The organism is Haliea salexigens DSM 19537, from assembly GCF_000423125.1.
In the GTDB taxonomy this organism is placed as follows: Bacteria; Pseudomonadota; Gammaproteobacteria; order Pseudomonadales; family Halieaceae; genus Haliea; species Haliea salexigens.
In genome coordinates, this window is the sequence record NZ_AUHJ01000011.1 from 1 (window position 1) to 57,671 (window position 57,671).

The following is a 57,671-nucleotide window of genomic DNA, read 5'->3' on the forward strand; positions in this document are numbered from 1 at the left end:
TCGGCGTCAACATCCCCCGCGCCACGCTGGCGAACTGGATGATCCGGGCGGGTCAGTTGGTACAGCCCCTGATCAACCTGTTGCGGGACCAGCTTCTGGCCCATGATCTGATCCAGATGGACGAGACCACGGTGCAGGTACTCAAGGAATCGGGCAAGGCTGCCCAGTCCAAATCGTATCTGTGGTTGCAGCGCGGCGGGCCACCGGGTCAGCCGGTGGTGTTGTACGGCTACGATCCGGGCCGCGGCCAGGCCGTGCCACTGCGCCTGCTGGCGGGCTTCAAGGGTTATCTGCAGACGGACGGCTACAATGGGTATAACGCCGTGGTGGCCGCGCAGCAGCTCACCCACGTTGGCTGCATGGCTCACGCTCGGCGCCGGTTCAGTGAGGCAGTGAAAGCCCAGGGCAAGCGCGGGAAAACCGGCAAGGCCCACCAGGGCCTGGCCTATATCCAGAAGCTGTACCGGGTGGAAACGGAGGCTCGGCAGCTGCCGCCGGAACAGCGTCGTGAGCTGCGGCAGGAGAGGGCTGCGCCTGTACTGCAACAGCTGCGGCAATGGCTGGACCAGAGCCTGCCACAGGTCCCGCCAGGGAGTGCCACGGGAAAGGCCTTGCAGTATCTGCACAACGAGTGGGACAAGCTGGTAGTCTACCTGGAAGACGGTCGGCTGGAGATCGACAACAACCTGGCCGAGAACGCGATCCGGCCGTTCGTTACAGGTCGCAAAAACTGGATGTTCAGTGACTCGGTGGCGGGCGTGAACGCCAGCGCCAACCTGTATTCACTGATCGAGACGGCGAAAGCCAATGGCCTCGAGCCTTACGCCTACCTGCGCCAGGTCTACGAACAACTGCCCCGGGCCGACACCGTGGAGGCCATTGAGGCGCTGCTACCGTGGCATCGGAGAACAGCATGAGCATCGAGATTGATCACTTGAGTGCCGATGAGTTGGTGGCACTCAACCACCGAATTGTTGAACGCTTGAAGATGCTGGAATCACTGCAGGCACACCAGTCCATGATGCAGTTCCACCCCGGCGCCCGGGTCAGCTTCGAGTCCCCACAAGGTGGCCGCCTGACCGGCACCCTCATGAAGTTCAACCGCAAGACGGTGACCGTGGTGACGGATAACGGACAACGCTGGAACATCTCCCCGCACTTGCTCTCGCCGATCAAAGACGTAGCGAGAGGCAACGTGGTGGAAATCTCGCCACACAAAATAAGGTAGAACTGCGCGAGCTACCCCTGCCACAAGTCCTGGCCACTGCATATCCTGTGGTTCAATTGGCGCTTACGTAGATTCTGCAGTACCTGTGGATTTTCAAAGACTGATATCGTCAGACCCGTAGACGAAGAAATGCATGAGCAAATTGGCAGGTGCAGCAACCAGCAGGCGTGATTTATCCGTCTGATTTGAAAAAGCGCCGTTCAAAGTCAGCGATCGACTCCGGCCGGTGAAGGTGAAAGCCTTGCAGTCGGTCACAGCCGAGCGACACCAGCAAATCCTGCTGCGTCTGACTCTCGACGCCCTCGGCGATAGTTTGCAAGTTCAGGCTTTGTGCCAAAGCGATAATCGCACTACACAGGGCCTGTTGATCACGCTTTGTCTCGATATCCCGTATGAATGCCTGGTCGATTTTAAGTTTGTCGATGGGAAAGCGCTGCAAATACGTCAATGACGAGTAACCGGTGCCGAAGTCATCGAGGGATAGCATGTGGCCCAAATCCTTGATGCGCCGCAGTGCCAGGGTCACTTTCTCCAGATCGCTGGCTAGAACCGATTCGGTGATTTCAATTTCCAGCAGCGAAGGTTCGAGGGGATAGCGGTCCCTGAGTCTTTCCAGAACGGCGAAAATGCGGCCCGTTACGAAGGTATCCGCCGACACGTTGACGGCGATGCTGAACACATTTGTGTACTTCGCCTGCCAGTGATGCAAGCGACGCCAGACCTGCTCAATCACCCATTCATCCAGCTCCAGGATGAGGTCGGACTCTTCCGCAAGGGGCACAAAAATGCCGGGTGAAATGGCGCCACGCTCAGGGTGCATCCATCGACAGAGTGCCTCCGTGCCAACGAGCACCCCGCCGCAATCAAATTTGCCCTGCAAATACACTTCCAGCGAGTTCTCGCGAATGGCCTGGCGCAGGTCGCTCTCCAAACTGAGTAGATCGATAGCACGCCTGGTCATGCTGCGATCGTAAAATGCAAAGTTCTCCGCTTGCCCGACATCGTTATCCTGAGCAGCCGTACTGGCGGACTCTATCAGTTTGATGGCAGTGTTCCCGTCCTGTGGAAAGGTGGCGATACCTGCAAACACCGAAACGTGCAGTTGGCGACCATCATGATAAACAGGGGTGGAGATCGCTTTGCATAACCTGTTTGCCCAGATCGCGGCTTCGCTTTTCGGGTCGTCCAACAGAACATAAGCTGCTAGCTCGGTCTCGCTTATACGCGCCAGATCACAGGTTGTGGTCGCTTGCCCGGCGCCAAACATTTGCTGTGTCAGACGTGGCACTACAGTGCTCAACAGTTCATCCACCGAACCCAGGCCGAGGATATTTCGTAACCTGGCGAAGGTCTTGAGTCGGAGTGTAATGACAACCAGTGAACGTTGATCGTCGCTGGCTTCGCTCAAGGCTGCTGCGGTTCGCTGTGTAAACAGGTCCAGATTGGGCAAGCCGGTGCGGCGATCATAAAATGCCAGCTGTCGGATGCGGGCCTCGCGTTCGATAACCCGCAAACGCCAGCGGAAAAAGCCGTATAACACCGCACCGATGAGTATGCAGTAGGCGAAATAGGCCTGCGGCGTTGCCCAGGGTGCTGCGTTAATCGTTACGCCAATCTCAAGTGGACTGTTGCTCCACGCGCCGTAACCGTTGGCGGCACGTATCTGGAATACGTAACGGCCTGCGTCAAGATTGGTATAGGTACTGCGCGTGCGCTTGCTGGGCTGTGTCCAATCTTGATCGAATCCCTGGAGCTTTACCGAATATAGATTGTTTTCCGGCGCCAGAAAGTCGAGCGCCGCATACTCGAACGTGATTGCATTCTCGTTGTAATCAAGCGCGAGTCCCCCGGCGTCCGCCAGCATCGCGACCGCGTGAAGCGGTTTATTGGCCACCCCAATTTCCGTGAGCGCAATCCTTGGCCCCTGATCGAGATCACCGAACTCCATAGGGTCAAACGCGTTGTAGCCGCCCGTTCCGCCAAACAGGAACTGCCCGTCACGACTTTCGTGGAAAGCGCCGAAATTGAACTCTTCGTTTTGCAGGCCAAGGGCGCGAGGGAAATAGCGAATGCTGTCCGATTGCGGGTTGAAGCGCATCAGTCCCCGATTGGAACTCAGCCAGAGTTGTCTCGCCGAGTCCTCCAAAATGCCGTAGATCACATTATTGGTTAAACCGTCTGCTGTGCCCAGGTGATCAAAGGACGGGTCCTGATTCCATTCTTCTGTATCGCGTAGCCGAGCCAGCCCCGCGCCGGAGGTGCCTATCCACAGCGACCTGTCCTGCGAAATATGAAGAGAAAAGATCAGGTCAGAACCAAGGCTTCCCGCGGTCTCCAGCGAATGCCGAAAACTGTGCACGGAACCCGATCCGGGTTCCAGGCGGATCAGGCCTTCACCATCCGTCCCCAACCACAGAGCACCGGCGGTATCTTCACGGATTGCGCTAATCCGCGTGCCCGGAACATAGCGTGTCGCGGTTAATGTCCCGGGGTCGATCAAAGACAGGCCGCCGCCAAACGTGCCGGCCCAAATGCGATGCTGGCTATCCTCGTACAAACTCATAATGCCGTCTGCACTCAGGCTCTCGTCATTTGTGGGGTCATGGCGCATTACGTGCAACTGGTTCTGGCCCGGCAGATACATCTGCAGGCCCTCTCCCATTGTGCCAATCCATAAGCGATTTTCACTGTCCCTCAAAAGTGCCGATACCGGTGCGTCACCCCGGTCGACGTAACCACTTTCGCGATCAAATTCTGCAACGACGTTGCCACGGGTATCCAGTTGCAGCAGCGCCGTTGTAAAAGCACCAACCCAGATTCTGCCTTCTCCGGCATCCTCGAATGACAGTACCGCTGTGTTTTCCAGTATGGGGGGAGTGATAGCGCCCAGGGTCCAGCTATCGGGATTCCACCGATTTACACCGCCCAGACGGGTGCCTACCCACAACACCCCGTCCTCGCTTTGGTGCAAAGACATGACATGGTCGTCGGACAGGCTGAATCGATCCCGGTCATTGTGGCGATAGATTCGGAAGCCCTGATCCTCTCCCAGGAACAGGTGCAATCCGTCGTGTGTCGCAACCCAGATTCTGCCCTCGGTATCTTCCAGCACATCGCGGATTTCATTGTTGCCCAGCCCGGCGGGCCCCACTGAGTTCGCGTTGAAAGCGAGGGCTTCTCCGGTCTCGAGGTTGTGCCGTACCAGGCCCTGTTCCAGCGTGCCAATCCAGAGAATGCCCGTTCGATCGAGATACAGGGTGGATACGTCGCTGTAGCTCCACGGGAATCTTTCAAACGTTCCGGTTTCGACCTTAAACGTGTAAAGGCCGCTAGTGGCCCCCACCAGAAGTGTACCCGCCGATACCTCCAGCAGTGCGTAAATGACGTCGTCTTCTGCGGGTGATTGCTGCTCATTGCCCAAGGGGTAGCGATGTGTGAATTGTCCCTGCTCATCGAACCGAAGCAGCCCGGCTCCGCGCGTGCCAACCCACAGCGAGCCAATGTGGTCGATCATCACCTGGCGAGCGAATCGTTTCCTCGGGTCCAGATCCTCTCCAGGCACCACAATGTTCTTGAAGGTTTCCGTAGCGCGTTGCCACTGAACCAACCCGCCTCCTTCTGTTGCCATCCACAGATCGCCGTGACCATCTTCGGCGATTGACCAGACGAAATCATGGGCGATTGTGCTTTGATCCGCGGGGTCGGCGTGGAACTGCAGCAGGGTGCGACCGTCATAGCGATTGAGGCCATTTTCGGTGGCAAACCAGACAAATCCCCGGGAGTCCTGAAAAATGTCATTTACGGTGACTTGAGACAGCCCCTCGTCGCGACTGAGAACGTTGAAAACCATCTTCTCAGAGGGTGAAGCAGCACCTGCTATTGAGCACCATAGAGCGAGAACAACAGCGAGCCTGGGCAACCTGCTTGAGGTAAAGGTGCTCACGTCCAGGAAATCCTCACTTATAAAGGGCATTCAACTAGTTTACACCACAGATGGCGTGTCACTTCGGTGAGTGACGCGTGGAAGGGTGCATCGCTGCGGCTTCTCAGTCCTGCCTGATCTGCATCAATGGAAAGGACTTACCTGTTTGCTGCTTTGGTGTGTGCTTGCTAGCTTGAATGTACTGGCAATCGGGAGTAGGCAGCGATGGCAAAGATGAAAGCGGCAGTGTTCGTGGAGCCGGGCAGGATCGAGATTCAGGACAAGCCCATACCGGATATCGGTGACAACGATGCCCTGATGCGGGTTACGACGACCACCATTTGTGGCACTGACGTGCACATCCTCAAAGGGGAGTACCCGGTAGAGAGCGGGCTGACGGTCGGGCACGAACCGGTGGGCGTTATCGAGAAGCTCGGGAAGAATGTGCAGGGCTACCGCGAAGGCCAGCGGGTCATCGCCGGTGCAATTTGCCCGAGTTACACCTCCTACGCCTGCCAGGATGGTTGCCCATCGCAGGATGGCGGCCACCACGCCCACGGTTACAAATCCATGGGTGGTTGGCGCTTCGGCAATACCATCGACGGTGCCCAGGCGGAGTATATTCTGGTGCCCGATGCCCAGGCCAATCTGGCGCCGGTACCGGACGGACTCAGCGACGAAGAAGTGCTGATGTGCCCGGACATCATGTCCACCGGCTTTGCCGGCGCCGAGTCTGCCGGTATCAACATCGGCGACATCGTGGTGGTGTTTGCGCAGGGCCCCATCGGCCTGTGTGCGACCGCCGGCGCCCGGCTGAAGGGTGCCGGGCTGATTATCGCGGTTGATGGCATTGACGAGCGCCTGGCGATGTCCCGGCAGATGGGCGCTGATATCACGCTGGATTTCCGCAAGGTGGACGTGATTGATGAGATCTTCAAGATTACCGGGGGGCGCGGTGTCGATGCCGCCATTGAAGCACTGGGCACACAGCAGACTTTCGAGTCAGCGCTTCGGGTGCTGAAACCTGGCGGGACCTTGTCCAGCCTCGGCGTGTATTCATCCGACCTCAGCATCCCGCTGGGAGCTTTCGCAGCGGGCCTGGGCGATCACCGGATCGTGACCAGCCTGTGCCCTGGCGGCAAGGAGAGAATGCGGCGCCTGATGAGTGTCATTCAGTCCAGCAGGCTGGACCTGAAGCCCATGGTGACCCATCGCTACGCGCTTGACGATATCGTGGCGGCTTACGACCTGTTTTCCCATCAGCGCGATGGTGTGCTGAAGATCGCGCTCAGTACCGGCTCGTAAAAGATGGGTGACACGCAATTGTCGATAGCCATTACCGGCGCGGGCGGTGCCGGGGTCATTTCCTGTGGCGAGTTGTTGCTCAAGGCCTGGGCGCACTGTGGTGGCCGGGGACTTTTGCGCAAGGCTTTCGGCCCCCAGATTCGCGGTGGGGAGGCTGCTGCGCTACTCAAGTTTACCCGTCATGAGGTGTACACCGCGGCGGCTCATTACGACATCATCGTGGCCCTGGACTGGGCGAACTTCGAGCGTTTTCAGGATGAGATCGTTGCGGGTCCGAACACGGTGGTGGTCTGTGAGGACAGTGAACGTATTCCTGCCTCCCTGAGAGGCTTGCCTGTGATTCAGCTCGCATTCGCGCAGCTCGCCAGCCGCAGTCACCCCGAAGGCCGCGTGAATATGGTGGCTGCTGGCTTGTTGGGACGTGCGTTGCAGCTGCCCCAGAGCGCTCTGCTGGAGCAGGCGCTCACCAGGCTGGCAAAAAAGCCCGAAGCGTATCGTGAGGGCGCCAGGGCCTGCATTGAGGCGGGTTATGCCGAGCCCGCGAACATTGATTTGCCCTTGCCTTCCCGCGACGCCAGTGGCGCCTGGTGCATTACGGGCAACCAGGCGGCGGGTTTCGGCGCGCTGTCAGCCGGGGTCCGTTTTGCCGCCGCCTACCCGATTACGCCGGCTTCCGACGCTCTGGAGTGGTTGGCCGGTGGCCTGGAGGCTGTGGGCGGTCATTTGGTGCAGGCGGAGGATGAGCTGGCAGCGATCAATATGACCATTGGAGCGGCGTTTGGCGGTGTGCCGGCGTTTACCGCCACCTCTGGCCCCGGCCTGGCCCTTATGAGTGAAAGCATTGGCCTGGCAGTCGCCAGTGAAACACCGTTAACGCTTCTCAACGTCATGCGGGGCGGCCCGTCTACGGGTATTCCCACCAAGTCGGAGCAGTCTGATCTCGATATCGCATTGTACGGCCTGCACGGCGATGCCCCCCATCTGGTATTGGCCGCGCTCGACATACCTGACTGTGCATTCGCCACCGGCTGGGCGGTGCAGCTCGCGCAGGCCCTGCAGGTTCCCGCCATCGTCCTGTCGGACCAGTTTCTCGGCCAGTCCACAGCCGTGGTTGCGCCGCCGAGGCTGCCGTTAGCATTCTCGCCTGGCGAGACAACAGCACCTCCGAGCAACGAATACCTGAGGTACCGGCTTACAGCAAGCGGTGTTTCCACGCTTGCCCACCCGGGGGATGCTGATGCCCGCTACACCGCAGATGGCCTGGAGCACAACGAACGTGGCACGCCGTCGGCACGCGCATCGGACCATCACGAGCAGCTCGACAAACGCCGCCGCAAGCTGGAAACATTCGATTTCGGCGAGGATTGGGGCCGCTGCGGTGGCACGGGCGATACGGCCCTGGTGAGCTTCGGCTCCGCCAGCGCCGCCGCAGACGAAGCCGCCGCGCGGCTTGCAGAGCGGGGTACGTCGGTGCGTACTGTCGCTTTGCGACTGCTTGCACCGCTGCCCTTGGCGGGGCTCGAGCGCGCTCTTGCGGGTTGTTCACGCGTGGTGGTGGTGGAACAGAATCACGGTGCGCAGCTCTATCATTACCTGAAAGGTCGCCTGAATCTGCCGCTGGAAAGCCTGGCGATTCCAGGCCCTGTGCCACTCAACCCCGAAACGATCGCCGAAGTGGTCGGTGCAAGGCAGGTCACATGAATGAGCCTATCGCGGTAACCCCGAAGAGTTTCAAATCGGCGGTGAAGCCGATCTGGTGCCCCGGTTGCGGCCATTTTTCTGTACTTAACGCCATCACCAAGGCCATGGCAGCCCTCGCTATCGACAAGGACAACAGTGTCCTGGTTTCGGGAATCGGCTGCTCCTCGCGCCTGCCGGCCTATGTGGATACCTATGGCTTCCACGGGGTGCACGGGCGCGGTCTTGCGGTTGCACAGGGCTTGAAGGTGGCGAGGCCGGAACTCACCGTTATCGCCCTGGGCGGTGATGGGGATGGCTTTTCAATCGGTGGCAATCACTTCCTGCACGCCTGCCGGCGCAACGTCAACCTGGTGTACATAGCCATGGATAATGAGGTCTATGGCATGACCAAGGGGCAGGCTTCGCCGACCACCCCTTGCGACTGGAGTCACAGCAAGCTCACCCCCCATGGGCCGGGTGTGCGGCCCTTCAAGCCGGCGGCAATTGCCCTGGCGGCGGGGGCGCCGTGGATCGCCCGCGGCTATTCCGGCAACCCCAACCAGATGGCGAAGCTGATCGCAGAGGCGATTGCGTTCGAAGGCTTCAGTTTTATTCATGTGCTTTCGCAGTGCATCACTTTCTGTCCGGAGCAGACCGACTGGAAGGCCATCGTGCACGAGCGCAGCGAACCTCCGGTGGATAGCGCGGAGCAGGCGGCGCGTTTGTTTCTGGCGGACGATGGGTTTGCGACTGGCGTGCTCTACCGCGAAGCGCGTGCGACCTGGCCACCCCTGTCGCACCTTTCGAAAGATGAGAGCGAGGCGCTGACGGACCTGGCTGCGGCCTTTGGAGCGTAATGATGTTGCATAACGAGCTGGCATTGTTTCTCGCGCACTCGCTGGCCCTTGAGAGCGAGGCCCGGGAGCGCTACCTGGAATTGTCGGAATCGCTGGCCGCACACCACAATGGCGATGCCGCCGCGTTCTTCCAGCGTATGGCGCGCGAAGCCGAGCAACATCTGGAAGAGGTGGCAGAACTCGCTGCCGACCAGGCACTGCCGCAGCTGCAGCCCTGGGACTACACCTGGCCCGGTCCTGAGGCACCCGAGAGCGCCAGCTATGAAGCGCTGCACTATCGCATGAGCCTCGGCGAGGCCATGCACCTTGCTCTCGGCAAAGAGCGCGATGCAGCGGCCTATTACCGGGAGGCAGCAAACGCCAGTCTGGACGCGGAAACCCGGCGCGTGGCGGCGGGCTTCGCCGCTGAGGAAGAGCGGCACGCCGCGGCGCTGGAGGCGATGATCGCCGAGCTGGACGAGCCGGGAGAGTATCACCGGCTGGATGAGGACGACCCACACCTGCCTGCCTGACGTGGCTCATTCGCCAGCGCGCTGCGGGCCCTCGTGTGCCCGCGTTTACCACCCTACGGGCAAACGAGCCGGCCCACGCAGAATCGCCCCGCGCGGGCTGGCGGCCTCCCGCTCCCGTAACTGCAAGCCGGGCAAGCGCTCCAGTATCACATCCAGGGCGACGGCGAGCTGGCGTCGCGCCAGGTGCATGCCCGGACAAAGTCTCGGCCCGGGGCCAAAGCTGAGCAGCTTCTTGCTGCTGTCGCGGTGCAGGTCGAACACCTCTGGTTGCTCGAATACGCTGGGGTCGCGGTTGGCTGCGGCAATGGCAAAAAGACAAAAGGTGGCGGGGGGGATTTCTGTCCCGTGGAACTCAATGGCATGCGGCGCTGACAGCCGCGGCAATACGGCTACCGGTGTCTCCCAGCGCAGCAGTTCCTCAATGGCGCCGGCGCGAAGCGCGGGCTCTGCCAACAATGCCTGCCAGCGTTCGGGTTCTGCCAGCAGCGTGTATATCAGGTTGCCCAACGCGTCTGTGGTAGTGGAGGCGCCGGCGCTGAACAGCAGGCGGATGTGCGCGAGAACTTCCTCGTCGGTGAGCCTGCGCTCATCCACTTCAGCCGCCACGAGCCCGGAAAGAATGTCGTCGCGGGGTTCCTGCCGCCGTTCTGCCAGAATGGGCAGCAGGTATTGCGTGATCTCATCTGCGCATTGCCGCGAGTGCGCGGGGTCGCGCGGAAACTCGAGGAAACCCACGGCCCAGTCGCGAAAAACATCTTCTCGATTGGTGGGAATGCCAAGCATACGGCTGATCACGGCAAACGCCACGCGGTGTGTGAATTCGTGGGCGAAGTCGGCGCTGCGCCGCGCGCCCAACCGGTCAATCAGCTCGTGGGCTATGCGGGCCAGTCCTTCCTGTTCCATCGCTTCCACCACGCGCGACTGGAATGCGGGTGTGGCGAGACGCCGGTAGAGTCGGTGCTGGTCGCCTTCCATGGTCTGGAAGGTGACCCCTTGTACGGGCTCTATCGTGATGCGGTAGGCATCCGCGGGCGGAAAGCGGGCGTTGTCGCGGAAGGCTTCCGCCAGTGACTGGTGGCTGCAGATGAGAAAGGCGGGCTGCCCGCCGAACAGCGCGGGTTGCACCGGGCCGCGCTCGCGAGCGTCACGCAATGCATTGTGCAGCGCATTGCCGGTCAGGTCTTCATGCGCAAAATCGTGCAGTTCTGCGGCGGGCATCTTTAGGGGTCTCCAGCGTGGGTTTTTATCTCACTTCAAACTAGCAGCGTTTTCGGCTGCTGGCCACGCGGCGGTGTAGTATGTCTCACCAGCTACTCACACGGCGTTGCAGGCGCACCGCATGTTCATCGCAGAGTACATTGCCGATTTTGCCTCGCGGGCCCCCGGGTCTCTGGCCGTCATTCACAACGGGCGCGCGATCTCCTACCGTGCGTTTGCTGGCGCTATCGCCCATGCATCGCGGGAGCTTGTACCGCATCTTCCCCCTCGACCCGCCACGGTGGGAATCACAATAGATGATCTTGCGGACTGTTGGGTGGCAACCCTTGCCTTGCAGGCGCTTGGTTACACGACGATCTGCGCTGCATCACGTGAGGGGCTCGCCTCACTCGAGGTTGAAAACCTCTGTGCCATCGTGGTCAGTGCGGTAGAGGGACGTGTGCCGGAAGTGCAGGATGCAGCCCGGGTTTATGCCATGGACAAGCCCGTATACGAGGAAGTGCAACGGCTCGACGTGCCTGCGCTCGCAGAAACGACGGATGACTGCGGGCATATCCTCTATACATCGGGCACAACGGGTAAGTATAAAAAAGTATTCAAACCCGCCGCCACGCAGTGTGAGTCTGACCGGGAGCGTAGTCACCATCAGGCATTCGACAGCTCGACGAAATACCATATGCTCGGCTTCGGCTTGTGGACCGCCATTGGTTTCAAGATGCCGCCTGCTGTGTGGTCTGTCGGCGGCACGGTGATTTTTGAACAGCGCACTGGCTGGCCGGAAAAATTTATCGCCAGCCGCTTCACTCATGCGACCCTGCTCCCGGATCAGGCCACGATCCTCAGCCAGAGTGAAGCCTTGCAAGACGCGGTTGGGCAGTGCGCCCCCCGGCCCACGGTCTCAGTGGGCGGGGGGTTCACGTCGGCCAGGGTGACGGCAAAGCTCGCCCGGGTTTTTCGTCTGCGGAGTATTTATGGCTGCACCGAGGTGAATGTGGGAGTTCTGTTTGAAGAGCTGGACGCGCCCCCTCCTGGAGGCTGGTTCACATTGCAGGGAGCGCGAGAGGTGGAAGTGGTGAATGAGTTACATGAGCCCTGTGCGGCCAATGAGGTGGGCAGCTTGCGTATCAAGTTGACGGAGCTGGATGCCGCAGGGTATCTGGGCGATTCAGACACCACCCATGCCGTGTTTCGCGCTGGCTATTTTTACCCCGGTGACACGGCGATACAGCGTGATGATGGCAGGATTCGAATCCTTGGCCGCGTTGCTGATGTCCTCAACCTCGGCGGACAAAAAATCGCTGTTGCGCCAATCGAGGCAAACCTGCAAAACCTGCTTCAGGTCGATTATGTTTGCTTGTTTGCGGGCGTCAATGCGGCCGGTGAGCCCGAGGCGGTGATAGCGATGGAGACCGCTGAGCAGCCCGACCAGGAGCGGCTCGACCATGTGGGACGGGAATTCTCGCAGTGGGGTGAGGTGCGCTTTGCCCTGGTCGACAGATTTCCACGCACGCAATCCGGTACCAGCAAGATTGACCGCAAACGGCTGAGAGGTTTGCTTTTCCCCGATTGATGTCAGTTGCCGGTGCGGTTTGCGTTCATCGGTACGTGCCTGACAGAGATCAATGACACGTTGGTCAGGCTTCAAACCCTGCGCGTTCGCGCCTGCAGGGTGTGGTAACGTCATGATTATGCACGTTTGTTGTTGCCAGAGAACACGCATGATTATCGCCCAATACATCTTCAGCTTCGCCGCACGGACACCGGCGGCACCTGCCATGGTGCACAACGACCGCACGATATCCTATCGTGCGTTTGCCGGTGCGATTGCCCGGGCCTCCGCGGAGCTGCCACTACACCTATCACCGCCCTCGGGCACCGTGGCAATCAAGATACACAACCTCGCACACTGCTGGGTGGCGACGCTAGCGCTCCAGGCGCGGGGGTATACCACTATCTGCGTTGGATCGCTGGATGTGCTGGTTGCTCTCGAGGTCAGGAACTTGCGGGCCATTGTTGTCAGTGCCGCGGAGGAAAATCTGCAGGCAGCGGAGGATCTCCCCCCCGTTTACGCCATGGGCCGGCCTGTGTTCGACGATATACAGGACTTCGAGGTGCCTGCGTTGGCGGAAGATGTGCATGCATGCGGGCATATTCTTTACACCTCGGGGACGACAGGGAAGTACAAAAAGGTGCTGGTGCCAGCCCGTACGCAACGGGAGGCCGACCGTGAGCGATGTGATTTCCAGGCGTATGACAGCTCAACCCGATATCACGCGCTGGGCTTTGGCTTGTGGACAGGCAATGGCTACAAGGCACCCTCTTCCGTGTGGTCAGTCGGAGGTACCGCAATTCTTGATCAGCGCAGCGACTGGGCAGAGTCCTTTGTCTCCAGTGGCGTGACACGGGCAACGCTACTACCGGACCTGGCCCTGAAGCTGAGTGAATGCGCGAGCTTGCGCAGCCTGCCGCCCCGCAGGGGTGCTCGCCCCGTTTTCTCGATGAGTGGCGGCTTTGTCTCAGCGAAGGCCACCGCCGTGCTGAGCCAGTATTTCGATCTGGTCAATTCTTATGGATGCACCGAGGTCGGTCTGGGCGTGTTGTTCCATGATTACTCGCTGCCGGCGCACCTCAGCTGGATGAAGTCCACGGGTGCTCGCGTGGTTGAGGTGGAGAACGAGCAGGGTCAGGTGAGCGCGCTCAACGAGGAGGGGCGATTGCGTATCAAGCTTACCGAGCTGGATGCCGATGGCTACCTGGACGACGCAGACGCGAGCAGATTGGCATTCAGCAAGGGTTACTTTTATCCCGGTGACCTCGCCCTGCAACGCGAGGACGGCGCTTTTCGTATCCTGGGCCGCGCGGCGGACGTGGTGAATCTCGGCGGACAAAAATTGGCTGTCGCACCCATTGAGGCCAACCTTCAGGACGTCCTGCAGGTTGACTACGTGTGCCTGTTCGCCGGGATGACGGCCACCGGCGAGCCCGAGGCGGTGATTGCGATGGAGGCTCCCGAACTGCCCGGCGAGGATCGTCTCGAACACGTAGGGCAGGAATTCTCGCAATGGGGTGAGGTGCGCTTTGCCCTGGTCGACAGGTTTCCACGCACACAATCCGGAACCAGCAAGATTGACCGCAAGCGCTTGCGGAGTCTCGTTTTTCCCGATTAGCCGCCGGGCCCCGTCAGCGCTCGTCGCGAGCCTCTCGCCATCAATTCGGCTCGCACCCTACACTTCCGGCGCGTGCCGCACTAGACTGGTCGCATAACCCGACTCAAGGAGAAGCACTCGCGTGGCCTATGACCTCACCGGCAAGATCAAACTCATCCAGGAACCCCAAACCTTCAACAGCGGCTTTACCAAGCGTGAAATGGTGGTGACGGTTGAGGACGGGAAATATCCCCAGGACATCAGCCTGGAATTCGTGCAGGACAAGATCGGCCTGCTTGAGGGGTTGCAGCCCGGCCAGGAAGTGACGGTCACCTTTGATATCCGCGGGCGTGAGTACAACGGCCGCTACTTCAATAACCTGCAGGGCTGGAAGATCAGCGCCGCCGGCGCGCCCGCACAGGCTCAGGACGACTATGCGGGCATGCCCTATCAGGCCGGTGACCCTGGCCCGACGGATGACGACATTCCGTTCTAGGCGGTGCATGATAGGCCCTGATGAGGCCAGAAGAGCATAAGAACATGAGCACCGCCACCCGCACATCCGCCAGTGATTGGTTCTTCCCGGAAATCGACTTTGCGATTGATCCGCTGCCCGATTTTCACTCGCGCATGGCCGAGCTGCGCGATTCCGGCCAGCGCGTGGTGCCGGTCAAATACCTGGGTGAAACCGCCTGGATTATTCTGCGTCACGATGACGTGTCCGCGCTTTATCGCAACGAGGCGGGCGTGCCCGCCGGCCCAGCTTACCGCAGGCATTCCGAACCCGCCCAGGGCAAGACGCTGCTCTGTATGGAGGGTGACGAACACCGCGTTAACCGCCTGCTGGTATCCGGCGCGTTTCACCCGGGCGCCATACGGCGCAGCATCAGTACGCTGCTGCGGCCACTGGCGGATGAGCTGATCGATGGTCTGACAGGCCAGACCGGTGTGGACCTGGTGGCGGCCTATACCCACCGCTACCCCTTCAAGGTAATTACCGGCCTGCTGGGCATTCCGGTGGCAGATGAGCCCGAGCTTCACCAGTGGTTGCAGGGTCTGTTCCAGTTCCCCTGGAACCCCGAGCTGGCGCTGGAGGCACGCGCTGCTATCACCGCGTACCTCGCTCCCATCGTACGGCAACGTCGTGCCGATCCCCGCGAGGATCTTCTGTCGCTGTTGGCGACAGCCGTGGTGGAGGGCAAACAGCTCTCGGACGAAGAGATTTTTTCTTTCGTGCGGCTCATTTTCCCGGCCGGCGCAGACACCACGTACTTGTCGCTGGGCAGCCTGCTGTGGGCGGTTTTGCGGGACGACACCCTGCGTCAGCAGTTGCGGGCCGAGCCGGCGCTGCACGCGGCGGCGGTGGACGAGGGTTTGCGGCTGTATGGGGCGGTCTGCCTGCAGCCGCGCTACACCGAGCGGGAGGTTGTAGTGGCGGGTGTCACCATCCCCGCCAACTCACCCCTGTTGTACGGCAATGCCACGGCCAATCGCGACCCGGCGGTGTTTGCAGATGCCGACACGTTCCAGCTCGACCGAGGTGCGCACCACAAATCGGTCACCTTTGGTGGCGGGCCCCATTTCTGCCTCGGCTCGCACCTGGCGCGCGCGGAAATCGAGGTGTCGTTGGGAGCCCTGTTGGCCCGTTTGCCGGGGCTGAGGCTGGCGGATCCTGCGCAGCCTGGGCCGCAGGGGGCGGTACTGCGTGGGGTGCGGGAGCTGCCTGTGCTGTTCGACACCGTGTTGCCAGCGGAGTAGCTCGCTCAGGATGGCTGCGGCGGCATATGGTTGCCTGCCCAGACAACCGTGTCATTTCCGCTGGAGTAGTCAGTGATGAAGGCCGAGCACACGTTGAAGGTACTGGCGCTGATCAGCCAATCGCCATCAATGCGACGGTACTCGTCTTCGTAAAAGCCGCTGAGTTGCACGGTGGTCTTGTCCTGTGTGTTGATGCTGTGGAAGCGCAGCCCCACGCGGCCTCGTGCGCTGTCAGGCCCTGTTATCTCCACCAGCGGGTTCTGTGCGTGGTGCATGTCGACAATGTGTTCATGGCAGCCGAGTTCAACAAAGACGGCGACAAAATCCTCGCGGTTGGCAAATTGGCCTATGTGCCCGAAGTTGATCTCCACCGGTCCTGGGGCAAAACAGGCGGTTACGCGCTCCGGGGCCTTGTCGTCACAGGCATTCAGATAGCGGTATTTGAGTTCGCAAATGGCCTGCTTGTCGAGCAGAGCCTGCAAAGAGTCCTGCTGGTCGGTGCTGTGGTTGGACATGGTGATCTCCTCGGCGTGAAAGCGCTTTCGCGAAGAGCTTACCGGAGACGTCCCCGGCTGTAATTGTCCGGCCAGGGAAACGCTCTACCCCGGCAATTTCTTGAACCACGGGGCAGAGGTTGGCGCAGACCGCCATATCCAGTTCGGCAGGCCTGCGTGGTGGCTGGTGTTACCCGCGTTGCCCTCAGCGCATTGCGCGCAGCATCCAGGCGGTTTTCTCGTGGATGCGCATGCGGTCGGAGATCAGCGCCGCGGACGATTCATCATCCGCCTCCTGTGCCGGTCCCAGCGCGTCGCGGCAGGTTTTAACCACCTGCTCGTGTCCACGATTGAGGATCTCGACCATATCAGTGGCTGCAGGCACACCGTCCACTTCCTGGATGGAGCTGAGCGCCGCGAAGGCCTTGTAGGTGCCGGGGGCGACCTCCCCGAGCGTGCGAATACGCTCGGCGATGTCATCGACCGCGGTAGCCAGTTCGGTGTAGTGCTCCTCGAACATCAGGTGCAACTGGCGGAACTGCGGTCCGGTCACGTTCCAGTGGAAGTTATGGGTTTGCAGGTAGAGCGTGTAGGAATCCGCCAGCAAGCGCTTAAGACCTTCTGCCACACGGGCGCGGTCGGAACTGGAGATGCCGATATCAATGTCTGTCATGTGTGTCACTCCTCTAATCAGTTTTTCAGATCGAAACGATCTGCATTCATGACTTTGGTCCAGGCGCTGACGAAGTCGTGGACGAACTTTTCCCGGCTGTCATCCTGTGCGTACACCTCTGCGTACGCCCGCAGAATGGAGTTGGAACCGAACACCAGATCCACGCGCGTGGCGCTCCAGCGGGTTTCCCCCGTCTGCCGATCGCAGATTGTGTAATCACCGTTTTCGGTGGGCTTCCACGCATACCGCATGTCGGTGAGATTGACGAAGAAGTCGTTGCTCAGCACGCCGACGCGGTCGGTCAGCACGCCGTGGGCACGCCCACCATGATTGGTGCCCAGAACACGCATGCCGCCTATCAGCACCGTCATTTCCGGTGCTGTCAGCCCCATCAGCTGGGCCCTGTCCAGCAGCAGGCGCTCGGCAGAGACGTTGTAGTCGCGCTGTAGCCAGTTGCGGAAGCCATCGTGAATCGGCTCCAGCACGGCGAAGGCATCCTCATCGGTCATCTCTGCGCTGGCATCGCCGCGGCCGGGCGCAAACGGCACGCTCACCTTCACCCCTGCCGCGTGTGCGGCCTGCTCTACCGCGGCGCTGCCGGCAAGCACAATCAGGTCAGCCATGCTTACCGGTTTGGCCAGGCCCGCCTGCACGTGCTCAAGCGCGCGCAGTACTTTCTGCAGGCGTTCGGGCTCATTGCCTTCCCAGTCCTTTTGCGGTGCCAAACGGATACGGCTGCCGTTGGCGCCGCCGCGGAAGTCCGAGCCGCGAAAGGTGCGTGCGCTGTCCCAGGCGGTGGCGATCAACTCTGCCGCGCTGGGCCCACTGTTCAGCAACTGCTGCTTCAAATCGGCAATTTCTGCGGCATCCAATGCATAGTCCACCGAGGGTATCGGGTCCTGCCAGATCAGGTCTTCCTGCGGCACATCCGGGCCCAGGTAGCGGCTGCGCGGCCCCAGGTCGCGGTGTGTGAGCTTGTACCAGGCCCGTGCGAACACGTCGGAGAAGTAAGCCGGGTCGTTGTAGAAACGCTCGGAAATCTTGCGGTAGGCCGGGTCGACAATCATGGCCATGTCGGCATCGGTCATGATGGGGTTCAATCTGATGGAGGGGTCCTCAACATCGACCGGTTTGTCCTCTTCCTTGATATCGATGGGCTCCCACTGCCAGGCACCGGCGGGGCTCTTTTTCAGTTCCCATTCATAGGTGAACAGCAGGTAAAAGTAGCCGTTGTCCCAGCGTGTGGGGTGCGTGGTCCATGCGCCTTCAATGCCGCTGGTGACGGTGTCGCGACCGTAGCCGGTGCGGGTTGGGTTGTGCCAGCCCAGGCCCTGTGTGTCGAAGTCGGTGCCTTCCGGGTCGGGGCCCAGAACCGAGGCATCGCCGTTGCCGTGGCATTTACCCACGGTATGGCCGCCGGCGGTCAGTGCCACCGTCTCCTCGTCGTCCATGGCCATGCGGGCAAAGGTGAGGCGCACGTCATGGGCGGTTTTTTGGGGGTCGGGCTGGCCGTCAACGCCTTCCGGGTTCACGTAGATGAGGCCCATTTGCACCGCCGCCAGCGGGTTGTCCAGCGTGTCCTGACGGTCACTGTGCATGCGCTCGTTGCTCTTGCCCAGCCACTCCTGCTCGGAACCCCAGCTGGTGTCCTTCTCCGGGTGCCAGATATCGGTACGCCCGCCGGCGAAGCCGTAGATTTTCAGGCCCATGGACTCATAGGCCATGGTGCCCGCCAGAATGATCAGGTCGGCCCAGGAAATACGGTTGCCGTATTTCTTCTTCAGAGGCCAGAGCAGACGGCGCGCCTTGTCCAGGCTCACGTTGTCCGGCCAGCTGTTGATGGGGGCAAAACGCTGGTTGCCAGTGCCGCCGCCGCCGCGACCGTCGGCGATGCGGTAGGTGCCCGCGGCGTGCCACGCCATACGGATCATCAGGCCGCCGTAGTGGCCCCAGTCGGCGGGCCACCACGCCTGGCTGTCGGTCATCAGCGCGTGCAGGTCGCTTTTCAATGCGGCCAGGTCCAGTTTGTTGAATTCTTCTGCGTAATTGAACGACTCGCCCAGCGGGTTCGTCTTGCGGTCGTGTTGATGGAGAATGTCCAGGTTGAGTGCATCTGGCCACCAGGCCATGGGTGAATCGCCCATTCTGGTGCTGCCGCCGTGCATGACCGGGCATTTGCCCGTTTGATCTGACGCTGTTTTGCTCATTGCTAATCCCTCCCGCACCTTGGCAATTGTTGATAGAAACGCTCGATACGTTGCCTTGCGGTGCATATTGACTATGGCATGGATTGGATGTCCTATAAAATTGATTAATGAGAAATACATATCCTGTTTTATAGGATTACTGAAGGGCCGCTGAGTGCAGGAGTGCAGGAGTGCGCCGTGTCAGGTCCCTACATCGAGCTTGGAGGGTGCCCCGGCTACCTCCTGAACCAATCGTGGCAGCAGGTAGCCGGGCAGGCGTGCAGCCATCTCCTGGTGCAACGCCAGGGCTTGTGCGCGATCCACTTCAAAGTGCGCGGCACCGTCCACCCGGTCGAGCAGGTGCAGGTAGTAGGGTAGTGCACCGGCATCAAACAGACGTTCGCTGAGTGCGACCTGCGCTGCCGCTGAGTCGTTGATGCCTGCCAGCAACACGGCCTGATTGAGCAGGGTGATACCCGCGGTGCGCAGGCGGGCAAAAGCCGCCACCACATCGGCGTCGATTTCATTGGCGTGGTTGCTGTGCACCACCACTGTGCTCTGCAGGCGTGAGTGGGTGAGGACCTGCAGCAGGCCTTCGGTGATCCGCTGGGGGATGACGATCGGCAGGCGTGTGTGTACCCGCAGGCGCCGTACGTGCGCAATGTCGGCAATCTGCACCACCAGCGCCGCCAGCTGTTTGTCGTTGGCCATGAGTGGGTCGCCGCCACTCAATATGACTTCGCTGATGCTCGCATCCCGCGCGATATACTCCAGCGCGGTAGACCACTCGCTGCGGCTGTTCTGGTTATCGGCATAGGGGAAATGCCTGCGGAAACAATACCGGCAATGAATGGCGCAGCTGCCGGTGACGATCAGCAATACCCGCCCATGGTACTTGTGAATAATGCCCGGGTGCGGATTGGCGCTGCCGGTTTCACCGGTCGGGTCGGCGCTGAAACCCGGCGCTGGCTGCATTTCCTGTGCCCCGGCAAGCACCTGCAGCAGAAGGGGGTCCCGCGGGTCGCCCTGGCGCATGCGCGACACAAAGGCGCGCGGTACACGCAGCGGGAAGGATTGCCGCGCTGCCTCACTCCAGCCCAGTGCCGCGGGGGGGATATCCAGGGCGGCACAGAGTTCAGCGGGTGAGCTGATCAGGTCGCGTAGCGCGGCCTGCCAGTCGGTGTCGGAGGCCAGTGTGTTGTGCAGGGGGATCGGGGACGACATGCGCTGCTCAGCCCAGCCGGTCACGTAAACTGTAGAAAAGCATGCCAGCCACCAGGCCGGGCCAGCGCAGCAGGGTGCCGCCGGGAAAACGCGGCGAGGGTACGCTGGCCATAACGTCAAAGCGCTCGGCGCTGCCGCTGATAACTTCTGCCAGCAGCTTGCCCGCCAGAGTAGCGGTGGGTACGCCGTGCCCGGAATAGCCGTGGGCGTAAAAAACGCCCTGGGAAAGCCGACCGAAATCGGGCATGCGGTTGAGCGTTATAGCGAGTGTGCCGCCCCAGCCGTAGTCGATGCGCGTTTGCGCCAGTTCCGGATAGATGCGCAGCATGTACTTGCGTACAAAGCCCTTGATGTCCGCCGGGAAGCGCCGGCTGTAGGATTCGCCGCCGCCGAAGAGCAGGCGACGGTCGGCGGACAGCTTCCAGTAATTCACCACAAACAACGTATCCGACATGGAGCAGTCATCGCGGATCAGGCGTGCCGCCAGCGCGTCCGACAGCGGCTCGGTCGCCAGCATGTAGTTGTTGATGGGCATGATGCGGCCGGCCGCACGCGGCTCCAGGCGCTCCAGATAGCCGTTGCAAGCCAGCACCAGGTAATCGCAGCTTACGCTGCCTGCCGCGGTGGATACCTGCACTTTGCCGTTTTCCCGGTAGTGCGTCACGCGGCTCCCTTCGTGCAGGGTGGCGCCCGCGTCGGCGGCGGCGCGGGCCAGCCCCAGTGCATAGTTGAGCGGGTGCAGATGGCGTGCGCCGCTATCCAGCGTTGCGCCATGGAAACCCTGCCCGGAGGTCATGCCTGCCAGCTCATCGGCTTCCACGTAGCGGAGGTCGTCGTAGTGGTAGACCCGGCTCAGGTGGTCGACCTCGGCGGCGAGTTCAGCGGCATCGCCGGGCTTGGAGGCGACATGCAGATTGCCGCTGCGCAGGTCGCAATCGATACTGTGCTCGGCGACCAGGTCACATACGGTCTCCACCGCTTCCAGCCCCAGCTGCCACAGCGCCTGTGCCTGCGCCTGGCCTACCCACTTTTCCAGTTGTGCCTGCCCGGCGCGCTGGCCGGTGCCCACATGTCCGCCGTTGCGTCCCGATGCCCCCCACGCCACTCGGTTGGCTTCCAGCAGAATAACGCTGTAGCCGCGCTGGCGCAGATGAAGGGCAGCCGACAGGCCTGTGTAGCCGCCGCCCACAATACACACGTCCGCCGCGGCCCCGCCACGCAACGGTGGAAAGGACAGGCTCAGGTTGGCCGTGGCGGCGTACCAGGAGTCGATGTGGGCTTGGGATTGCATGGGGTGATTATACGGAATGTTGCGCCAAAAGCCGCATTTTGCCGACGGTCAGGCCCTTGCGGCGCCGCAGGCAGTGCTGCAAACTCAAGCGCTTGCCCACTTTGGAATGTGTATGAGCACCGACACCCAGGCCATTCACGAATGGCTCAAGCAGCACAAGATTTCGGAAGTCGAGTGCCTGGTCCCCGACATGACCGGCAATGCGCGTGGCAAGTTCATTCCCGCGCACCAATTCCTGAGTATGGGCAACCCCAAGTTGCCGGAAAGCATCATGATCCAGACTGTCACCGGGGAGTACTCCGATGACCACTGGGATTTCGTCGAGCCCACCGATGCGGACATGATTCTCAAGCCAGACCCGGCAACGCTGCGGGTGGTACCCTGGGCGCGTGAACCCACCGCACAGATTATCCACGACTGTTACAAACGCTCGGGCGAGCGCCACCCCCTGTCCACGCGCAATGTACTGCGCCACATCCTCGACCTGTATGCCGCTGAGGGGTTGCAGCCGGTGGTGGCGCCCGAGGTGGAATTTTACCTGGTGGCCAAGAATACCGACCCGGACTACGAGTTGATGCCGCCCAAGGGGCGTTCAGGCCGTCGCGAGTCGGCGCGTTTGTCCTACAGCATCGATGCGGTGACCGAGTTTGAGGACTTCGTCGAGGACATGTACGACTACGCCGACGAACAGAAACTGCAGGTGGACACGCTGATCCATGAGAATGGCGCGGCGCAGATGGAAATCAACTTCCTGCATGGCGACGCCATGTCCCTCGCCGACCAGGTGTTTGTGTTCAAGCGCACGGTGCGTGAAACCGCGCACAAGCACGGTATGTACGCGACCTTCATGGCCAAGCCCATGCAGAGCGAACCGGGCAGTGCCATGCACATTCACCAGAGCGTGGTGCGTGCCGGCAGCGGCGAGAATATTTTTGTCGACAGCGACGGCAAGCACACGCCGGCGTTCCTGTCCTATATCGCCGGTCTGCAGCGCTACACGCCGGAACTGATCAGCCTGTACGCCCCCAACGTGAACTCCTATCGCCGTCTGGCGCCGGAAATTGCCGCCCCGATCAACCTGAACTGGGGCATGGACAACCGCACCACCGCCTTTCGAGTGCCCTGGGGGCCGCCCGAGGCGACACGGGTGGAGAACCGTTTCCCGGGTGCCGATGCCAACCCCTACCTCGCCATTGCCGCCACCCTGGCCAGCGGCTACCTGGGGATGAAGCAGGGGCTGAGCCCCACCGAACCGCACCAGGGCACGGCAAACGAAGACGATGTGGCGGTAGCTCGTACGCTCGAGGAAGGCCTGCGCAACCTGCACAACACGGCAGAATTGCAGGACATGTTTGGCGATCTTTTCCTGCGGGCCTATGCCGCGGTGAAGCTGGACGAGTTCGAGGAGTTTAACCGGGTGATCAGTTCCTGGGAGCGCGAGCACCTGCTGTTGCAGGTGTAGCTCCAGCCCTGCCGGCCTAAAGCTCCTCGTCGAGCCCGATGTGCTCGATGCGGGGGTAGGGGCGCCAGGTGAAGACCTGCTGGTGGTCACAGATCATGCAGCGGTGGTCGATGTTTCCGCTTTTCGGGTCCATGTCGCCGCAGGCCGTCATCATGCCCTTGCCGCAGGCATCGCACACGTAATTGACTTCCACTGGCCGGACTTCGCGTTTCAATTCTGGCATGACCCAGCAACTCCCCTGTGAATACCCGCCTATGCTAGCGCGACTGCCAGTGTAGCTGAAGTGCTATCTTCACGGGCCAGCACAACCCCGCGCAACCAGCTGCCACCGTCGGCATCGCGCAGGATGTCACCCACGCCGCCCGGGTGCCGGATGCGCAGGGTGCAGGGCTCCTGTGCCAGGCCCTCCTGGGGCAGGCTCATGGCCGAGAGCGCCTGTTGCACCTGGTCGGCTGCGAAGTCGAAGTGCTCGAGCGTGTCCTGCTCTGGCCCCACCCGCGGGCACAGGGCGCGGTCCAGCGCCAGCACCTGCAATACGGGCTGCGGGTTCTGTCCGTGCGCGCGGCAATGCGCCGCGATCACCTGGATGAGCGTGCTGTAGAGCAGCTCGGGAGAGGCGAGCGCAGCCAGATAAATGGCGTTGCGCTGTTCATACACCGCCATGCGGTCACCCGGGTCCAGCTCACACAAAACGTTCTGCACTACTGTGATGATGGCGCGCAGGCATTCGCGCAGCAGTGGTGACACCGGCACGGCACCAGTAAGCGCCAGCAGCCGCGTGGTCAGTGGCATGATATAGCCGTGTACCAGCAGGATGTGGGCACTGATGAGGAAATAGCCCTCCTCGCCCTCATCGCGTGAAAAGCTGTGACAGCCCACCACGTATTCCCCCTTCGCCTTGCCATAACCGGCGACGGGAATGGCTTCGATGCGATACTCCTCGCGCCGCGCATAGAATTCGGTGCCGGGGAGCAAGGTGTAGCCGAAAATGTTGATGTTGGGGAAGGTGGCCAGCAGCGTATCCAGGTTGCGCTCGAAATCCGCCAGGTTGTCACCCGGCAGACCCCAGATGAGTTCGGCAGCGATCGGCACGCCCTGTTCGGACATTTGCCGCGCAATCGGCTGGTACTCATTGGCGCTCATATTCTGCCGGTTGCTGAGCCGCAGCGCCTCGGGCGTGAGTGTCTGCAGGGCGAGCTGATAGTGGGGCAGCAACTGGTTGCGGTGCAGCAGCAGGGCAATTTCCTGCACCTGTCGGCTGTGCTTCTTCGACCAGGATGTGGCGAAGCTGCGCGGCAGCCCTGTTCGATCCTTCAGTTCCACGATCATCTGCGCCTTTGCCAAATCCTGCTTGAGGGCGCCGAAATTGGAGTCCGCCAGCCAGATATTGGCGATGCCGGCGGCAACAATCTTCTCCCAGTCGCTGCGCACACGGTCCAGCGACCACTGGTACATCTTGCTGCCGATGGCCCCGGTACCCCATTCGCAGAAGGCGCATTTGAAGGGGCAGCCGCGGCTGGTTTCGTAGGCGATAGCGTCATACCGCGGGCGGCCGTCCGGGTGGGTCAGTTCCAGCACATCAAGGGGTGAGGGGAAAACGTCTAGTTGCTGGCAGCGCTCACGGGGGGCCGTGCGCACCACCTCACCATTCTGCAGGTAGGCCAACCCATTGATGCGCGGCCAGTCGGCCGGTGTTGCGCTGTCGAGGAACTCCTGCAATGTCACCTCGGCCTCTCCGAGAAACACAACATCCAGGGCCTCTTCGCCCACGTAGTCCTCTGCTTGCTGTACATGTGGGCCGCCGGCAATCAGGGTCAGCTCCGGTGCGAGCTGGCGCAGCTGGTGAGCCAGCGCCAGAAACTCGGCCGCATTCCAGGTATAGACGCTGAAGCCGAGCGTGGGCCGCAGGCCGGCAGCGGCAGCCGCACGCACCTGTGCCGGCCCCGTCGCGGACCAGTCGCCGAGCCAGCGCTCAATGTCATCGGCGTGCTGGAAGTGAACCAGGTCGATATGCGTTTCGGCACTGCGAGCGCCGTAGCGCCGGTAGTAAGATGACAGGCCCGCGGTGGTGGTGGGCGGGGCATTGAATTGCTCTGAGTCCATACTCAGCAGCCAGACGGGGCGCTGCACGCGACGTGCTCCAACAAGAGTGACGTTGCAATGTAGCGAATTGCGGGAGCAATGCCCAGAATTTCGGCTACCGGGAGACGCGGTGGGCGCAGATAGGCGCCCACCGGTGAGTGCTAGAAGTCGCCCAGTTCCAGGTCGTAGTAGCCCAGTTCTTCGCGCAGCCGACGCTGTTCAATCCGCTGTTCCGCGCGCCGACGCTTCTCCGCGAGGCGCTGTTTCTCGGTGGATACCGGGATAGCATCGTCGAAGTCGTCGTCGCTCATGTCCAGCAGCGCGGGTTCGAATATGTCGTCCAGGCTGTCGGAGTTTGCCTGTTCCTGCGTGCGTTCAGTCATAAATCACCTCCTGATGATTTACAGCCTCGATTTCGGCGCAATATCACTCAGCGTTTTCGGCGAGTAAATCAAAATTTTGTGGCATTTATAACAAAATTCCGGCGCCTGCCAGGCCCCCGGAGGAGGTTTCGGGTAAGTGTGGTGGCCCGTGCCCTTCCCGGGCTTTCCCTGTACGCGAGGCTACGTCCCTGTAGTCTGTCTTCCCTGACCGATAGTTAACGGGCCACCATGCGCAGCACACTGCAAAGCGCATGCCACCGCGCCAGCGCCGGTGCATACAGGCAAGGGGGGCCGTAGCGGGCTGTCCGTTGTGTGCCTGGACGTGTTCGAGGGCGTCCGTGGTCAGCGCGCCGACGGGGCCGCTGTCAGAAGCTGCAGGATCTGCTGCGCTGTGGCTTGCGGGTCGCCATCTTCGGCTGTAACGGTGTGGCTGGCATAGCGTTCGTAGAGAGGCGTGCGCTCCCGGAACACATCGGCGAAGCTGTGCGCGCTGTCGCTGGCGATGCCTCGCGGCGGTGCGGCCGCTATGCGCTGGCACAGAGTTGCGAGCTCGACCTGCAGGTACACCACCGGCCCCGCTGCGCGCAGGCGCTGCATGATGGCGGGGCTGTAGGCCACACTGCCGCCGGTGGCAATGACGCTGTGCGCCAGGGGTACGGTGAGGAGCACGTCCTCTTCCATTGCCCTCAGTGCGAGATATCCGTGCGCGTCGACGATCTCCTGCAGGGTGGCGTTGGCGTGCCGTTGAATGGCCAGGTCGGTGTCATTGAAGTCCAGCCCGGCCAGTTTGGCCAGCAGTACGCCTACGGTGCTCTTGCCGGCACCCGGCATGCCGATAAGGCTGATGGTTTGTGGTAGCGAGTCCTGCACGGCGAATCCTGTTGCGCGTGTCGGACTATTATCCGCTGGCGCCGGGCCGCTGTGAAGTGTCACCCGCGTGGCGCGCACTCGCGTGGCGCGCGTTTGGGGGCGGCGGCATCTGGCGCCGCTTTGTTGCGCGGCTGCGGGCCACTGGGTAGAGTGCTGGTTGGTTTCCTGGACGAATCACACAAGGCATGCCGATGACATTGCAGCATACTCCGCTCGACGCACTGCACCGGGAACTGGGTGCCCGCATGGTGCCCTTCGCAGGCTACGACATGCCGGTGCAGTACCCGGATGGCATCATCCGCGAACACCAGCATACCCGCCGTGCAGCCGGGCTGTTTGACGTCTCGCACATGGGGCAGCTGGTGTTGCGCGGGGCGGGCAGCGCTGAATTGCTGGAAACGCTCGTTCCCGCCGATGTGGTCGGGCTGGGCGAGCATTGCCAGACCTACGCCCTGTTCACCAACGATGACGCCGGGGTGCGCGATGATCTGATCATTACCCGCTGGGGGCCGGACACCTTTTTCCTGGTGGTCAACGCCGCCTGCAAGGCGCAGGACATCGCCCATGTGCAGGCCCACCTTCGGGGCCAGACACTCGAGGTGCTTGAGCAGCAGGCCCTGCTCGCCCTGCAGGGGCCCGGCGCACGCGAGGTGCTTTGCCGGCTGTGCCCCGAACTCGCGTCGCTGACCTTCATGCACGGACAGCCCGCCGTGCTGGATGGCGTGGAGGTGTATATCACCTGTTCCGGGTATACCGGGGAGGACGGCTTCGAGATATCGTTGCCTGCCGCTGACGCCGAGGCCATCGCCCGCCGCCTGTTAGCCGAACCCGGGGTGGCACCGGTAGGGCTGGGCGCGCGCGATTCCCTGCGGCTTGAAGCCGGCCTCTGCCTGTACGGTCATGAGTTGAGCCCGACCATCGACCCGGTACAGGCCGGGCTGCTCTGGTCGGTGGGCAAGGCGCGCCGTCCCGGTGGCGCGCGCGCCGGTGGCTTTCCGGGTGCGCAGCGTGTATTCGAGCTGATTGAGAACAAGCCGCTGCTGCGGCGCGTGGGGTTGCAGGTAGAGGGCAAGCGGCCGGTACGCGAGGGCCAGGTGGTGCTCGATGAACAAGGGCAGCAGGTGGGGGAGGTGTGCTCGGCGGGGTTTGGCGCCACGCTGGGCGGGCCTGTCGCCATGGCCTACGTGCAGCGCTCGCTGGGCGAGCCCGGCACCCGGCTGGCGGTCGATGTACGTGGCAAGGCGCTGCCGGTCACGGTGGTCACCATGCCCTTCGTGCCCCAGCGCTACTTTCGCGGCTGAAGGCGCTCAGTGCGCCCAGTCGCGCGGCGCGCGAAACTGCTGTGACAGATAATCCATCTGGTCGGCCAGCACCCGGTCACGGCTGAGGAAATGCCACTCCCAGGTATTGGGTCGGAATGGCACGGCGAGCAGCGGCATGCCCGCCTCTTCCGGCGTGCGATTGTCCTTGGCCCAGTTACAGCGGCGGCAGGCCGCCACTACGTTCTCCCAGCGATCATCGCCGCCGCGGGATGTCGGCAGTACATGGTCCCGGGTCAGCTCTGCCCGCGAAAATTGCAGGCCGCAATACAGGCATCGGTGCTCATCGCGACGGAACAGTGTGCGGTTGCATAGCGGCAGGCTGAACCCGGGCCGCACCCGCCCCTGCAGTGCGATGATGGGCTGCAGGTGAATGGCTGAGCGCTGCCCGGTGAGCCTTTGAATGCCACCGAACATGGGCGGCAGCGGCTCGCCGATGCCATAGACAACATCGCCGCGCGCGTACGCAGACACCGCTTCCTGTGCGCTGAGCCAACCGCGTGGTTGGCCTGCGACGTCCAGTTTCAGGATGTTTTGCATGGGTCGCCACTCCGTGGGGTTCCCTAAAGCTACTCAAGATACGCGACATTTACAATCGCGCAGAATGCCGACAGTGGGAGCCGGCTAGCGGGCTGTCCAGCTACCCTCAACCAGCAGCGTGTCTCCCGCCAGTATGCGACCGTGGAACCGATCCCCACGCCGCACCTCGCCCACGCCGGCGGGGGTGCCGGTCATTACCAGGTCGCCATCCTCCAGGGTGAGGAAGTCCGCCAGGTTCGCCAGGATTGCGGGTGGCGAATAGAGCATCATGCCGACGTTGCCCGTCTGGCGCATTTCGTCGTTTACATACAGTTCCAGTGCCAGGGTTTCCAGCGGCGTGTTGAGTGCGACGAACTCACTGCAGAGGGCCGCGCCATCGAAGGCCTTGGCGCGTTCCCAGGGGAGTCCCTTGGCTTTCAGTGTGTTTTGCAACTCGCGCCGGGTGAGGTCCAGCCCGAAGCCCACGGCGCTGAAACCGCCGTTTTCCCACAGCAGCACAATCTCGCCTTCGTAGTGCAGGGGCTCCCCACGCTCGGCATACAGTGTGTCACCCAGGGCGGAATTGGGCTTGATGAACACCACCATGTCATCGGGCACGTCGTTGCCGAGCTCACTGATGTGTGCGGTGCAGTTGCGGCCGATACAGACGATCTTCGAAGGCTGCAGAAAGCGTTGGTTCAGGCAAATACTGTGCACGCGAGGAGTCCTTGCTGCGGGGCTAAGGCTATGCAGCATGGTCCACCCAGGCGCCTTGCGCAATACAGGGCAGTTGCCTTCGCGGGCAACAGACCCTCTCTCATCGAGGCCATGACCTGGCGCATGGTGTAAACTCGATGTCTCGCCCGCGCGCTGTGCGGGCTCACCGCAAGCCGGGTAACAGGAACGCGGGCAATGATGGAGTGGATGAACTGGGCGCCGCTGGTGCTGACCATGCTGGCCACCGGGGTGCTGGCGGGCGTCATGGCGGGGCTGCTCGGAGTTGGCGGAGGCATTGTGATTGTGCCGGCGCTGGATACCGCGCTGGGTGCGCTGGGGGTCGACCCGGCAATCCGCATGCATGTGGCGGTTGCGACATCATTGGCGACGATTGTTCTCACCTCGCTGTCGTCAGCGCGGGCACACCACCAGCGCGGCGCGGTGGATTTCACCCTGGCGCGCCGCTGGGGGCCATTGATTTTTCTGGGCGCTGTGCTGGGAGCCTGGCTGGCCTCGCGGCTGCACGGCAATGCACTGGCGCTACTCTTTGGTGGTGTGGCGGTATTGCTCGGCCTGCGCATGCTGCTGTTTGGCGGTCGCAACCCGGCGCCCGGCCGCGAGCTGGCAGCGGGCGGGCTGGCGCGACTCTTCCCGCTGGGCATAGGCGGTTTATCGAGCATGATGGGTATTGGTGGCGGCACCTTCAGTGTGCCGGTGTTAACCCTGCTCGGGCACAGCATTCATCGAGCGGTGGGCACGTCGGCCCTGTTCGGTTTGCTGATCAGCCTGCCGGGTGCTCTGGCGTATGTCGCCACCGGGTGGGGCGACGCGCGTTTGCCCGCCGGGAGCCTGGGGTTTGTCAGCCTCCCCGGCCTCGCCTGCATCGCTCCCATGACCGTACTGGCCGCTCCGCTGGGCGCCCGGCTGGCGCACCGCCTCACGGCGCGCCAGCTCAACCTGGCGTTTGGCGTGTTTCTGGTGCTGGTGGCCAGCCGCATGTTGTACCGGGCGCTCTAGGGACCGTTACTTACCCCTGCCGCGCCCGCCGAGGTGCTAGCGCAGCAGTAGCAGGGTCATCTCCGCCTGGCTGAGCATGCGTGTGGTGTTGCTGCCGACAAAAAACTGGCGAATCCGTGAGTGGCCCCAGGCCCCCATGACCATCAGGTCCACCTGTTGCTCACGGTGGTAGCGGTTGAGTGCGGTTTGCACTTCACCCTCGAGTGTTGCGGTGGTCACACTGAAGCCCGCACCGGAAAGCGTTGCCGTCGCCTCGCTTACCTGTCGCTGTTGTTCCTCCGATAGTGGCCCGACGGACACCAGGTGGCAGGGGAGGCCGGCCAGCAGGGGGCTGCCCGCCACGCGACTCAGCGCTTTCTGTGCCGTGTCGCTGCCGTCGAAGGCAATCATGAAAGAGCGTGGTGGGCGAAACGCCCGCAACGTAACGAGGATAGGGCGCTGAATGCGGCGTACCACACTTTCCAGGTGAGAGCCGATGGCGTGCTGTTCAGCGGCGTGGTCCTCGCCCTGGCGACCGAGGATAACCAGGCGTGCCTCCTCTTCCAGCTCCGCCAGTGAGCCGACCAGGTCGTCGTGGCGCTGGCGCTGGGTGACCTCTGCCGCACCGGCTGCCCTGGCGGTCGCCTCGGCGGCCTGTAACAGGTGCTTGCCATGCTCCAGGGCCAGTCGCTCCCGCCGCTCATCCAGTGCGGTGAGTTCTTCCAGCAGATGCTCGCGACTGCCCAGGCCAATGGCGCCGGACAAGTCCGCTGCCGGTGGCGTAGCGGGCTTTTCCAGCGCGTGCAGGAGTGTCAGGGGTTGTTCCAGTCGCTGGCTCGCCCAGGCACCGGCGAGGCTGATGGCCTCGGTGCTGGCGGACCCGTCGATGCAGGCAATAATGGTGTGCATGGCCATCTCCCCGGTCAGTGTCCGGCCAGCAGCGGGTCGCTGGCATCGGGTTTATCGTGTACGCCGAAGCGGTCGACAATGGTGGCACTGGCGGCGTTCATGCCGATCACCTCCACCACCGCACCTTCGCGGCGGAACTTGATCACCACCTTGTCGAGGGCCGACACGGCGGTAATGTCCCAGAAATGTGCCCCGCTGACGTCGATAGTGACACGCTCCAGTGCCTCCTTGAAGTCAAATGCCGCCGTAAAGCCGTCCGCTGTGGCAAAGAACACCTGTCCGATGACCGTGTAGATACGGTGCCCGTCGCCGGCATCGGCGGAGCGCACCAGCATGAAGCGGCTGATCTTGTTGGCGAAGAACAGGGCGGCGAGGAGTACGCCTACCAGCACCCCAAGCGCCAGATTGTGAGTGCTCACTACCACGATAACCGTTGAAACCATAACAATGCTGGAAGACAGCGGGTGCGACTTCAGGTTGCGTAGCGAGTCCCAGGAGAAGGTGCCGATCGACACCATGATCATCACCGCCACCAGCGCGGCCATGGGGATCTGGCTGATCCAGTCATCCAGGAACACCACCATGATCAGCAGCAGCGTACCGGCGGCAAAGCAGGACAGGCGGCCACGCCCGCCCGATTTCACATTGATCACCGACTGGCCGATCATGGCACAGCCCGCCATGCCGCCCAGCAGGCCGGCTCCGATGTTGGCGATGCCCTGCCCTTTGCATTCGCGGTTCTTGTCACTCTCGGTGTCGGTGAGGTCGTCGATGATGGTCGCGGTCATCATCGATTCCAGCAAACCGACCACGGCCAGTGCAGCGGCATAGGGGAAAATGATGCGCAGGGTGTCCAGTGACAGGGGCACGTCCGGCCAGAGGAAGACCGGCAGCGTATCGGGTAGTTCCCCCATGTCGCCCACGGTACGGATATCCAGGCCCAGCAGCAGCGCGATTGCGGTGAGGGTGAGAATGCACACCAGCGGTGAGGGCACCAGTTTGCCCACGACCGGCAGCCACGGGAAGAGGTAGATAATGCCGAGCCCGCCGGCTGTCATGGCGTAGACGTGCCAGGTCACCCCCGTCAACTCTGGCACCTGCGCCATGAAAATCAGGATGGCCAGCGCGTTGACGAAGCCCGTGACCACCGAGCGCGAGACGAAGCGCATCAGCGAGCCCAGTTTCAGGTAGCCCGCCGCAATCTGCAGGACACCCGTCAATACGGTGGCGGCCAGCAGATACTCAAGACCGTGCTCCTTGACCAGCGTGATCATCAGCAGGGCCATGGCGCCGGTGGCGGCGGAAATCATCCCCGGCCTGCCGCCGGTGAAGGCAATCACCACGGCGATGCAGAAAGAGGCATACAGGCCCACTTTCGGGTCGACGCCGGCAATGATGGAGAAGGCGATGGCTTCGGGTATCAGCGCCAGTGCAACAACGAGGCCGGCGAGCAGGTCGCCCCGCACGTTGCCCAGCCAGTCTTGTTTTAGGGTGTCGAGCATGCTGTCGGTCTTCTTGCCTGCGGTGGGTGAGGGCCGAAAACAGCGTGCGCCGGGGCGTTGCGGCTCCGGGAGGTCATCGGCAGTGTTGGAGGGGGCGGATTATCCGGCAAGCGGCCGGGGGTCGCCACTGCGATGTGAACTTCTACCGGGATTGCCGCCGCCTGTCGGGGAGCAACAAGGGGTGGCTATTCCTTGAGCGGGCCATTTTCGGGGCTGGCTGCCCCCCGGCCCTGTTCCACCGCAGCGGTGAGCAGGCGCAGTTGTTTTTGCACGTCATCCAGTTGCTGCGCAATCAGGTCGCGCTCATCGTGGGCCTGCTGAGCCTCACGGGCATTCTGTTCCGCGGTCATCACACCCAGCACGGCCCCCACCATCATGTTGAGGAAGATGAATGCGGTGAGAAAAATGAAGGTCAGGTAGTAGAACCAGCTGAGCGGATAGGCTTCCATGGTGGCGTACATGACATCCGTCCAGTCCTCAAAGGTGGCCACGCGAAACAGCGTGAGCATGGCAATCGCGACATCGCCCCACAGTGTTTCGTCCACCTCGGCGAACAGCATGGAACCAACTGCCGCATAGATATAGAAAATGATGAACATGAGCAGGGCGATGTAGCCCATGCGCGGTATGGCCTTGAGCAACGAGTTGATCAGGAAACGCAGTTCGGGCACCACCGAGACCAGACGCAGTACCCTGAAGACCCGCAGCAGCCGCCCCAGCAGCACGGCCTGTGAGTTGTCCAGGGGTATCAGGCTGCCGATCACCACGAGAGTGTCGAAAATGTTCCAGCCATCGCGGAAAAAGCGCCGTTTGTCGGGGCAGGCCGCGAAGCGAAAGAGGATTTCCAGCAGGAAAAACAGGGTGATGGCCGTGTCCAGGAAACCCAGTGAACGCTCAGCCAGCGGCGGCAGGTCGTAGGTTTTTGCACCGATGGTCAACGCGGACAGCAGAATGATGGCGATGACCGCACCCTGGAACAGGCGGCTTGATTCAATACGCCGCAGCAGACCGGAGCCGGTAGAAGAGAGGGATGCGCTGGACATGGGGTGTTGCCTGAGTCGATCTGTGAGCGGGGGATTCTAGAGTGCGGCGACCGCCTTGAACAGTCGCCTGTGCGCGCGGCGGAAGCGGGGATTCAGAGGCTGCGCGCTCAGTTGCGGCAGCTGTCAATCTCGTCCTGTGACAGTCCCAGGTCTCGCGCGGCCTGCTCGAAATCCTCTTTCGTCGCGTTGGCGTCGGCAATGTCCCGACTTGCCTCGGAGATATCACTGGCGATCTCGCTGCCACCGCCATAGCGCGAGGCGGTGCGCGACACGGTATTGAAGAGGCTCATCAGCCCTTTTTTCTGCTTCCTGGCCTGCTCAGCTTCAGCGACCTTGCGTTGCAGGCATTCCTGTTCCGTTTCGACGGGGGCAGCCGCCTGCGCGCTGGTGGTGGCGCTGCTGCTGGTTTTGGACTTGATGATCCCGGCCAGCTGCGGGCTTGCGGTTCCGGTCACTTCAAGCTGATTGTCCGCCTGGAACTGGGAAATGGCGATCTGTGTTTCCACGGTCTCCACACCATCCACAGGCCCTGTCTGGTAGCCGAGGGCGGCGAGGTCGGTTTCGATGCTCTGTATCAGGGCATCGGCATGTGCAGTTGCCACCAGAAGCGGCAGGGTGAGCGCGGCGAGTGCCCCCGTCAAGCCTCGCATTCGGGAGGGTTGTGGTGTGCATGGCTTCAACTGACGCATGGTGTCATGACCTCTTGATTGCCCGCGGGCGGTGAGTACGGTGGTGCCTGCAGTCGCGCGGCTCATTCGGCGCCGGTCAGGTCGCGAATGATGATACTCCAGTGATCCAGTGCCTCGTCAAAGGCTTTGATCGGTACGCGCTCGTTGAGCCCGTGGGCGTACATCTCGTCGGGGTTCATGAAAATGCTGCCCACACCCCAGGTGGGTATGCCTGCGCTGCGAAAGTGCATGGCATCGGTGCCACCGGACGACATGTAGGCGATAATCCGCAGGTCAGGATGACGGCTGTGCACGGCCTTGCCCACCGCCGCAACCACATCGGCGCGCAATTCTGAAATGGGGCTTTCCGTTGCCTCTGCCAGGAGTTCGAATTCGGCGCCGGTGTTGGCGACAACCGCTTCCAGTTCTGCCTGGATGTCCGCAGCCTTGACGCCGGGAAATATACGGCAATTCACCGTTGCGGTGGCGGACTGGGGCAGGGCGTTTTCCGCGTGTCCGGCGCGCAGCATGGTCACCACGCAGGTGGTGCGGGTGGAGCCCACGTAGGACGGTTCGGTGCGCAGCTGCTCCGCGGCGTGTTCATCGTCTGGGTTGTAGGCGAAGCGCACCATGGTTTCGCCGAGTTCCCCGCCGAGTTGCTCGCCGATATTCTGGAAATAGGACAGCGTCATTTCGCTCCACATGACGGGGAAGCGATGGGCCTCAATGGCTTTGATGACATCGGCCAGTTCATAGATGGCGTTGTCGTCCCGCGGCCGGCTGCTGTGGCCGCCGGGATTGCGCACGGTAATCTCCCACGTGGCATAGGTTTTTTCCGCTGCCTGAATCTTGTAACTCACGGCCTTGCCACTCGCATCCAGGTCCCCGCCCCCGGCGTCGGAGTTCAGGGCAAACTCGGCCTCGGCGAGCTCCGGCATTTCGTAGGCCATCATGCGCGTGGTCGTCATGCCGCTTTCCTCGTCGCCCGAAAACGCCAGGACGAGGTCGCGATCCGGCACAAAGCCCTCGCGACGCAGGCGAATGAACGTGGCGGTGAGCTGTGCCACGCCAAACTTGTTGTCGATGCTGCCCCGCGCGTAGTAGTTCACATCATCCTGGGTCAGGCTGAAGGGCGGGCGTTCCCAGTCCTCTGCCAGAGCCTCGACCACATCAAGGTGGCCGAGAAAGAGAATGGGCTTGCGGCCGGCGCTACCGTCGCCCCGGTAGGTGGCGATAAGCGTGGCGAAATCGCCTTTTGGCACCACCCGCACATCGTCTGCCGGGAATCCCGCCGCGATGAGTTCGTCCGCCAGGTAGCGCGCCACCCTCGGCGTGTTGCCCTGTGCCTTCGAGGTATCCACTTCAACGATCGTCTTGTAGATTTCAAACGCCTTGCGCGCGTGCTCATCGTCGCCCTGCGCAACGGTTTGTGTGGCGAGCAATGCGAGGCAGGCGCTGCTGATCAAATTTCGAAGGGTCATGACAGGTTCTCTGCGGGGTGTTGTGAAAAAGGTTAGCACATTCACCGCGCTCTGCCGCTGGCCGTGTGCAGGTTTTGGCGTATGCTATTCGGTGACTGATCGAGGATTTCCGTGAACACAACGCCTCCTGCTACCCAGCGGCGCAATGTCTGGCTGCGCGACACCTTGTCGCGCTCGCGCCGCGACGCTGTCTCCAGTTCCGTGATGACCGGCATTTGCGATAACTACCTCGGTGCATTTGCGGTCTCCCTGCGCGCCAGCCTGGCGCAGATGGGCTGGTTGATGGCGGCCCCGCAGCTGGCCGGGGCGCTGTTCCAGTTGTTATCGGTGTGGCTGTGTCCACGGTTCTCACGCCGCCGGGCCATCGTCACTGGCGTGGTCATGCAGGCGCTGGCGGTGCTGGGCATGGCGGGTATTGCGCTGTCGCGGCCCGACAACGCCGTGACCTGGCTGATCGGTTTTGCCATTCTTTATCAGGCCAGTGCCAACTTCGTGCAGCCCCAGTGGCGCGGCTGGATGGGCAGTGTGGTGCCGCCGCGACGTCGCGGCGCTTTCTTTGCCGGGCGCACACGGCTGACAATGATTACCAGTTTTACCGTGTTTGCCGGCGGCGGCGCCCTGCTTGGCCTGTTCCAGCGTTACGAACTGGCCTGGCTTTGTTTCGGCGGCCTGTTCCTGCTCGCGGCGGTGGGTCGCGGCACATCCGCCCACCAGCTGCGTCACATGCACGACCCCGACCACAGTGGCGAGCGCGCCGCGATATCCTTTACCACGACCCTGAGCCGGGTGCGCGAGGCATTCCGCGACAAAACCTTCTATCAGTACAGTCTGTTCATCGCCGGCATGCAGTCGGCGGTCGCCATTTCGGCCCCGTTCTTCAGCGTGTACATGTTGCGCGACCTGAACTTCACTTACTGGCAGTTCGCCGCCAACACCGGGGTCGCCATCCTCACGCAATTCTTCACCCTGTCTGTGTGGGGGCGCATCTGCGACCGCTGGGGCAACCGCTGGGTGATGGTTTCGAGCAGCTTGCTCTTGCCTGTGGTGCCGGCACTCTGGCTGGTATCCAGCGACTTTGGCTACCTGCTCCTGGTTCAGGTGTTGTCGGGACTGGCCTGGGGCGGTTTTACCCTGAGTACGGCTAACTACCTCTACGATCTGCGCCCACCGCGGGCGGATTTCGCCAGCTACGCCGCAGTGCAGTCGTCACTGGGTGCGGTGGGCATTTTCTGTGGGGCTCTGTTTGGCGGCTATCTCGCCGGCCACCTTGCCGAGCTTGCCGCGTGGTTGCCCGCCAGCTGGCAACCCCTGCACCCGGTGGTGTTGATCTTTCTGGTGTCCGGGTTGCTGCGCGGGATTATCCTGGCCTGGTTCATCCCCCGCTCCGTGGAGCTGCGTGTGCGCCAGCACCCCGACCTGCTGCAGGTGGTGTACAGGATCTCGCGCTTCACCCCGGGAGCAGGCATCGTCCTGGACTGGTTGACGGTGACGCGCAAGCGTCGCGACTGAGGCTATACTCACAACAGGGCGCGCAGCATGCGGCCCGCAATTGACCGGGAGTAGGCACGACATGCACCAACTCAGTGGGCTCGACGCAACATTTCTGTATGCGGAAATGAACAACTCACCAATGCATATCGCGCCGTTGCTGATTTACGATCCCGCCACTACCGGTCGCGATGTGGTGCGCTTCAAGGACATTCTCCAGACCTTTGCTGAACGGCTGGACCGTTCCCCGGTGTTTCGGCGCAAGCTGGCCATGGTGCCATTGAACCTGGATCAGCCCTACTGGGTGGACGACGATCGCTTCGATCTTGAATTTCATGTGCGGCACATTGCCCTGCCCAAGCCTGGCGACTGGCGGCAGCTATCCATTCTGGCGGCGCGCCTGCATGCCCGCCCCCTGGATCGGGCGCGCCCCTTATGGGAGGCCTATATCATTGAGGGGCTGGACAATGTGGCGGGCCTGCCGCAGGGCTGCTATGCCATGCTGCTCAAAGTGCACCACGCCGCCATAGATGGCGCCTCCGGTGTGGAGCTGATATCCGCGCTGCACGATTTCACCGCAACGCCGCCGCCGCCGCGCCCCGCGGCGCCGCCGCTGCTGGATTCACCACCCAGTCAGGCGGAGATGTTGTGGCGTGCCTACAAGGCCAATATGAAAGCGCCGTTTCGCCTGGCGCGCATGGTGGGGCAGGGTATTCCGGCCTGGCGGCGTGTGCACGAGGGGGTGAAAGCGAAAAAATTCCGCACGCTGGGCGACAAGGAGCGCACCCGTTTCAATGCGGCCGTATCGCCGCACCGTGTGTTTGGCGCCGCCGACTTCGACCTCGCGGTGATTCGCAAAGCCCGCGAGGCAGTGCCAGGTGCCACGGTCAACGATGCCATTCTCAGCATTGTAGGTGGGGCCCTGCGGCAGTACCTGATGGACAAGAAGGAACTGCCCGCCAAGAGCCTGGTGGCCGGTGCACCGGTCAACGTGCGCAGCCGCGATGAGGCAAAAACCGGCGGCAACCAGGTGTCGATGATGACGGTGCCGCTGGGTTCCGATGTGGCCGACCCTCTGGAGCGGCTGCGCGGTGTGCACCGGGACGCCGTGGGCTCCAAGGCCTACCACGAGGCCGTGGGTGCCCGCTTTATGACCGACATGACACACAGCCTGCCCGCCGAGCTGGCCGCGCTGGGTGTGCGGGCGGCGCTGAGCTCCGGCCTGATGGCGGGCATGAAGCCGATTTTCAACACCATCGTGACCAACGTGCCGGGCCCGCAGGTGCCCTTGTATATGCGCGGTGCACACGTGGTGCGCAGCTATGGGTTGGGCCCCTGCATCGACAACATGGGGTTGTTTCACGCGGTAACCAGCTACGACGGGCAGATTGCGGTGTCGTTTCAGGCGTGCCGGGCCATGATGCCGGACCCCGGGTTCTATGAGCAGTGCCTGCAGCGCGCCTACCGGGAGTTGCAGGCGGCGGCCGAGGGCCTCTTGCGCGGGGGCAGGAAAAAGACCGCGGTACGCAAAAAGTCCGCGGCCAAAACGCAATCGGGTACATCCCCGGGCAAGGCAGGCCCCGGGCGGACGAAAGTCAAAAAGGATGCTGTGACGCGCGCGACGACAAAAGCCATACGGAAAAAACCGGCGCCCGGGAAGGCGGTCCCCAAGGGCAAGAAAGTGCCTGCGGCCGCCGCCAGTCGTCGCCCGCGCAAACCGCGGGCCTGATTACCGGCTGCTATAGTCCGGCCCGCGGTGCAGCGGTGCGCTGAGGGTGCCATCGGGCGCGATGCGCCACGGCGCACCCTCGCAAATGGCATAGTTGCGGCAATCGGGCAAACAACCGCGGCACGGTAGCCGGGGGTGTTGTGTGGGGGCGGGCTTGCCGGCGTTCTCAGCCCTGTGGTTCTCTGCCATGTCAAAGTCTCCAGAATGCAGGCCAGTATACGGGATTGGCGCGCTGCCCGATCAGCGGGCGGTGCTCAGCCATTGCGTGCGAGCAGATGGCAGGCCGCCAGATGTGTATCGGCCAGCGGGGCCAGCACGGGCTCCGTGGCGCTGCACTGGGGCTCGGCGCGCGGGCAACGCGGGTGAAAGCTGCAGCCCTGTGGGGGATTGATGGGTGAGGGCACGTCGCCGCGCAGCACCTCGCGCTGCGCGCGGCGGTGTGGGTCGGGCACGGGAATGGCCGCAATCAGGCTTTGGGTGTAAGGGTGGGCCGCCTCCCGGTAGAGCGTTTCACTGGCGGCGGTTTCCACGATTTTTCCCAGGTACATGATCGCCACCCGGTCAGATACATGCTTGACCACAGCCAGGTCGTGGGCAATGAAGAGATAAGCGAGATTGAACTCGCGTTGCAGGTCCACCAGCAGGTTGAGGATCTGGCTCTGGATTGACACGTCCAGCGCGGATACCGGCTCATCACAGATCACCAGCTTCGGATTCAGGGCGATGGCGCGCGCTATGCCGATACGCTGTCGCTGGCCCCCGGAGAACTCGAAGGGAAAGCGTGTAGCCGAACGCGCCGGCAGGCCGACGATGTTCAGCAGTTCCGCGACCCGCTTGCGCCGCCAGAGGCGATCACCGATGCGGTGCACGATGAACGGCTCCTCCAGAATGTCGCCCACGGTGTGCCGTGCATTCAGCGACTCCATCGGGTCCTGGAAGATCATCTGGATGTCCTGGCGCAGCGGGCGCAGGCGGCGCGCGCGCATCTGCGTGATGTCTTGCCCGGCAAAGTGGATACTGCCTCCCGTGGGTGTGTAGAGGCGCGTGATACAACGCCCGAGGGTCGATTTGCCACAGCCTGATTCGCCCACCAGGCCAAGGGTTTCGCCCGGGTTGATGTTGAATGACACCCCGTCGACCGCGCGGTTGAAGGCACGGGCGCGCAGGAACAGGCCCTCGCGCACGGGAAAGTGCATTTGCAGGTTGTTCACCTCCAGCAGAGGCGCGCTCACAGTGCTTGCCACCGCAGGCAACTGACCGTGTGCCCCGCGGCTAGCAGCTCCGGTGCGGGTACTTGCTCCCGGCAGCGGTCGATGGCGTGCTCGCAGCGGTTTTCGAAGCGGCAGCCGATGGGCAGGTCGCGCAGCCCGGGCACCATGCCCTCAATGACGCCCAGGCGCGATTTTGCCGGCGTTTCCAGCCTGGGAATGGACGCCAACAGGCCGCGTGTGTAGGGATGTGCCGGGCGGTCGAAAATATCAAAGACACTGCCCTGTTCCGCGACCTTGCCCGCGTACATCACCACTACCTGCTCGCAGGTCTCCGCAATCACGCCAAGATCATGGGTGATCATGATCACCGCCATCCCCATGCGGCGCTGCAGGTCGGCGATCAATTCCAGGATCTGTGCCTGAATGGTCACGTCCAGTGCGGTGGTGGGTTCGTCGGCAATCAGCAGGTCCGGCTCGCAGGCCAGCGCCATGGCGATCACCACCCGTTGGCGCATGCCACCGGACAACTGGTGGGGGTATTCACCCAGGCGCAGGTCTGGCGAGGGAATACCCACGCGATCCAGCATATCGGCGGCGGCGCGCAGGGCATTCGCGGGCTCACAGACCTTGTGCAGTAACATGCCCTCGGTGAGCTGGCGACCGATGGTGTGCACAGGGTTCAGTGCGGTCATCGGTTCCTGAAACACCATGCCGATGCGCCGCCCGCGGACTTTCTCCATTGCTGGAATGTCCAGCCGGGTGAGGTCAGTGCCCTGAAAGGTGATGCTGCCCCCGGCAATGCGCCCCATGGGCTGCGGCAGCAGGCGCATCATCGACAGCGCGGTCACGCTCTTGCCGCAGCCCGATTCGCCAACAATGCCCAGCGTGGCGCCTGCCTCAACTTCGAAACTGACGCCGTCAACCGCGCGCACCAGGCCTTCATCGGTGGCGAATTCGGTGATCAGCTGATCGACTTCAAGCAGCGCCACGGCTCACTCCGCCCACTGGTCGTACACGGTAATCACCGGGTCGAAGGCCTTGCCCTCGCGGCGGGCGGCTTCTGTTTCCGCTTTCATGTCGGTGTCGATCCAGTGCACGAAAGCGTCGCCCGGGCCCGCGGCGTGTTTCTGGGAGAAACCCTCGGGGTAGCGCAGCCAGCGCCAGTGGCCAATGCGGAAGAAGCCCTGGTAGAAGCCGGGGACGAAGGAGGCGTGGGCGTGATGCAGTTCAGTCATCTGATGCGCGAGCCGGACCATTTCGTCTTGATCGCTGGAGCGCCGATAGCGCTCAATCAGCGCGTCCATCTCCGCGATCGCGAAACTCTCCAGATTGTTGGTCTGGGCTTTCAGTTTGCGTTCGGGGTTGACGCTGCCGTCCTCGAGGAAGGCTTTGTCATAGGCATTGTCCGAGTGGTAGTGCTCCCAGAAGCGGGGGTACAGCTCCAGGAATACGCCGAAGGCGGTGAAGAAGATATCGTGTTGCTTCTCCTGCGCCTTCTTCCAGCCAACCGTGCTGTCCAGCACCTCGATACGCAGCTCCAGGCCGGCTTTGGCGGCCTCTTCACGCAATATGGTCAATACATCACGCAGGCTCTCGTAGCCGGTGGAGAGGGTGAAGGCCAGCCGCCGGCCCTCGGCATTGACCAGAATGCCATCGGCACCGCGTGTGTTGAAACCGGCCGCCGCAAAATGCGCCTGTGCCTTGTCGATATCGAACGCGCGGGCGGTGATGGTGGGGTGCGTAAATTCGCCAAACCCTTCGTGCGAGGTGTTCATGCGCGTGTTATCACCGCGGAAGAACTTTTCAATCACCAGGCTCCAGTTGGTCGCGTAATTGATGCCCAGGCGGATTTCCTGATTGTTCAGCAGGGGCTGCGCCGTGTTGATCCACAGGCCGAAATTGGGGCGTGGGCGCTGGTTGTAGTACATCACCTTGTGGATGTAGCCGGCCTGCACGTCGGGGTCGCTGTCGGGCAGCTTTTCGTACCAGTACTCCGCCAGGCCCAGCCCGAACTGGTCGATGTCACCGCGTTTGAACGCTTCGAAGGTCTTGGCGTCGTCGCGGATGACGCTGAACTGGATGCGGTCCGGGTTGAAGCGGTAGCGCCAGTACTTCTTGTCTTTCGCCCACCCGTCCTTGTTGCGTGTGAGGGCGATGGAGCGGCCCTTGCGCACGTCCTCTGGTCGCACCACGTAAGCGCCGGTAGTGGGTTCGAATCGCCATTGATAGCGTTCAGTGAAGTCGTCACCCATTTCCCGGTAGAAGTGCTGGGCGATGGGCCGCAGGAGCAACACGCGCTCATCGAGGTCCGGCTTCAGTTCGCGGGTGGTGATGGAGAGAGTGTGGTCGTCATAGCGTGTGATGTTGCTGTACGTGGTGCTGTAGAAGTTGTTGTACCAGGGCGCCATGATGTATGGCGAGCGGTAGAACCAGAACATGAACAGATAGTCGTCGGCGGTGACGGGCTCTCCATCCGAGAAGCGGGCTGCCGGGTCCAGCTTGACGTACACCGTGCGCGATTCTTCATCAATTGCCCAGGATTCGGCCAGGCCGGGGTAGAGGTCTCGCGTGTCCGGGTGCACATGGGCCATGGTCATGGTGGTGTCGTCGAGCAGGAAAGTCCGGAAGCCGCCGTTGGAGTCCGGCCCGACCGTGCGCAGCGTGCGCGGGAAGTCCTGGAGGGCGGCGTTTTGCGTGCCGCCCTTTACCGCCTCGGGCGAGCCGATGTCGGGTAGATGGTCGTTGTTTTCCCACACCAGGCCTGTGGGCAAGTCAGCCGCGGTTTTGAAGCTGAAGAATTCCGGGTTGGCGGCGTAGAAGGCCTCGACCTCTGCCGTGATATCGGCAGCGCCAGCGCCGTCAGCGCTATCCGGCTGCTCCTCGGGCGACTCGCTACAGCCCGCTACGCACAGGCCCAGCAGCAGGCAGTACAGGATTTTTCTCATGGCAGGTTCCTCATGTGCGTTGGCCCTAGCGGTAAACGGAGAAGGTCTTCGGGTCGAATGATTCGCGGATGGCTTCGCCGATAAAGGTCACCAGCGTCAGCAGTGCCACCAGCGTGCCAAAGGCGGAGATCACGATCCACGGTGCGGTGCGCAGGTTGGCGGTGCCCTGCTTGAGCAACTCGCCCAGGCTGGGCGTGGGCACGGGCAGGCCGAAACCCAGGAAATCCAGCGCCGTGATAGCGGAAATGGCCGCTATCACAGTGAAAGGCATGAAGGTGATGAGTGTCGACAGCACGTTGGGCATGATGTGGCGGAAAATGATGCGCGTATTCGAGGCCCCGATAATGCGTGCGGCAGCCACGTAGTCCCGGGCCTTTTCCTTGTAGGTTTCCGTGCGCATGTAATACGTCATGCCGGTCCAGGAGAACAGCACCATCACCAGCAGCAGAATGCTGATGCGCGTCGGCACAGCCACCGTCGAGGGAATGACCGAGAAAATGATAATAACCATGTACAGGAAGGGCACGTTGGACCAGATCTCGATCACGCGCTGCAGTGCGAGGTCGAAGACCCCGCCAAAATAGCCCATGGCGCAACCGATCGCGATGCCGATCAGGTAGACGGACAGTGTAAAGCCGAGGGCAAACAGCAGCGCAATACGGGTGCCGTAGAAAAGCCGCGCCAGAATGTCGCGGCTGGTGGTGTCGGTGCCGAGGTAATGCTGCGCTTCAGCGCTGGGTGGCTGGGGTCGGAACACGCCGCCGGCGGCATTGTTCTCGTAGGGGTTGTAGGGCACCAGGGGCAGCAGCAGCCAGTTGCCCTCATCGGCCGCGGCGAAGCGCGCCTGCAATTCGCGGTAGTTGGTTTCGTACTGGTAGTCGAGGCCGAAGTCGCTGCCCGGATGGAAGTCACCGTAAGTGGGGAAATACAGCTCGCCCTGGTAGCTGACCACCAGGGCCCGGCTGTTGATCAGCAGTTCGCCGCAGGCGAGCAGTGCCGAGAGGCCCACCAGAATCAGGAAGCTGTAGTAGCCGCGCTTGATCTGCCGAAAGCGGCGGAGCTTCTTGCGCGTTTGTGGGGTGAGGTTCAGCACGGTCTACTGGAACCGTATCCGCGGATCGACCAGCGCGACCAGAATGTCCGAGAGAATGTTGCCAATCAGCAGCAACAGGCTGGCCAGCAGCACCACGCCCATGACCACCGGGTAGTCGCGATCGAGGATGGCGGTCAGGCCCAGCAAGCCAAAGCCGTCGATATCGAAAATGGTTTCAATGAGGAATGATCCGGAGACCAGCAGGGTGATGTTCTGGCCGAAGGTGGTGGCGATGGGGATCAGCGAGTTGCGCACGGCGTGACGGGTGACCGATTGCCGGAACGACACCCCCTTGGCGATTGCGGTGCGTATGTAGTCCGCCGCCAGGTTGTCCATCAGGTGGTTTTTGAGTAGCAGCGTGACCAGCGCAAAACTGCCCACGAGGTAGCAGATGAGGGGCAGTATCGAGTGGCTCAGCAGATCCAGTGCCTGTGCCCCCGGGGACAGGTCTCGAAAGTCGTAACTGACGAACCCGCCCATGGGAAACCAATCGAGGCGTACCGAAAACAGCAGTATGAGGAGTGAGCCCAGGGCGTAGCCGGGGATGGCATAGCCGATGAAAATCAGCACCGAGCTGATATTGTCGACAAAGGTGCGATGGCGTATGGCTTTCAGAATACCCAGGGGTATGCACACGGCATAGGTGATCACCAGGGTCACCAGCCCGTAGTAGAGCGACACGGGAAAGCGTTCACTGATCACGTCCCAGACCGGCTCGTTGTAGCGATAGGAACTGCCCAGGTCCCCGCGCAGCACCTTGCCCAGCCACGCGGCGTAGCTCTGCAGTACGGGCTTGTCGAAGCCGTAGTACTCGCGCAGGCGATCCAGTTGTGCCTCGGAAATGGCCATGCCCTGCCCCGCCATTTGCGAGCCGCCGCCGGACAGGTTCATCTGCTGGGTTTCCATGATGGCGCGTTCAAGCGGGCCGCCCGGCACCAGGCGGGTAATGGCGAAGACGATAATGGTCACGCCAATGAGTGTGGGGGGAACGAGCAACAGGCGTCTGAGAAAGTAGTCGCGCATGCGATGTCCGGTGGTGCCTCGGTCGTGTTCCCTGCTGTACGGTGCGCCAGCGTGACGTTGGATGGTGCCACAAAGCCACCCTCGGGCAAAGCGTTGGTCGCGATCTCATCCGCTCTGGCGCCAGCCGCGTAAGCCATGACATTGTGGACGGTGTGAAAACACCCTGTAGGGATAGAGGTAAACGATGCCAGAAGGCCCTGAAATCCGACGTGCGGCAGACAGGATTGCTGCTGTACTGGAGGGGCGCAGGGTGGAGACCGTGCGGGTCGGTTTGCCGCGCCTGCAAAAAGCGGTGGCACAGTTGCAGGGTCACAGGGTGCAGGCAGTGGAAACCCGGGGCAAGGCCATGCTGGTGCATTTCGAGCACGGTCTGACCGTGTATTCACACAATCAGCTCTACGGCGTCTGGCGCGTGGTGTCAGGGCACGCGTTGCCCGAAAGCAGGCGGTCTTTGCGCCTGTTGCTGCAAACCGCAACTGACTCCGCCATTCTTTACAGCGCCTCGGATATCAGCGTGTGGCCAGTGGAGGAGCTCGGGTTGCATCCTTTTCTGGCCCGACTGGGCCCCGACATCATGGCCGCGGACCTTGCCTGGCGGACGATCGCGCAGCGCCTGCAGAGTCCGCAATTCACCGGGCGCAAACTCGCCAGCCTGTATCTGGACCAGGGTTTCCTTGCCGGCATCGGCAATTATTTGCGCAGCGAAATCTTGCATGAGGCTTCCCTGCACCCGCTGCGGCGGGCGGCGAGCCTGAGTTCCGGTGAGCGTGGCCGACTGGCGCGTGCGACGCTTGCTATCAGCCGGCGCAGCTACGACACGGGAGGCGTGACACTGGCGGCACCGCTGGCGCGATCGCTGCAGCGCCGTGCGCTGGAGTGGGAGCAGCGCCGGTTTGCCGTGTTTGGGCGTGCGGAGTTACCCTGCTACCGCTGCGGCACACGCATTGTGCGCAGGGAGTTCAATAGCCGCCGCCTTTACTTCTGCCCTGTATGCCAAGTGGAGTGATGGTCGGCGGGCGAGTGGCGCCCGCCTGCTAGCGGTTGCTGTTCAGGCGCTGCTGGCGTCGCCAGTCCCAGGGTGGCATGGGATCGTCGGCCGCCCATAAACCGCGTCGCGCCGAGCGCGCGTCCCGTTCGGCGGCTTCCAGGGCGTGCTCCTGGCGCGCGAAATACTGGTACCACCAGGCGTGGCCCTGCTGCACCATTGCCAGGTTCACGTTGCGCCCTTCGGCATAGACCGTGCCGACCTTGCGGCCGTAGTCGTCCTCTTCAATGACCACCACGCCGAGGCGTTTACCCGACACCAGCGCGACCAGCGCTTCCCGGGCGCGATTGCCGTGGGGCTGGTCCCTCTCTGGTGCGTCAATGCCGTAAAAGCGCACCTTGTGCTGCGTGTTGCCTGCATCCAGCAGCGACAGGGTATCCCCATCGGCGATCCTGACCACGCGACCGGTGAGGTCGAACTGTGTGGGCGCTTGCCCCTCGCGCGCGGCGCCTGCGGTTTCCAGCGAGTCTACCGCCTTGCCCCAGCCAGTGCCCTCTCCGCGAGTGCCGGATAATGTATCCAGTGCCTGTCTGTGCCAGTTGATTTCGCCGTCGGTCGCGAGCTGGAACAGGCTGAGGGCCAGCAACACCACGGCGATGCGCACCAGGTTGCGAGGGGAGAGCATGGAGAAGCGTTTCATAGGCGTGGCGTGTGTCGGGTCAGGTGGCACTATACCGCAGCCGTTGGCGCGAGCGCACGGCGGCCCGGCACTGGGGGTTCAGGCCTTCAGCGAGCTCGGCGTAATACTCAGGGTCTCCCCTTCGCCGCTCACCATGATTTCGCCGTCACTGAGGGTGCACTGCAACTGCAGTCCCGGGCGGGCCATGTCTGCCAGGGAGCGCAGGCTGCTGTCGCCAACCTGCCATACGCTGAGGTGTTTGAACCGTTCCAGGGCGGCGCCGTGCTTCTGCCACCACACCGGTACTGCGCGGTCGCCGTAAGTGTATAGAATCACTTTTTGCCCGCGCGAACAGGCCTTGCGCAGTCGGTCGGGGTCGGGCGTGCCGAGCTCGATCCACAGCTCGATGCTACCGGTGAGGTCTTTCTGCCACAGGTCGGGCTCGTCGTCGGTGCTGATACCGCGGCCAAAGCTCAATTGCTCGTTGGCATGCAGGGCGAACGCCAGTACGCGCAGCATCATGCGCTCCTCGGTTTCCGAGGGGTGGCGCGCCAGTGTGAGTGGAAAATCGCCATAGACGTGACGGTCGAGGTCGGCGACGTTGAGGTCCATTTTGAAAATGGTCGATTTCAGGGCCATGGTACGGAGCTGCTCGTGAGGCGGGTGCGCACTATAGCCCAGCGCAGCGGCTCAGGCACGTGGCACTGCGCTGCGGGCACGCAGGCGTGGTATCAGCGCCGGTGTCCGCGCCTTGTAGGCCTGCCAGTCCGGGTTTTGCCCCCAGCGTTGCTCGGCCTTGCGCTCCAGCAGCGGTATGCCGCTGACGCGGGTTAACAGCAGAAACACGAACAGCGGTGAGATCAGCGTGGCCCACTGCCAGCCTGCAAGTGCCGGCAGGGCCATCAGTGCAATGCCGAGCCAGAGCAGGATCTCACCGAAATAATTGGGGTGGCGGCAGTAGGCCCAGAGCCCGGTATCGATAAAGCGCTCCGCGCTGTTTGCGTGTCGAAAGCGCCGCTTCTGCTGGTCGGCGACCACTTCCACCACAAAGCCGAGCAGCCATAGGGTCAACCCGGTGATCGCCAGGCCTCCGGGTTCGGCTGCACGCCCGCTGCTGATGGCCGCCAGTGCGCAGCCGGCAGTAATCACCACCCAGAGCCCCTGCAGGGTCCAGGTGAACAGGAAACGACCGGCATAGGGCTTGATCCGGTCGAAGCGGGAGTCTTTGCCATCGGCGCGAATGCGCAGAAACAGGAAGCTGCCCAGGCGCAGTGCCCACAGGCTGATGCAGCCTGCCAGCAAAAGGCCCAGCGCGCTCTGGTCGGGTGTCAGGGCCACGGCCAGCCAGGTGACCGACAGGTAGGTGAGGGCGCCGGTCAGGTCGTAGAAAGCTTCGGTTTGCAGTCGCCAGGCAGGGAGGAAGGCCAGCCACTGGATTGTGAACGCCAGCAATGCACACAGGGCAAACACCGGTATTCCCTGCCAGCTTGTGCCGGTGTGGCTGCCCGCGGCGGCCATACCCAGGCCGAGGCCGAGTACAACGCCAAAACGTAGCAGTGTTTGCCCCATGCCGGTATCTCCGTAGTGCTGGCGGGGCCCCGGGTTCGGCGCCCATCCTGAGGGGCAAGACTAGCACAGGTATTTTCAGGCAGGGCCGCTTCAGGCAGGGCCGCTTCAGGCAGGGCCGCTCTAGGCAGGGCCGGCCGAAAGTTTTGCCCTGCGCGGGTTTTCACGGAGATAATGCGAGCGGTTCTCCAACTGAGGAATGCTCATGATAAATGCTCCTGCAACGCCGGCCCCTGCCGAGGTGTTTGCTGAACAGGTCGTGTGGATTACCGGTGCCTCCAGCGGTATCGGGGCGGCGCTGGCTGTCGAGTTTGCTGCCGCCGGTGCGCGGCTGGTGTTGTCGGCGCGCCGCCGTGACAGGCTGGAGGCAGTGCGTCACCAGTGCATTGAGGCGGGAGCGCCCCCCAACGATGTGCTTGTGCAGCCGCTGGATGTGGCCGCGGCCGAGGCCATGCCGGCCACGGTCGATGGCGTGCTGGCGCACTTCGGCCAGATTGATCTGCTGATCAACAACGCGGGTATTTCCCAGCGCTCGATTTGCCTGGACACAGACCTTGCCGTCTACCGCCGACTGTTCGAGGTGGACGTGCTGGGGCAGATTGCCCTGACCAAACAGGTGCTGCCGCACATGGTCGCGCGCGGCCAGGGGCATATCGCAGTCACGGCGAGCGTGGCCGGCAAGGTGGGGGCGCCTTTGCGCACCGGCTATTGTGCGGCCAAGCATGCAGTAATGGGGTTTTTTGACGCCTTGCGCACCGAAGTGGCGCATCTGGGTGTCAAGGTGACGACCATAGTGCCAGGTTACATTCGCACCGATATTGCCCGACAGGCGCTGACAGGCACTGGCGCCGAGGCGGGCGACGTTGAAGACGATGTCGACAATGGCATGGACGTGGTCGAATGTGCCCGGGTGATTCTGCAGGGCTTCTGCAACGGCACGGAAGAAATCGAGGTGGGCAATGGGCCTGAAATGGGCCTGCTGGAATTGAAGCGCAAGGACCCAACGGCGACCTTCAGGGCCCTTGAGGGCATGGCGGCGGAGGTGCTGGCGCGCAGCCGCCCATAGACGTTGAGGCTGCTCACCGCCCCGCAGGCAGCGGGGCGCGCTGTCTGGCGCTTAGGCAGTGGTGGGGGCCCCCAGAATCTGGGCGACGAATTGCAGGTGTTCGGCGGCTTCGTGCCCCAGTGGCGTGAGGAAGCCGCCATCTTCCTGGTCGATCAGGCCCTTGCCGTACAGGCGCTGCGCCGCCGCAATCATCTCCGGATTCGCATTACTGTGCACCTTGAGGCCCACTTGCGCGCTGCTGAGGTCGAACTTCAGCAGCAATTCGATTTCCTCTATCTGTTCTCTGGGCAGGGTCATGTTCTTCTCTCGTATGAGCGGGCTTTCAGCATAGCGGAAATACGTCGTGGCTGCGCGCACAGCGGCTGCGCATGCGGGTCACTCGAAGCGCTGCGCAATGGGCACCGGCTCCAGGCGCACAATGGCCGAGGGTTTCGCACCTCTATCGTCCAGCGCGAGGTAGAGATATCCGTCCGGTCCGGTGCGCACGTCGCGCAGGCGCCCGATGTCGCGCGCGAGGGTCTCCTCGTGTACAACCTTGCCGTCCTCCATGCCCAGCAACGTCAGTTGCTGTCCGGACAGGCCGCCGGCAAACAGGTACCCGTCCCAGTTGGGGAAGGCGCTGCCCCGGTACAAGGCCAGACCGGAGGTGGCAATCGAGGGCACCCAGATCTTCAGCGGCTGTTCCATGCCGTCCGCGTGTGTGGTGGCGTGGATGGTGGTGCCGACGCCGTAGTTCACGCCGTAGCCGATCACAGGCCAACCATAGTTTGCGCCGGGTGTAATACGGTTCAGCTCATCGCCCCCCTGGGGGCCGTGCTCAGTGATCCACAGGGTGCTGCTCGCGCGATCCAGGGCCATGCCCTGCGGGTTGCGATGGCCGTAACTCCAGATCTCCGGCAGTGCCTTGGCGTCTTGCACGAACGGGTTGTCGGCTGGTATGCGACCGTCGTCGTGCAAACGGATGATCACGCCGTGATGATCCGAAAGCTGCTGTGCGGGATGCGCGGCCAGGTCGCCGGTGGGCGGTACCTGGCGGTCGCCCACGCTGATGAACAGATAGCCCTGCTCGTCAAATGCCAGGCGGGAACCGTAGTGCCCGCGGCCGCGGGACTGCGCCACGAAAACCTCTTCCACGTCGCTCAGTGCGCCATCGCTATAGCGGCCGCGAATGACCGCCGTGGTGGATTCTTCATCCTCCAGCGGCTTCGAGTAGGACAGATAGAGCAGACGATTGCTGGCAAAGTCCGGGTGCAGCACAACATCCAGTAAGCCACCCTGGCCTTTGTAGAAAACTTCCGGCACGCCGCTCACCGGCTGCTCCAGCAAACGGTCGTCGCGCACAATGCGCAGGCGGCCCGGCTGTTCGGTCACAAGCATGTCGCCGTTGGGCAGGAACGCCATTGACCAGGGTCGAATCAAGCCGTCCACCACCGGCACGATGCGGTAGTCATGGTAGGTGGAATGGCGGACTTCCTGGGATTGACCGGAGGCAGCGCCGGCAAACAGCAGCAGGGCGCAGGGGAGTAGTGTTCTGGCCAGGGCTCGCATGAGTCTCTCTCAGTGACAGTACAGAGAACAGTATAGCGACTTGTGTGCGGATTCTCGAAGTCCCACTCGGCCAGATGGATCTTGCTTCCTGCACCCGCCGGTGTAAGTATCGTCGGCAATCGTTTCGGATGTGTGGTGTCATGTTGTTGCGCGCGCTTGTTGTTGTGGTTTGCCTGCTCGGCTCTCTTTCGGTTCGGGCAGAGGAGGCTTTTGCGGCTTGCCTGGAGGCCCTGCAGGGACAGGCGCGAGCAGCTGGAGTGGCAACGCAGATAGTGGATGATGTGGTGCCTACGCTGCAGCAGCAGGCGCGTGTGCTGGAGCTGGACGGCAAGCAGCCGGAATTCGTCCAGACCTTCGCCCAGTACTTCAATGCGCGTGTGTCCGAGAGCCGCATCGAGCAGGGCAGGGCGCTGTACGCGCAGCACCGTGAGTTCCTGGCACAGCTACAGCGGGAATACGGCGTACCCGGTCACTACCTCGTGGCTTTCTGGGGGTTGGAGACCAATTTCGGCTCCTATCTCGGGCGCATGCCTACGCTTGATTCCCTGGCGACCCTGGCCTGCGATACCCGCCGCGCCGATTTCTTCGGCACTGAATTCATCGCCGCACTGCAGTTGCTGGAGCGGGAGGGCTTGAGCCCTGTCGACATGCAAGGCTCATGGGCCGGCGCTGTGGGGCACACCCAGTTCATGCCCTCCAACTATCTGCGCTATGCGGTTGACGGTGACGGTGATGGCCGGATCAACCTGTGGCGCAGCGAGCGCGACGCCCTGGCGTCCGGCGCGCGCTTCCTGCGCGACCTGGGTTGGGTTCCGGCGCTGCGCTGGGGCCGTGAAGTGCGCCTGCCAGCGGAGTTTCGCTACGAGTTGGCACTGTCCGGCGAGGCCTTGCCGCTCGCCGAGTGGGCGCGTCTGGGAGTGATGCGCAGTGACGGCGCAGCCCTGCCCACCGCGGAGCTGCAGGCGTCGCTGCTGGTGCCCGCCGGCGCGTCGGGACCGGCGTTTCTCGTGTATGACAATTTCGACGTGATCATGCGCTGGAACCGCTCCGAGTCCTACGCACTGTCGGTGGGGCATCTGGCAGACCGTATCGCGGGCGCTGGGCCTCTGCAGCAGGCGCCGCCGGCGAGCCAGCAGCCGCTGGCGCGCGCGGATGTGCTGGCTCTGCAGCAGGGGCTGAATGCACTGGGCTTCGACGCCGGCGCCGAGGACGGCCTGTTCGGCTCGGGAACGCGCGCCGCCCTCAGTCGCTTCCAGCGCAGCGTGGGTGTCGTGGCGGACGGCTATCCCAGCGCGGAGATCCAGCAGCGCCTGCAGGAGGTAGTACGCGGCAGTCTGCAGGACTCGGCGGGCGCTGCGGGAGACAGCTAACGCTCCAGCGTCGGCTGCAGCATGTCATCGTGCTCGGCCATGTTCCAGGGCAGGCTGGCTGGGGAGATATGCAGGAAATGCAGGTGTTTCTCCAGCTGGTCAAGGATGTCGGTGATGATGTCGTGCTGGTCGAAGCCGTAGATGTCATAGGACTGTCCGCCCCGGCGCAGGAACACTTCGGCGCGGTAGTAGTGCGCAACGTCCGCGCCGTGATGTGTCATCTCCGGGAACGCGTAGTGGGGCAGGCTGTGCTCCAGCAGGCGAATCTCGTAGATAAAGTCCACGGCCTCCTCTTTGGTTACCTCCAGCCACAGGCGTGCGGGTGCCTCTTCTTCGTGAAGCGTTGCATGCCATCCCTGCTTGTCGAGTTCGCGCTGTACACGCCACATGGCCTTGCGCACGGTGGTGGTGGCGAACTGTTCAACGTCTTCCCTGTCGGGGAATGTGACCAGCCCCGCCAACCGTCGCCGCCAGAGGCCGCGGCCGCTGGTGCCGGATAGGCGGGTTTGCACGCCGGTGTTCAGGCTGGTGTGGTGGTGGCCTTCAATGACCAGTGCGCGCCACATGCCCAGCGCCGCGGCAATCATGATCAGGGAAAACGGCAGGGCACTGGCGATGGTCATGGTTTGCAGTGCACCGAGGCCGCCGGCGAGCAAGAGGGCGGCGGCCACTGCCCCTTCGCTGCTGGCCCAGAACACGCGCTGCCAAACCGGCGTCACAGGAGCGCCCCCTGAGGCGAGGGAGTCAATCACCAGTGAACCGGAGTCTGAGGAGGTGACAAAGAAAGTGACGATGAGAATCACCGTCAGGAAGGAGACCACTGCAGAAAAGGGCAGCCGCTCGAACAGTTTGAACAGCGCCACGGCATGGTCTGCCTGCACTTCGCCGATCAAGGTGTGATAGCCCTCGTTCATGATCAGGTGCAGCGCGGTGTCGCCAAAGATGGAAAACCACATGAAGGTGAATATCGTGGGCACGAACATCACGCCGACGACAAATTGCCGTATGGTGCGACCCCGGCTGATCTTGGCAATGAATAGGCCGACGAAAGGTGCCCAGGCGATGGTCCAGCCGAAGATGAACAGGGTCCAGTTGCCAATCCAGTCACTGCGCGAATAGGCCTGCAGGTTGAAAGTGCGCTCGACGATGTGGTTCAGGTAGCTGCCCGTGTTCTGCAGGAAGCTCTCCAGAATGTGCACCGTGGGGCCCACGCTGAAGACGAACAGCATCAGCGCTACCGCCAGCGCCATATTGAGGATGGATAGCCGTTTGACGCCTTTGTCCATGCCGGCCACCACGGAAAAGATCGCCAGCCCGGTGATGACCACGATGGCGATGATCTGCACGGTCACGTTGACGGGAATCTGCGGCCACAGGTAGTTGATGCCGGCGTTGATCTGCGCGACCGACAGCCCCAGCGTGGTGGCAATGCCGAACATGGTGCCCAATATCGCGAACACATCCACTGCGTGGCCGATCGGCCCGTGGATACGGTCGCCGATCAGCGGGTAGAGCGCCGAGCGGATGGACAGGGGCAGGCCGTGACGAAACGCAAAATAGGCGAGCACCAGGCCCACCAGCCCGTAAATGGCCCAGATGTGAAAGCCCCAGTGGAAAAAGGCGATCTGCATGGCCTGGCGCGCCGCGTTCACAGTTTCTGCGGCGCCCGCAGGCGGAGATGAGTAATGCAGCACGGGCTCGGCGACGCCGAAAAACAGCAGCGCAATGCCGTAGCCGGCGGAAAAGAGCATGGCGAACCAGGCGGGGAAGCTGTATTGCGGGTCGGCGTGGTCCGGCCCCAGCTTGATATTGCCCCAGCTACTGAAAGCCACCACAACAATGAACATCAGGAAGAATGCCACCGACAACATGTAGAACCAGCCGAAGGTAGTGGTAATCCAGGCCAGGGACGAACTGAACAATTGTCCCGCGAGATCCGGGCTGCTGATAGTGCCGACAACAAGCAGCACAATCACCACGAGCGCCGGAATAAACACCGGAAGCAGGACCGTAGAGCGGGGTGTTACGGCGGGTTGCGCCTCGTTCATGCAGGGTTCCTCAGCCCGCACTCAAGGTCGGACTCAATTCACGGGAGCGCCAAGCAGGGTAGCAGACGGGGCCGCACAGGTGTACCGCGGCAAAGTGGGGCGCCGTGGGCAATTCTGTTACTGTGCAGCTTCGCCTGCCCCTGCGTTCCTGCCGGGGCGTTCGAGTTAATAACGGAGACCCCCCATGACTGTTCCCGAGAACCGCCAATTCCGCCTTAAGGCGCGCCCCACTGGCCGCATTGAGCGCAGCCATTTCGATTTCGCCACCCAGCCCGCGCCTGAGCCGGGCCCGGGGCAGGCACTGGTGCGGGTGCAATACCTCAGCCTGGATCCGACCAACCGTATCTGGATGAGTGACATGGACCAGTACATGCCGCCGGTTGCCATTGGTGAAGTGATGCGCGGTGGCGGCATTGGCGTGGTGATGAAGTCGGAGTCCGACCGCTATCAGGTGGGCGATCATGTCATGGGCTTGACCGGCTGGCAGGACTATTGCCTGGCTGATGAGGGGGAGAATGCCATGGCGGTACTGCCCGCCAACCTGCCCATTCCACTGTCGGCGATGCTCGGTGCCTGCGGTATGACCGGTCTTACTGCCTACTTCGGGCTGCTGGAAATCGGCCGGCCGCAGGTGGGAGAGACGGTACTGGTCTCCGCCGCTGCCGGCGCAGTGGGCTCGGTAGTCGGGCAGATCGCCAAAATTCGTGGTTGCCGCGTTGTGGGCATAGCCGGCGGTGAAGCGAAGTGTCGCTACCTGCTCGACGAACTCGGTTTTGATGCAGCGGTGGATTACAAGGCCAGCGACTGGCGTGAACAGCTGGCTGCAGCCACCCCGGACGGGATCGACGTCAACTTCGAGAACGTGGGGGGCGAGATCATGGAAGCGGTGATGGCGCGGATGAACCTGTTCGGGCGCATGCCCCTGTGTGGCATGATCTCCGGCTACAACAGCGGCGAACCGATGCGCGCGGATTTCTCATCCATCCTCATGCGTCGTATTGAAGTACGGGGCTTTATTGTCTCCGACTTCATGGACCGTTTCCCCGCCGCTACGCAAGAGCTGGCAACGTGGTACCTCGAGGGCCGCCTGAAGCATCAGGAAACCGTGATCGATGGCCTGGAGCAGGCCCCCGAGGCGGTCAACCTGCTGTTCGACGGCGGCAACAGGGGCAAGCTGGTAGTGCGGGTCAGCGACGACTGACGCAGCCGACACCCAGTGCACTTTTCAGGCGGGCAATTTCCCCCGGGTTGAGCAGCGGGTCGCCGGTGCGCTGGCGCCACTGCATCAGCGCCGCCTGCATATTGCCCAGGCGCTGCGCCTGGGTCGGTTTCTGCGCCAGGTTGCTGGTTTCGAACGGGTCGTTCCGCAGGTCATAGAGTTCGAATTCCGGCGGCTGAAACAGGTTGCGGTAGGTCGGGTTCCAGCCGGGTGCCGGGCGCACTGTAGGGCTCAAGCGCGTATTGCCGATATAACTCAGGGGGTTGCGGCAGGCGCTGTCGAGGTTGTGGATCAACTTGTAACGCGCCGTGCGTACGGCGCGCCGTGGGTAGAAGTGCTCCGGTGCGTGCGCGTTGTACTCTGCAAACAACACGCCGCGCCACTGCGCGGGTGTATTACCACTGAGTAGGGGGCGCAATGAGCGCCCTTCGGTGCGCGGGGGGACTATCCGCGCAGCTTCCAACAAGGTGGGCATCAGGTCCACCGTCGATACCAGCGCTTCGCTGCGCAGTCCCGCGCGGCTGGTGCCTGGCCAGTGAATGATCAGGGGCACGGCCACGCCCGCCTCGTAGGCAGTGGTTTTGGCGCGACTGAAGGGCGCACCGTGGTCGCTGACGAAGACCACCACGGTGCGGTCCAGCACCCCCGCCCGCTTGAGCTCCTGGAGTAACAACCCCACCCCGGTATCCAGCCGGCTGATGCCGTTGTAGTAGGAGGCGACTTCGCTGCGAATCTGCGGACTGTCGATACCCAGAAACGGTAGCGGGGTAACATCCGCGGCGGTGTAGGGGGCGGCGGGCAGCCCCAGGAACTGGTCTGCGTCGCTGTCGTAGGGACGGTGCGGATCGAAGTAGTTCACGTAGAGGAAAAAGGGCTTTGTGCCTCGCTGGCGAACAAAGTCGCCCGCCACCCGGGCGACACGGCGCACATCGCGGCTTTCTATGGCGCCGTTCTGGTCGTTCCAGCGCCGGTCGAAAGGAAACGCCGCGGGCGGGTCGATGTGAAGCTTGCCGATAATGCCGTTGAAATAACCTGCCGAGCGCAACAAGCCGGGCAGGGTGGCGAGCCCGGGTCGCAAGCGGAATTCTTCATGCTGACCGGCCAGGCCGATCTGCCCATGCTGGTGGGGATAGAGTCCGGTGAGCATGGAGGCTCGCGATGAACTGCAGGACGCCTGCGAGACCCAGGCGCGCTCGAAGAGCACACCCTGGGCCGCCAGTGCGTCCAGGTTGGGTGTCTGCGCCATTGGATCGCCGTAGGCACCGAGAGACTTGCCCAGGTCGTCCGCGGTGATAAGCACAATGTTCAGGCGCTGCGCCTGCGCCGGTGAGAAGTTCCGTTCGGGCAGGCTGATGCCCGCGGCGGCAGGTGCTGTCGCGCAAAGCCACAGCAGCAGGCCGGGTAGCCAGGAGAGGCGGCGCATGAAATGGGTTCTCGTCAGTCGCAGCGGCGTTCAGAAGGTGGTGTGTCCAGCAGGGACTGCAGGAGCACGGGACGGTCGGTCATTATAGCATCGACCCCCAGCGCCATCATCTGCAGCATGTCTTCGCAGGCATTGATGGTCCACACCTGAACGGCCAGGTTGGCGGCGTGTGCGTCGGCGACAAAATCCTCGTTGACTACCTGCAGGAAGAAACCCTCGGGCAGCTGCCCGTCGCCAGTAATCTGGCTGGTGTCAGGTGGTACCTGAAAGGATACGTGCTCCGGCACCGGCGGGATTATGCCGGGTCCCTGTGCGGCCAGTACCAGGCCGGTGCCCTGGCCCAGTGGCACGGAGGTGGGGATGCAGGGCGCAGCCTGCTTGAAGGCCGTGGCGGCTTCGTCGACGAATGACGCCGCGATGATGTCGCTGGTGCGCCCGTAGCGCAGCAGCAAGGTCGCGATCTGTTGTTCGTAGTCGCCTATACCGTCCAGGTCGGGTTTCAATTCCACGTTCAGGAGATTCCCGGCAAAGCGCTGTAGCGCCTCCTCCAGGGTGGGGATACGGAAATCCTCCCGGCTGTACCCGGGGGGTGGCGGGCGATCGCCGGTGGCGATGCCGCGAAACACGTAGTCGGCCTCCGGGCGATCGCGCGGAGTGCCAACGCCAGGCACAAACCAGTACGCGGCGTCGAACTCGCGCAGCTCAGCCAGCGTCAGGTCCACAACCTGCCCCCCGCCATTGGTGGTGCGATCCACGCTCAGGTCGTGGAGGATCACCAGCTCGTTGTCGAGGGTCTGGTAAACGTCCATTTCCAATACGTCGGCGCCAACCGT

Annotated in this window: 50 protein-coding genes (1 of these 50 running past the window's edge); 19 read left to right on the plus strand and 31 right to left on the minus strand. The window is 62.6% G+C overall.

What is annotated here, in order from left to right; all coding sequences use genetic code 11:
* Both tnpC and G533_RS0112960 read left to right on the plus strand, forming a co-directional pair.
* A partial coding sequence (tnpC, locus tag G533_RS0112955) for an IS66 family transposase (RefSeq protein ID WP_027950318.1) occupies nt 1-917 on the plus strand: 917 nt, incomplete at its 5' end.
* Entirely contained in the window at nt 914-1,228 is a 315-nt protein-coding gene (locus G533_RS0112960) for a hypothetical protein (protein WP_027950319.1), read from the plus strand. The genes tnpC and G533_RS0112960, both read left to right, overlap by 4 nt.
* 172 nt (nt 1,229-1,400) lie before the next feature.
* On the opposite strand, the gene G533_RS0112965 is transcribed toward G533_RS0112960, so the two are convergent.
* Nucleotides 1,401-5,171: an EAL domain-containing protein gene (locus G533_RS0112965; protein WP_158413419.1), complete on the minus strand. Its 3,771-nt coding sequence runs from the start codon at nt 5,169-5,171 to the stop codon at nt 1,401-1,403.
* 204 nt (nt 5,172-5,375) lie between these two features.
* Here G533_RS0112965 and G533_RS0112970 point away from each other — a divergent pair, with 204 nt between their 5' ends.
* Genes G533_RS0112970 through G533_RS21975 form a run of 4 tightly spaced genes read left to right on the plus strand, consistent with a single transcriptional unit; the run spans nt 5,376 to nt 9,504 of the window.
* Nucleotides 5,376-6,455 (plus strand): NAD(P)-dependent alcohol dehydrogenase, encoded by a 1,080-nt coding sequence (locus G533_RS0112970; RefSeq protein ID WP_027950321.1) that lies wholly within the window; start codon nt 5,376-5,378, stop codon nt 6,453-6,455.
* Between the two features lie 3 nt (nt 6,456-6,458).
* Complete coding sequence (locus G533_RS0112975) at nt 6,459-8,156, plus strand: 2-oxoacid:acceptor oxidoreductase subunit alpha (RefSeq protein WP_027950322.1); 1,698 nt, start codon at nt 6,459-6,461, stop codon at nt 8,154-8,156.
* Nucleotides 8,153-8,992, plus strand: a complete 840-nt coding sequence (locus G533_RS0112980) for a thiamine pyrophosphate-dependent enzyme (RefSeq protein WP_027950323.1) — start codon at nt 8,153-8,155, stop codon at nt 8,990-8,992. Before G533_RS0112975 ends, G533_RS0112980 begins: the two co-directional genes overlap by 4 nt.
* Nucleotides 8,992-9,504, plus strand: a complete 513-nt coding sequence (locus G533_RS21975) for a ferritin family protein (RefSeq protein WP_240472436.1) — start codon at nt 8,992-8,994, stop codon at nt 9,502-9,504. The genes G533_RS0112980 and G533_RS21975 overlap by 1 nt, the downstream gene beginning before the upstream one ends.
* Before the next feature lie 45 nt (nt 9,505-9,549).
* On the opposite strand, the gene G533_RS0112990 is transcribed toward G533_RS21975, so the two are convergent.
* On the minus strand, nt 9,550-10,722 hold the full coding sequence (locus G533_RS0112990) for a cytochrome P450 (protein WP_027950324.1): 1,173 nt from the start codon (nt 10,720-10,722) through the stop codon (nt 9,550-9,552).
* A 121-nt stretch (nt 10,723-10,843) separates the two neighbouring features.
* Between G533_RS0112990 and G533_RS0112995 the strand changes: the two genes are divergently transcribed.
* The 4 genes from G533_RS0112995 to G533_RS0113010 all read left to right on the plus strand — a co-directional run bounded on the left by G533_RS0112995 (nt 10,844) and on the right by G533_RS0113010 (nt 15,626).
* Complete coding sequence (locus G533_RS0112995) at nt 10,844-12,292, plus strand: AMP-binding protein (RefSeq protein ID WP_027950325.1); 1,449 nt, start codon at nt 10,844-10,846, stop codon at nt 12,290-12,292.
* A 148-nt stretch (nt 12,293-12,440) separates the two neighbouring features.
* The gene (locus tag G533_RS0113000; RefSeq protein ID WP_027950326.1) at nt 12,441-13,889 is read left to right on the plus strand and encodes an AMP-binding protein; all 1,449 of its coding nucleotides are present in this window, start codon (nt 12,441-12,443) and stop codon (nt 13,887-13,889) included.
* A 121-nt stretch (nt 13,890-14,010) separates the two neighbouring features.
* A complete protein-coding gene (locus G533_RS0113005; RefSeq protein WP_027950327.1) occupies nt 14,011-14,364 on the plus strand; it encodes a DUF3127 domain-containing protein in 354 nt (117 codons plus the stop codon).
* A gap of 44 nt (nt 14,365-14,408) precedes the next feature.
* On the plus strand, nt 14,409-15,626 hold the full coding sequence (locus G533_RS0113010) for a cytochrome P450 (protein WP_027950328.1): 1,218 nt from the start codon (nt 14,409-14,411) through the stop codon (nt 15,624-15,626).
* 5 nt (nt 15,627-15,631) lie between these two features.
* Here the strand turns inward: G533_RS0113010 and G533_RS21980 are convergent, their stop codons facing one another.
* From G533_RS21980 to G533_RS0113035, 5 genes are all read right to left on the minus strand, one after another.
* Complete coding sequence (locus G533_RS21980; RefSeq protein WP_051230325.1) at nt 15,632-16,141, minus strand: nuclear transport factor 2 family protein; 510 nt, start codon at nt 16,139-16,141, stop codon at nt 15,632-15,634.
* 184 nt (nt 16,142-16,325) lie between these two features.
* Nucleotides 16,326-16,793, minus strand: coding sequence for a Dps family protein (locus G533_RS0113020; protein WP_027950329.1), 468 nt, complete (start codon nt 16,791-16,793; stop codon nt 16,326-16,328).
* A gap of 17 nt (nt 16,794-16,810) precedes the next feature.
* Nucleotides 16,811-19,000, minus strand: coding sequence for a catalase/peroxidase HPI (gene katG, locus G533_RS0113025; protein WP_027950330.1), 2,190 nt, complete (start codon nt 18,998-19,000; stop codon nt 16,811-16,813).
* Nucleotides 19,001-19,180: 180 nt separating this feature from the next.
* Nucleotides 19,181-20,203, minus strand: a complete 1,023-nt coding sequence (gene epmB, locus G533_RS0113030; RefSeq protein ID WP_027950331.1) for an EF-P beta-lysylation protein EpmB — start codon at nt 20,201-20,203, stop codon at nt 19,181-19,183.
* Nucleotides 20,204-20,210: 7 nt separating this feature from the next.
* Nucleotides 20,211-21,494 carry an NAD(P)/FAD-dependent oxidoreductase gene (locus G533_RS0113035; RefSeq protein WP_027950332.1) on the minus strand — a complete coding sequence of 428 codons (1,284 nt, stop codon included), beginning with the start codon at nt 21,492-21,494 and terminating at the stop codon, nt 20,211-20,213.
* Between the two features lie 112 nt (nt 21,495-21,606).
* Here G533_RS0113035 and G533_RS0113040 point away from each other — a divergent pair, with 112 nt between their 5' ends.
* On the plus strand, nt 21,607-22,956 hold the full coding sequence (locus tag G533_RS0113040) for a glutamine synthetase family protein (RefSeq protein WP_027950333.1): 1,350 nt from the start codon (nt 21,607-21,609) through the stop codon (nt 22,954-22,956).
* A 16-nt stretch (nt 22,957-22,972) separates the two neighbouring features.
* Here G533_RS0113040 and G533_RS0113045 read toward each other — a convergent pair whose 3' ends face one another.
* From G533_RS0113045 to G533_RS0113060, 4 genes are all read right to left on the minus strand, one after another.
* A complete protein-coding gene (locus G533_RS0113045) occupies nt 22,973-23,179 on the minus strand; it encodes a hypothetical protein (RefSeq protein WP_027950334.1) in 207 nt (68 codons plus the stop codon).
* 29 nt (nt 23,180-23,208) lie between these two features.
* Nucleotides 23,209-25,086 (minus strand): B12-binding domain-containing radical SAM protein, encoded by a 1,878-nt coding sequence (locus G533_RS0113050; protein ID WP_027950335.1) that lies wholly within the window; start codon nt 25,084-25,086, stop codon nt 23,209-23,211.
* 113 nt (nt 25,087-25,199) lie between these two features.
* On the minus strand, nt 25,200-25,421 hold the full coding sequence (locus G533_RS0113055; protein WP_027950336.1) for a PA3496 family putative envelope integrity protein: 222 nt from the start codon (nt 25,419-25,421) through the stop codon (nt 25,200-25,202).
* Between the two features lie 342 nt (nt 25,422-25,763).
* On the minus strand, nt 25,764-26,291 hold the full coding sequence (locus tag G533_RS0113060) for a shikimate kinase (RefSeq protein ID WP_027950337.1): 528 nt from the start codon (nt 26,289-26,291) through the stop codon (nt 25,764-25,766).
* A 191-nt stretch (nt 26,292-26,482) separates the two neighbouring features.
* On the opposite strand from G533_RS0113060, the gene gcvT reads away from it, so the two are divergent.
* A complete protein-coding gene (gcvT, locus tag G533_RS0113070) occupies nt 26,483-27,592 on the plus strand; it encodes a glycine cleavage system aminomethyltransferase GcvT (protein WP_027950338.1) in 1,110 nt (369 codons plus the stop codon).
* A 6-nt stretch (nt 27,593-27,598) separates the two neighbouring features.
* On the opposite strand, the gene G533_RS0113075 is transcribed toward gcvT, so the two are convergent.
* Together G533_RS0113075 and G533_RS0113080 are read right to left on the minus strand one after the other, a co-directional pair.
* The gene (locus G533_RS0113075) at nt 27,599-28,150 is read right to left on the minus strand and encodes an HNH endonuclease (RefSeq protein ID WP_027950339.1); all 552 of its coding nucleotides are present in this window, start codon (nt 28,148-28,150) and stop codon (nt 27,599-27,601) included.
* 84 nt (nt 28,151-28,234) lie between these two features.
* Nucleotides 28,235-28,846, minus strand: a complete 612-nt coding sequence (locus G533_RS0113080; protein ID WP_027950340.1) for a fumarylacetoacetate hydrolase family protein — start codon at nt 28,844-28,846, stop codon at nt 28,235-28,237.
* 195 nt (nt 28,847-29,041) lie between these two features.
* Between G533_RS0113080 and G533_RS0113085 the strand changes: the two genes are divergently transcribed.
* Complete coding sequence (locus G533_RS0113085; RefSeq protein WP_027950341.1) at nt 29,042-29,863, plus strand: sulfite exporter TauE/SafE family protein; 822 nt, start codon at nt 29,042-29,044, stop codon at nt 29,861-29,863.
* 36 nt (nt 29,864-29,899) lie between these two features.
* Here G533_RS0113085 and G533_RS0113090 read toward each other — a convergent pair whose 3' ends face one another.
* The 5 genes from G533_RS0113090 to G533_RS0113110 all read right to left on the minus strand — a co-directional run bounded on the left by G533_RS0113090 (nt 29,900) and on the right by G533_RS0113110 (nt 35,445).
* Nucleotides 29,900-30,751: a universal stress protein gene (locus G533_RS0113090; protein WP_027950342.1), complete on the minus strand. Its 852-nt coding sequence runs from the start codon at nt 30,749-30,751 to the stop codon at nt 29,900-29,902.
* Between the two features lie 14 nt (nt 30,752-30,765).
* A complete protein-coding gene (locus tag G533_RS0113095; RefSeq protein ID WP_027950343.1) occupies nt 30,766-32,253 on the minus strand; it encodes a SulP family inorganic anion transporter in 1,488 nt (495 codons plus the stop codon).
* A gap of 185 nt (nt 32,254-32,438) precedes the next feature.
* Nucleotides 32,439-33,296, minus strand: coding sequence for an ion transporter (locus G533_RS21985; RefSeq protein WP_051230327.1), 858 nt, complete (start codon nt 33,294-33,296; stop codon nt 32,439-32,441).
* 107 nt (nt 33,297-33,403) lie between these two features.
* Nucleotides 33,404-33,937 (minus strand): peptidoglycan-binding domain-containing protein, encoded by a 534-nt coding sequence (locus G533_RS0113105; protein WP_158413420.1) that lies wholly within the window; start codon nt 33,935-33,937, stop codon nt 33,404-33,406.
* A gap of 110 nt (nt 33,938-34,047) precedes the next feature.
* Nucleotides 34,048-35,445, minus strand: coding sequence for a M20/M25/M40 family metallo-hydrolase (locus G533_RS0113110; RefSeq protein ID WP_035528124.1), 1,398 nt, complete (start codon nt 35,443-35,445; stop codon nt 34,048-34,050).
* 111 nt (nt 35,446-35,556) lie between these two features.
* Here G533_RS0113110 and G533_RS0113115 point away from each other — a divergent pair, with 111 nt between their 5' ends.
* A complete protein-coding gene (locus G533_RS0113115) occupies nt 35,557-36,954 on the plus strand; it encodes an MFS transporter (RefSeq protein ID WP_027950346.1) in 1,398 nt (465 codons plus the stop codon).
* A 61-nt stretch (nt 36,955-37,015) separates the two neighbouring features.
* Nucleotides 37,016-38,662, plus strand: a complete 1,647-nt coding sequence (locus G533_RS21990) for a WS/DGAT/MGAT family O-acyltransferase (RefSeq protein WP_084638994.1) — start codon at nt 37,016-37,018, stop codon at nt 38,660-38,662.
* A gap of 254 nt (nt 38,663-38,916) precedes the next feature.
* Here the strand turns inward: G533_RS21990 and G533_RS0113130 are convergent, their stop codons facing one another.
* From G533_RS0113130 to G533_RS0113150, 5 genes are read right to left on the minus strand one after another with little or no spacing between them, the layout of a single operon-like run.
* Nucleotides 38,917-39,894, minus strand: coding sequence for an ABC transporter ATP-binding protein (locus G533_RS0113130; RefSeq protein ID WP_027950348.1), 978 nt, complete (start codon nt 39,892-39,894; stop codon nt 38,917-38,919).
* Nucleotides 39,891-40,862 (minus strand): ABC transporter ATP-binding protein, encoded by a 972-nt coding sequence (locus tag G533_RS0113135; protein WP_027950349.1) that lies wholly within the window; start codon nt 40,860-40,862, stop codon nt 39,891-39,893. The genes G533_RS0113130 and G533_RS0113135 overlap by 4 nt, the downstream gene beginning before the upstream one ends.
* Nucleotides 40,863-40,865: 3 nt before the next feature.
* Nucleotides 40,866-42,818: an extracellular solute-binding protein gene (locus tag G533_RS21995; RefSeq protein WP_035528127.1), complete on the minus strand. Its 1,953-nt coding sequence runs from the start codon at nt 42,816-42,818 to the stop codon at nt 40,866-40,868.
* A gap of 25 nt (nt 42,819-42,843) precedes the next feature.
* Nucleotides 42,844-43,911, minus strand: coding sequence for an ABC transporter permease (locus G533_RS0113145; RefSeq protein ID WP_144079879.1), 1,068 nt, complete (start codon nt 43,909-43,911; stop codon nt 42,844-42,846).
* Nucleotides 43,912-43,914: 3 nt separating this feature from the next.
* Nucleotides 43,915-44,934, minus strand: a complete 1,020-nt coding sequence (locus G533_RS0113150; RefSeq protein WP_027950351.1) for an ABC transporter permease — start codon at nt 44,932-44,934, stop codon at nt 43,915-43,917.
* A gap of 184 nt (nt 44,935-45,118) precedes the next feature.
* Here G533_RS0113150 and nei point away from each other — a divergent pair, with 184 nt between their 5' ends.
* Nucleotides 45,119-45,940, plus strand: a complete 822-nt coding sequence (gene nei, locus G533_RS0113155) for an endonuclease VIII (protein WP_027950352.1) — start codon at nt 45,119-45,121, stop codon at nt 45,938-45,940.
* A gap of 28 nt (nt 45,941-45,968) precedes the next feature.
* Here nei and G533_RS0113160 read toward each other — a convergent pair whose 3' ends face one another.
* From G533_RS0113160 to G533_RS0113170, 3 genes are all read right to left on the minus strand, one after another.
* Nucleotides 45,969-46,619 (minus strand): thermonuclease family protein, encoded by a 651-nt coding sequence (locus G533_RS0113160; protein ID WP_205622618.1) that lies wholly within the window; start codon nt 46,617-46,619, stop codon nt 45,969-45,971.
* A gap of 78 nt (nt 46,620-46,697) precedes the next feature.
* Nucleotides 46,698-47,237, minus strand: a complete 540-nt coding sequence (locus tag G533_RS0113165) for a YaeQ family protein (RefSeq protein WP_027950354.1) — start codon at nt 47,235-47,237, stop codon at nt 46,698-46,700.
* 51 nt (nt 47,238-47,288) lie between these two features.
* Nucleotides 47,289-48,167 carry a DUF1295 domain-containing protein gene (locus G533_RS0113170; RefSeq protein WP_027950355.1) on the minus strand — a complete coding sequence of 293 codons (879 nt, stop codon included), beginning with the start codon at nt 48,165-48,167 and terminating at the stop codon, nt 47,289-47,291.
* 202 nt (nt 48,168-48,369) lie between these two features.
* Here G533_RS0113170 and G533_RS22000 point away from each other — a divergent pair, with 202 nt between their 5' ends.
* The gene (locus tag G533_RS22000; protein ID WP_051230332.1) at nt 48,370-49,230 is read left to right on the plus strand and encodes an SDR family oxidoreductase; all 861 of its coding nucleotides are present in this window, start codon (nt 48,370-48,372) and stop codon (nt 49,228-49,230) included.
* A 51-nt stretch (nt 49,231-49,281) separates the two neighbouring features.
* On the opposite strand, the gene G533_RS0113180 is transcribed toward G533_RS22000, so the two are convergent.
* A complete protein-coding gene (locus G533_RS0113180) occupies nt 49,282-49,527 on the minus strand; it encodes a TIGR02647 family protein (protein ID WP_027950356.1) in 246 nt (81 codons plus the stop codon).
* A 78-nt stretch (nt 49,528-49,605) separates the two neighbouring features.
* Nucleotides 49,606-50,778 (minus strand): PQQ-dependent sugar dehydrogenase, encoded by a 1,173-nt coding sequence (locus G533_RS0113185; RefSeq protein WP_027950357.1) that lies wholly within the window; start codon nt 50,776-50,778, stop codon nt 49,606-49,608.
* Between the two features lie 140 nt (nt 50,779-50,918).
* On the opposite strand from G533_RS0113185, the gene G533_RS22005 reads away from it, so the two are divergent.
* Complete coding sequence (locus G533_RS22005) at nt 50,919-52,148, plus strand: lytic murein transglycosylase (RefSeq protein WP_084639003.1); 1,230 nt, start codon at nt 50,919-50,921, stop codon at nt 52,146-52,148.
* On the opposite strand, the gene G533_RS0113195 is transcribed toward G533_RS22005, so the two are convergent.
* A complete protein-coding gene (locus G533_RS0113195) occupies nt 52,145-54,196 on the minus strand; it encodes a BCCT family transporter (protein ID WP_027950358.1) in 2,052 nt (683 codons plus the stop codon). The genes G533_RS22005 and G533_RS0113195 overlap by 4 nt on opposite strands.
* A 184-nt stretch (nt 54,197-54,380) precedes the next feature.
* Here G533_RS0113195 and G533_RS0113200 point away from each other — a divergent pair, with 184 nt between their 5' ends.
* On the plus strand, nt 54,381-55,397 hold the full coding sequence (locus G533_RS0113200; RefSeq protein ID WP_027950359.1) for an NADP-dependent oxidoreductase: 1,017 nt from the start codon (nt 54,381-54,383) through the stop codon (nt 55,395-55,397).
* On the opposite strand, the gene G533_RS0113205 is transcribed toward G533_RS0113200, so the two are convergent.
* Both G533_RS0113205 and G533_RS23580 read right to left on the minus strand, forming a co-directional pair.
* Nucleotides 55,384-56,838 carry a sulfatase family protein gene (locus tag G533_RS0113205; RefSeq protein WP_027950360.1) on the minus strand — a complete coding sequence of 485 codons (1,455 nt, stop codon included), beginning with the start codon at nt 56,836-56,838 and terminating at the stop codon, nt 55,384-55,386. The two genes, G533_RS0113200 and G533_RS0113205, sit on opposite strands and share 14 nt — an antisense overlap.
* Nucleotides 56,839-56,852: 14 nt before the next feature.
* Nucleotides 56,853-57,671 carry the 3' portion of a glycerophosphodiester phosphodiesterase family protein gene (locus G533_RS23580; RefSeq protein ID WP_051230334.1) on the minus strand. 558 nt of this gene lie beyond the right edge of the window, so only the last 819 of its 1,377 coding nucleotides appear in the window; its start codon lies beyond the right edge, outside the window; the stop codon is at nt 56,853-56,855.

Coding starts and splice junctions, on each gene's coding strand:
- G533_RS0112960 (WP_027950319.1), top strand. CDS start 914: ATGAGCATCGAGATTGATCACTTGAGTGCCGATGAGTTGGTGGCACTC.
- G533_RS0112970 (WP_027950321.1), top strand. CDS start 5,376: ATGGCAAAGATGAAAGCGGCAGTGTTCGTGGAGCCGGGCAGGATCGAG.
- G533_RS0112975 (WP_027950322.1), top strand. CDS start 6,459: ATGGGTGACACGCAATTGTCGATAGCCATTACCGGCGCGGGCGGTGCC.
- G533_RS0112980 (WP_027950323.1), top strand. CDS start 8,153: ATGAATGAGCCTATCGCGGTAACCCCGAAGAGTTTCAAATCGGCGGTG.
- G533_RS21975 (WP_240472436.1), top strand. CDS start 8,992: ATGATGTTGCATAACGAGCTGGCATTGTTTCTCGCGCACTCGCTGGCC.
- G533_RS0112990 (WP_027950324.1), bottom strand. CDS start 10,722: ATGCCCGCCGCAGAACTGCACGATTTTGCGCATGAAGACCTGACCGGC.
- G533_RS0112995 (WP_027950325.1), top strand. CDS start 10,844: ATGTTCATCGCAGAGTACATTGCCGATTTTGCCTCGCGGGCCCCCGGG.
- G533_RS0113000 (WP_027950326.1), top strand. CDS start 12,441: ATGATTATCGCCCAATACATCTTCAGCTTCGCCGCACGGACACCGGCG.
- G533_RS0113010 (WP_027950328.1), top strand. CDS start 14,409: ATGAGCACCGCCACCCGCACATCCGCCAGTGATTGGTTCTTCCCGGAA.
- G533_RS21980 (WP_051230325.1), bottom strand. CDS start 16,141: ATGTCCAACCACAGCACCGACCAGCAGGACTCTTTGCAGGCTCTGCTC.
- G533_RS0113020 (WP_027950329.1), bottom strand. CDS start 16,793: ATGACAGACATTGATATCGGCATCTCCAGTTCCGACCGCGCCCGTGTG.
- katG (WP_027950330.1), bottom strand. CDS start 19,000: ATGAGCAAAACAGCGTCAGATCAAACGGGCAAATGCCCGGTCATGCAC.
- epmB (WP_027950331.1), bottom strand. CDS start 20,203: ATGTCGTCCCCGATCCCCCTGCACAACACACTGGCCTCCGACACCGAC.
- G533_RS0113035 (WP_027950332.1), bottom strand. CDS start 21,494: ATGCAATCCCAAGCCCACATCGACTCCTGGTACGCCGCCACGGCCAAC.
- G533_RS0113040 (WP_027950333.1), top strand. CDS start 21,607: ATGAGCACCGACACCCAGGCCATTCACGAATGGCTCAAGCAGCACAAG.
- G533_RS0113045 (WP_027950334.1), bottom strand. CDS start 23,179: ATGCCAGAATTGAAACGCGAAGTCCGGCCAGTGGAAGTCAATTACGTG.
- G533_RS0113055 (WP_027950336.1), bottom strand. CDS start 25,421: ATGACTGAACGCACGCAGGAACAGGCAAACTCCGACAGCCTGGACGAC.
- gcvT (WP_027950338.1), top strand. CDS start 26,483: ATGACATTGCAGCATACTCCGCTCGACGCACTGCACCGGGAACTGGGT.
- G533_RS0113075 (WP_027950339.1), bottom strand. CDS start 28,150: ATGCAAAACATCCTGAAACTGGACGTCGCAGGCCAACCACGCGGTTGG.
- G533_RS0113085 (WP_027950341.1), top strand. CDS start 29,042: ATGATGGAGTGGATGAACTGGGCGCCGCTGGTGCTGACCATGCTGGCC.
- G533_RS0113090 (WP_027950342.1), bottom strand. CDS start 30,751: ATGCACACCATTATTGCCTGCATCGACGGGTCCGCCAGCACCGAGGCC.
- G533_RS0113095 (WP_027950343.1), bottom strand. CDS start 32,253: ATGCTCGACACCCTAAAACAAGACTGGCTGGGCAACGTGCGGGGCGAC.
- G533_RS21985 (WP_051230327.1), bottom strand. CDS start 33,296: ATGTCCAGCGCATCCCTCTCTTCTACCGGCTCCGGTCTGCTGCGGCGT.
- G533_RS0113110 (WP_035528124.1), bottom strand. CDS start 35,445: ATGACCCTTCGAAATTTGATCAGCAGCGCCTGCCTCGCATTGCTCGCC.
- G533_RS21990 (WP_084638994.1), top strand. CDS start 37,016: ATGCACCAACTCAGTGGGCTCGACGCAACATTTCTGTATGCGGAAATG.
- G533_RS21995 (WP_035528127.1), bottom strand. CDS start 42,818: ATGAGAAAAATCCTGTACTGCCTGCTGCTGGGCCTGTGCGTAGCGGGC.
- G533_RS0113150 (WP_027950351.1), bottom strand. CDS start 44,934: ATGCGCGACTACTTTCTCAGACGCCTGTTGCTCGTTCCCCCCACACTC.
- nei (WP_027950352.1), top strand. CDS start 45,119: ATGCCAGAAGGCCCTGAAATCCGACGTGCGGCAGACAGGATTGCTGCT.
- G533_RS0113160 (WP_205622618.1), bottom strand. CDS start 46,619: ATGAAACGCTTCTCCATGCTCTCCCCTCGCAACCTGGTGCGCATCGCC.
- G533_RS0113165 (WP_027950354.1), bottom strand. CDS start 47,237: ATGGCCCTGAAATCGACCATTTTCAAAATGGACCTCAACGTCGCCGAC.
- G533_RS0113170 (WP_027950355.1), bottom strand. CDS start 48,167: ATGGGGCAAACACTGCTACGTTTTGGCGTTGTACTCGGCCTCGGCCTG.
- G533_RS22000 (WP_051230332.1), top strand. CDS start 48,370: ATGATAAATGCTCCTGCAACGCCGGCCCCTGCCGAGGTGTTTGCTGAA.
- G533_RS0113180 (WP_027950356.1), bottom strand. CDS start 49,527: ATGACCCTGCCCAGAGAACAGATAGAGGAAATCGAATTGCTGCTGAAG.
- G533_RS0113185 (WP_027950357.1), bottom strand. CDS start 50,778: ATGCGAGCCCTGGCCAGAACACTACTCCCCTGCGCCCTGCTGCTGTTT.
- G533_RS22005 (WP_084639003.1), top strand. CDS start 50,919: ATGTTGTTGCGCGCGCTTGTTGTTGTGGTTTGCCTGCTCGGCTCTCTT.
- G533_RS0113195 (WP_027950358.1), bottom strand. CDS start 54,196: ATGAACGAGGCGCAACCCGCCGTAACACCCCGCTCTACGGTCCTGCTT.
- G533_RS0113200 (WP_027950359.1), top strand. CDS start 54,381: ATGACTGTTCCCGAGAACCGCCAATTCCGCCTTAAGGCGCGCCCCACT.
- G533_RS0113205 (WP_027950360.1), bottom strand. CDS start 56,838: ATGCGCCGCCTCTCCTGGCTACCCGGCCTGCTGCTGTGGCTTTGCGCG.